This is a genomic window from Cohnella lupini, from assembly GCF_003386205.1.
GTDB lineage: Bacteria > Bacillota > Bacilli > Paenibacillales > Paenibacillaceae > Cohnella > Cohnella lupini.
The window spans coordinates 57672-114288 of the sequence record NZ_QRDY01000005.1; the positions used below are offsets into that span (position 1 = coordinate 57672).

Annotated in this window: 61 protein-coding genes and 1 other annotated feature (2 of these 62 only partly in view); of the genes, 12 read left to right on the forward strand and 49 right to left on the reverse strand. The window is 51.5% G+C overall.

Annotation, left to right across the window (positions count from 1 at the left end; translation table 11 throughout):
* Together DFP95_RS10980 and DFP95_RS10985 are read right to left on the reverse strand one after the other, a co-directional pair.
* Window positions 1-151, reverse strand: partial view of a DHHW family protein gene (locus DFP95_RS10980; protein WP_115992665.1) — the 5' portion only. 1076 nt of this gene lie to the left of the window's left edge; only the first 151 of its 1227 coding nucleotides appear in the window; the start codon lies at window positions 149-151; its stop codon lies beyond the left edge, outside the window.
* Between the two features lie 14 nt (window positions 152-165).
* Window positions 166-1356, reverse strand: a complete 1191-nt coding sequence (locus DFP95_RS10985; RefSeq protein WP_245987554.1) for an MBOAT family O-acyltransferase — start codon at window positions 1354-1356, stop codon at window positions 166-168.
* A 375-nt stretch (window positions 1357-1731) separates the two neighbouring features.
* Between DFP95_RS10985 and DFP95_RS10990 the strand changes: the two genes are divergently transcribed.
* Window positions 1732-2061 (forward strand): DUF2627 family protein, encoded by a 330-nt coding sequence (locus DFP95_RS10990; RefSeq protein ID WP_115992667.1) that lies wholly within the window; start codon window positions 1732-1734, stop codon window positions 2059-2061.
* Between the two features lie 67 nt (window positions 2062-2128).
* On the opposite strand, the gene DFP95_RS10995 is transcribed toward DFP95_RS10990, so the two are convergent.
* From DFP95_RS10995 to DFP95_RS11015, 5 genes are all read right to left on the reverse strand, one after another.
* Window positions 2129-3019 (reverse strand): D-alanyl-D-alanine carboxypeptidase family protein, encoded by an 891-nt coding sequence (locus DFP95_RS10995; protein WP_181907354.1) that lies wholly within the window; start codon window positions 3017-3019, stop codon window positions 2129-2131.
* An 84-nt stretch (window positions 3020-3103) separates the two neighbouring features.
* Window positions 3104-4192, reverse strand: a complete 1089-nt coding sequence (locus tag DFP95_RS11000; protein WP_115992669.1) for a sensor histidine kinase — start codon at window positions 4190-4192, stop codon at window positions 3104-3106.
* Window positions 4182-4880, reverse strand: coding sequence for a response regulator transcription factor (locus DFP95_RS11005; protein WP_115992670.1), 699 nt, complete (start codon window positions 4878-4880; stop codon window positions 4182-4184). The genes DFP95_RS11000 and DFP95_RS11005 overlap by 11 nt, the downstream gene beginning before the upstream one ends.
* Before the next feature lie 248 nt (window positions 4881-5128).
* Window positions 5129-6310: a peptidylprolyl isomerase gene (locus DFP95_RS11010; protein WP_115992671.1), complete on the reverse strand. Its 1182-nt coding sequence runs from the start codon at window positions 6308-6310 to the stop codon at window positions 5129-5131.
* 67 nt (window positions 6311-6377) lie between these two features.
* Window positions 6378-7259, reverse strand: coding sequence for an AraC family transcriptional regulator (locus DFP95_RS11015; RefSeq protein ID WP_181907355.1), 882 nt, complete (start codon window positions 7257-7259; stop codon window positions 6378-6380).
* 128 nt (window positions 7260-7387) lie between these two features.
* On the opposite strand from DFP95_RS11015, the gene yicI reads away from it, so the two are divergent.
* The 5 genes from yicI to DFP95_RS11040 all read left to right on the forward strand — a co-directional run bounded on the left by yicI (window position 7388) and on the right by DFP95_RS11040 (window position 13946).
* Window positions 7388-9718: an alpha-xylosidase gene (yicI, locus tag DFP95_RS11020; protein WP_115992673.1), complete on the forward strand. Its 2331-nt coding sequence runs from the start codon at window positions 7388-7390 to the stop codon at window positions 9716-9718.
* A 150-nt stretch (window positions 9719-9868) separates the two neighbouring features.
* Window positions 9869-10111: a hypothetical protein gene (locus DFP95_RS11025; RefSeq protein WP_115992674.1), complete on the forward strand. Its 243-nt coding sequence runs from the start codon at window positions 9869-9871 to the stop codon at window positions 10109-10111.
* A 20-nt stretch (window positions 10112-10131) separates the two neighbouring features.
* Complete coding sequence (locus DFP95_RS11030; RefSeq protein ID WP_115992675.1) at window positions 10132-11250, forward strand: GerAB/ArcD/ProY family transporter; 1119 nt, start codon at window positions 10132-10134, stop codon at window positions 11248-11250.
* A gap of 4 nt (window positions 11251-11254) precedes the next feature.
* Window positions 11255-12766 carry a spore germination protein gene (locus DFP95_RS11035; protein WP_115992676.1) on the forward strand — a complete coding sequence of 504 codons (1512 nt, stop codon included), beginning with the start codon at window positions 11255-11257 and terminating at the stop codon, window positions 12764-12766.
* Between the two features lie 13 nt (window positions 12767-12779).
* Window positions 12780-13946 carry a Ger(x)C family spore germination protein gene (locus DFP95_RS11040; protein WP_115992677.1) on the forward strand — a complete coding sequence of 389 codons (1167 nt, stop codon included), beginning with the start codon at window positions 12780-12782 and terminating at the stop codon, window positions 13944-13946.
* 66 nt (window positions 13947-14012) lie between these two features.
* On the opposite strand, the gene DFP95_RS11045 is transcribed toward DFP95_RS11040, so the two are convergent.
* The 27 genes from DFP95_RS11045 to DFP95_RS11175 all read right to left on the reverse strand — a co-directional run bounded on the left by DFP95_RS11045 (window position 14013) and on the right by DFP95_RS11175 (window position 36564).
* Complete coding sequence (locus tag DFP95_RS11045; RefSeq protein WP_115992678.1) at window positions 14013-14267, reverse strand: hypothetical protein; 255 nt, start codon at window positions 14265-14267, stop codon at window positions 14013-14015.
* 170 nt (window positions 14268-14437) lie between these two features.
* Window positions 14438-15244 (reverse strand): sporulation transcription factor Spo0A, encoded by an 807-nt coding sequence (gene spo0A, locus DFP95_RS11050; protein ID WP_115992679.1) that lies wholly within the window; start codon window positions 15242-15244, stop codon window positions 14438-14440.
* A gap of 239 nt (window positions 15245-15483) precedes the next feature.
* Window positions 15484-16779: a SpoIVB peptidase gene (gene spoIVB, locus DFP95_RS11055; protein ID WP_115992915.1), complete on the reverse strand. Its 1296-nt coding sequence runs from the start codon at window positions 16777-16779 to the stop codon at window positions 15484-15486.
* A gap of 158 nt (window positions 16780-16937) precedes the next feature.
* Entirely contained in the window at window positions 16938-18623 is a 1686-nt protein-coding gene (gene recN / locus DFP95_RS11060) for a DNA repair protein RecN (protein WP_115992680.1), read from the reverse strand.
* 32 nt (window positions 18624-18655) lie between these two features.
* Window positions 18656-19105 carry a transcriptional regulator AhrC/ArgR gene (ahrC, locus tag DFP95_RS11065; protein ID WP_115992681.1) on the reverse strand — a complete coding sequence of 150 codons (450 nt, stop codon included), beginning with the start codon at window positions 19103-19105 and terminating at the stop codon, window positions 18656-18658.
* Window positions 19105-19572 (reverse strand): hypothetical protein, encoded by a 468-nt coding sequence (locus DFP95_RS11070; protein WP_115992682.1) that lies wholly within the window; start codon window positions 19570-19572, stop codon window positions 19105-19107. The genes ahrC and DFP95_RS11070 overlap by 1 nt, the downstream gene beginning before the upstream one ends.
* A gap of 216 nt (window positions 19573-19788) precedes the next feature.
* A complete protein-coding gene (locus DFP95_RS11075) occupies window positions 19789-20640 on the reverse strand; it encodes a TlyA family RNA methyltransferase (protein WP_115992683.1) in 852 nt (283 codons plus the stop codon).
* Window positions 20640-22535: a 1-deoxy-D-xylulose-5-phosphate synthase gene (dxs, locus tag DFP95_RS11080; RefSeq protein ID WP_115992684.1), complete on the reverse strand. Its 1896-nt coding sequence runs from the start codon at window positions 22533-22535 to the stop codon at window positions 20640-20642. Before dxs ends, DFP95_RS11075 begins: the two co-directional genes overlap by 1 nt.
* 93 nt (window positions 22536-22628) lie before the next feature.
* On the reverse strand, window positions 22629-23540 hold the full coding sequence (locus tag DFP95_RS11085; RefSeq protein ID WP_425453271.1) for a polyprenyl synthetase family protein: 912 nt from the start codon (window positions 23538-23540) through the stop codon (window positions 22629-22631).
* Window positions 23541-23566: 26 nt separating this feature from the next.
* Window positions 23567-23845, reverse strand: a complete 279-nt coding sequence (gene xseB, locus DFP95_RS11090; RefSeq protein ID WP_115992685.1) for an exodeoxyribonuclease VII small subunit — start codon at window positions 23843-23845, stop codon at window positions 23567-23569.
* Window positions 23838-25199 carry an exodeoxyribonuclease VII large subunit gene (gene xseA / locus DFP95_RS11095; protein ID WP_115992686.1) on the reverse strand — a complete coding sequence of 454 codons (1362 nt, stop codon included), beginning with the start codon at window positions 25197-25199 and terminating at the stop codon, window positions 23838-23840. Before xseA ends, xseB begins: the two co-directional genes overlap by 8 nt.
* Window positions 25200-25213: 14 nt before the next feature.
* Window positions 25214-26065 carry a bifunctional methylenetetrahydrofolate dehydrogenase/methenyltetrahydrofolate cyclohydrolase FolD gene (folD, locus tag DFP95_RS11100; protein WP_115992687.1) on the reverse strand — a complete coding sequence of 284 codons (852 nt, stop codon included), beginning with the start codon at window positions 26063-26065 and terminating at the stop codon, window positions 25214-25216.
* Entirely contained in the window at window positions 26062-26523 is a 462-nt protein-coding gene (gene nusB / locus DFP95_RS11105) for a transcription antitermination factor NusB (RefSeq protein WP_115992688.1), read from the reverse strand. Before nusB ends, folD begins: the two co-directional genes overlap by 4 nt.
* A gap of 165 nt (window positions 26524-26688) precedes the next feature.
* The gene (locus tag DFP95_RS11110) at window positions 26689-26919 is read right to left on the reverse strand and encodes a DUF2273 domain-containing protein (protein WP_115992689.1); all 231 of its coding nucleotides are present in this window, start codon (window positions 26917-26919) and stop codon (window positions 26689-26691) included.
* A 14-nt stretch (window positions 26920-26933) separates the two neighbouring features.
* A complete protein-coding gene (gene amaP / locus DFP95_RS11115) occupies window positions 26934-27497 on the reverse strand; it encodes an alkaline shock response membrane anchor protein AmaP (protein WP_115992690.1) in 564 nt (187 codons plus the stop codon).
* Between the two features lie 210 nt (window positions 27498-27707).
* Window positions 27708-28115 carry an Asp23/Gls24 family envelope stress response protein gene (locus DFP95_RS11120; protein ID WP_115992691.1) on the reverse strand — a complete coding sequence of 136 codons (408 nt, stop codon included), beginning with the start codon at window positions 28113-28115 and terminating at the stop codon, window positions 27708-27710.
* Between the two features lie 113 nt (window positions 28116-28228).
* Window positions 28229-29614, reverse strand: coding sequence for an acetyl-CoA carboxylase biotin carboxylase subunit (gene accC / locus DFP95_RS11125; protein WP_115992692.1), 1386 nt, complete (start codon window positions 29612-29614; stop codon window positions 28229-28231).
* Window positions 29615-29633: 19 nt separating this feature from the next.
* Window positions 29634-30116 carry an acetyl-CoA carboxylase biotin carboxyl carrier protein gene (accB, locus tag DFP95_RS11130; RefSeq protein ID WP_115992693.1) on the reverse strand — a complete coding sequence of 161 codons (483 nt, stop codon included), beginning with the start codon at window positions 30114-30116 and terminating at the stop codon, window positions 29634-29636.
* Between the two features lie 226 nt (window positions 30117-30342).
* Window positions 30343-31029, reverse strand: a complete 687-nt coding sequence (locus DFP95_RS11135; RefSeq protein ID WP_115992694.1) for a SpoIIIAH-like family protein — start codon at window positions 31027-31029, stop codon at window positions 30343-30345.
* A gap of 34 nt (window positions 31030-31063) precedes the next feature.
* On the reverse strand, window positions 31064-31720 hold the full coding sequence (spoIIIAG, locus tag DFP95_RS11140) for a stage III sporulation protein AG (protein ID WP_115992695.1): 657 nt from the start codon (window positions 31718-31720) through the stop codon (window positions 31064-31066).
* A gap of 27 nt (window positions 31721-31747) precedes the next feature.
* Window positions 31748-32485 carry a stage III sporulation protein AF gene (gene spoIIIAF / locus DFP95_RS11145; protein ID WP_115992696.1) on the reverse strand — a complete coding sequence of 246 codons (738 nt, stop codon included), beginning with the start codon at window positions 32483-32485 and terminating at the stop codon, window positions 31748-31750.
* A gap of 19 nt (window positions 32486-32504) precedes the next feature.
* Window positions 32505-33752 (reverse strand): stage III sporulation protein AE, encoded by a 1248-nt coding sequence (spoIIIAE, locus tag DFP95_RS11150; protein ID WP_245987556.1) that lies wholly within the window; start codon window positions 33750-33752, stop codon window positions 32505-32507.
* A gap of 24 nt (window positions 33753-33776) precedes the next feature.
* The gene (gene spoIIIAD / locus DFP95_RS11155; RefSeq protein ID WP_115992697.1) at window positions 33777-34166 is read right to left on the reverse strand and encodes a stage III sporulation protein AD; all 390 of its coding nucleotides are present in this window, start codon (window positions 34164-34166) and stop codon (window positions 33777-33779) included.
* A 9-nt stretch (window positions 34167-34175) separates the two neighbouring features.
* Window positions 34176-34379: a stage III sporulation protein AC gene (gene spoIIIAC / locus DFP95_RS11160; protein WP_094050916.1), complete on the reverse strand. Its 204-nt coding sequence runs from the start codon at window positions 34377-34379 to the stop codon at window positions 34176-34178.
* A 135-nt stretch (window positions 34380-34514) separates the two neighbouring features.
* Window positions 34515-35042, reverse strand: a complete 528-nt coding sequence (spoIIIAB, locus tag DFP95_RS11165; protein WP_115992698.1) for a stage III sporulation protein SpoIIIAB — start codon at window positions 35040-35042, stop codon at window positions 34515-34517.
* Entirely contained in the window at window positions 35035-36201 is a 1167-nt protein-coding gene (gene spoIIIAA, locus DFP95_RS11170) for a stage III sporulation protein AA (protein ID WP_115992699.1), read from the reverse strand. The genes spoIIIAB and spoIIIAA overlap by 8 nt, the downstream gene beginning before the upstream one ends.
* A gap of 99 nt (window positions 36202-36300) precedes the next feature.
* Window positions 36301-36564 (reverse strand): YqhV family protein, encoded by a 264-nt coding sequence (locus tag DFP95_RS11175; RefSeq protein ID WP_115992700.1) that lies wholly within the window; start codon window positions 36562-36564, stop codon window positions 36301-36303.
* Between the two features lie 178 nt (window positions 36565-36742).
* On the opposite strand from DFP95_RS11175, the gene comA reads away from it, so the two are divergent.
* Together comA and DFP95_RS11185 are read left to right on the forward strand one after the other, a co-directional pair.
* Window positions 36743-37567, forward strand: a complete 825-nt coding sequence (gene comA, locus DFP95_RS11180) for a phosphosulfolactate synthase (RefSeq protein WP_115992701.1) — start codon at window positions 36743-36745, stop codon at window positions 37565-37567.
* A 136-nt stretch (window positions 37568-37703) separates the two neighbouring features.
* Window positions 37704-38162: a DUF441 domain-containing protein gene (locus DFP95_RS11185; RefSeq protein WP_115992702.1), complete on the forward strand. Its 459-nt coding sequence runs from the start codon at window positions 37704-37706 to the stop codon at window positions 38160-38162.
* Window positions 38163-38250: 88 nt separating this feature from the next.
* Here the strand turns inward: DFP95_RS11185 and DFP95_RS11190 are convergent, their stop codons facing one another.
* The 5 genes from DFP95_RS11190 to DFP95_RS11210 all read right to left on the reverse strand — a co-directional run bounded on the left by DFP95_RS11190 (window position 38251) and on the right by DFP95_RS11210 (window position 42481).
* Window positions 38251-39504 (reverse strand): aspartate kinase, encoded by a 1254-nt coding sequence (locus tag DFP95_RS11190; protein WP_115992703.1) that lies wholly within the window; start codon window positions 39502-39504, stop codon window positions 38251-38253.
* Between the two features lie 125 nt (window positions 39505-39629).
* The gene (efp, locus tag DFP95_RS11195) at window positions 39630-40187 is read right to left on the reverse strand and encodes an elongation factor P (protein WP_115992704.1); all 558 of its coding nucleotides are present in this window, start codon (window positions 40185-40187) and stop codon (window positions 39630-39632) included.
* Between the two features lie 35 nt (window positions 40188-40222).
* Window positions 40223-41296 (reverse strand): M24 family metallopeptidase, encoded by a 1074-nt coding sequence (locus DFP95_RS11200; protein ID WP_115992705.1) that lies wholly within the window; start codon window positions 41294-41296, stop codon window positions 40223-40225.
* 61 nt (window positions 41297-41357) lie between these two features.
* A complete protein-coding gene (aroQ, locus tag DFP95_RS11205) occupies window positions 41358-41816 on the reverse strand; it encodes a type II 3-dehydroquinate dehydratase (RefSeq protein WP_115992706.1) in 459 nt (152 codons plus the stop codon).
* 119 nt (window positions 41817-41935) lie between these two features.
* Window positions 41936-42481 carry a YqhR family membrane protein gene (locus DFP95_RS11210; RefSeq protein WP_115992707.1) on the reverse strand — a complete coding sequence of 182 codons (546 nt, stop codon included), beginning with the start codon at window positions 42479-42481 and terminating at the stop codon, window positions 41936-41938.
* A gap of 188 nt (window positions 42482-42669) precedes the next feature.
* On the opposite strand from DFP95_RS11210, the gene DFP95_RS11215 reads away from it, so the two are divergent.
* On the forward strand, window positions 42670-43605 hold the full coding sequence (locus tag DFP95_RS11215) for a DUF1385 domain-containing protein (RefSeq protein ID WP_115992708.1): 936 nt from the start codon (window positions 42670-42672) through the stop codon (window positions 43603-43605).
* 73 nt (window positions 43606-43678) lie between these two features.
* Window positions 43679-43990 (forward strand): hypothetical protein, encoded by a 312-nt coding sequence (locus tag DFP95_RS11220; protein ID WP_245987558.1) that lies wholly within the window; start codon window positions 43679-43681, stop codon window positions 43988-43990.
* 66 nt (window positions 43991-44056) lie between these two features.
* Here DFP95_RS11220 and DFP95_RS11225 read toward each other — a convergent pair whose 3' ends face one another.
* Window positions 44057-45016 carry a patatin-like phospholipase family protein gene (locus DFP95_RS11225; RefSeq protein ID WP_115992709.1) on the reverse strand — a complete coding sequence of 320 codons (960 nt, stop codon included), beginning with the start codon at window positions 45014-45016 and terminating at the stop codon, window positions 44057-44059.
* A 167-nt stretch (window positions 45017-45183) separates the two neighbouring features.
* On the reverse strand, window positions 45184-45606 hold the full coding sequence (mntR, locus tag DFP95_RS11230) for a transcriptional regulator MntR (protein WP_115992710.1): 423 nt from the start codon (window positions 45604-45606) through the stop codon (window positions 45184-45186).
* Window positions 45607-45752: 146 nt separating this feature from the next.
* On the opposite strand from mntR, the gene splB reads away from it, so the two are divergent.
* A complete protein-coding gene (gene splB / locus DFP95_RS11235) occupies window positions 45753-46823 on the forward strand; it encodes a spore photoproduct lyase (RefSeq protein ID WP_115992711.1) in 1071 nt (356 codons plus the stop codon).
* A 15-nt stretch (window positions 46824-46838) separates the two neighbouring features.
* On the opposite strand, the gene DFP95_RS11240 is transcribed toward splB, so the two are convergent.
* The 5 genes from DFP95_RS11240 to DFP95_RS11260 all read right to left on the reverse strand — a co-directional run bounded on the left by DFP95_RS11240 (window position 46839) and on the right by DFP95_RS11260 (window position 52877).
* Window positions 46839-47546 (reverse strand): cytochrome c biogenesis CcdA family protein, encoded by a 708-nt coding sequence (locus tag DFP95_RS11240; protein WP_115992712.1) that lies wholly within the window; start codon window positions 47544-47546, stop codon window positions 46839-46841.
* A gap of 21 nt (window positions 47547-47567) precedes the next feature.
* Complete coding sequence (locus DFP95_RS11245; protein ID WP_115992713.1) at window positions 47568-48371, reverse strand: metal ABC transporter permease; 804 nt, start codon at window positions 48369-48371, stop codon at window positions 47568-47570.
* Window positions 48372-48377: 6 nt separating this feature from the next.
* Window positions 48378-49148 (reverse strand): metal ABC transporter ATP-binding protein, encoded by a 771-nt coding sequence (locus DFP95_RS11250; RefSeq protein WP_115992714.1) that lies wholly within the window; start codon window positions 49146-49148, stop codon window positions 48378-48380.
* A 53-nt stretch (window positions 49149-49201) separates the two neighbouring features.
* Window positions 49202-50140, reverse strand: coding sequence for a metal ABC transporter solute-binding protein, Zn/Mn family (locus DFP95_RS11255; protein ID WP_115992715.1), 939 nt, complete (start codon window positions 50138-50140; stop codon window positions 49202-49204).
* A gap of 136 nt (window positions 50141-50276) precedes the next feature.
* On the reverse strand, window positions 50277-52877 hold the full coding sequence (locus DFP95_RS11260; RefSeq protein WP_181907357.1) for a CHASE3 domain-containing protein: 2601 nt from the start codon (window positions 52875-52877) through the stop codon (window positions 50277-50279).
* Window positions 52878-53044: 167 nt separating this feature from the next.
* On the opposite strand from DFP95_RS11260, the gene DFP95_RS11265 reads away from it, so the two are divergent.
* Window positions 53045-53485 carry a CBS domain-containing protein gene (locus DFP95_RS11265; protein ID WP_115992717.1) on the forward strand — a complete coding sequence of 147 codons (441 nt, stop codon included), beginning with the start codon at window positions 53045-53047 and terminating at the stop codon, window positions 53483-53485.
* A gap of 134 nt (window positions 53486-53619) precedes the next feature.
* Here the strand turns inward: DFP95_RS11265 and metG are convergent, their stop codons facing one another.
* The 3 genes from metG to DFP95_RS11280 all read right to left on the reverse strand — a co-directional run.
* Window positions 53620-55671, reverse strand: coding sequence for a methionine--tRNA ligase (gene metG / locus DFP95_RS11270; protein ID WP_115992718.1), 2052 nt, complete (start codon window positions 55669-55671; stop codon window positions 53620-53622).
* A gap of 46 nt (window positions 55672-55717) precedes the next feature.
* Window positions 55718-55959: a binding site (T-box leader), on the reverse strand.
* Between the two features lie 70 nt (window positions 55960-56029).
* Window positions 56030-56266: a membrane protein insertion efficiency factor YidD gene (yidD, locus tag DFP95_RS11275; RefSeq protein WP_115992719.1), complete on the reverse strand. Its 237-nt coding sequence runs from the start codon at window positions 56264-56266 to the stop codon at window positions 56030-56032.
* Window positions 56263-56617 carry the 3' portion of a Fur family transcriptional regulator gene (locus DFP95_RS11280; RefSeq protein ID WP_115992720.1) on the reverse strand. It continues 95 nt past the right edge of the window, so 355 of the gene's 450 nt are visible here — the last part of the coding sequence; the start codon falls outside the window, past its right edge; its stop codon occupies window positions 56263-56265. Before DFP95_RS11280 ends, yidD begins: the two co-directional genes overlap by 4 nt.

Genomic DNA, 56617 nt, shown 5'->3' on the forward strand with positions numbered 1-56617 from the left:
ACCGATCGGTCGTAAACTCCGGCTGGGTCGCAATGTCCCGTTGCTCGAGCTTGGACGCTTCTTTCGAGTGCGGCTTCAGCAAGTTCACGGCAGCGAACCCGAAAATAAATACCAAGAACAATATAAGATTTAGCTTCACCTGCAGCTTCATCTTCACCCTCCTCACTAGAACCGATAATAAAGAAACGGATTATATGTGCTACCGATAAGCAAAATGGTAGCGATAATAAGTATCGCGATATTAAGCACCGGAACCCCGATCCCATGTAAACCCGCACCCAGCTTAGGGTTGGATTCAGCCATTCGGGTGAACGTCCATTTCATAAGCGGCGTGGACGCAATGATCGCGACAAGAAACAGCAATAAATTTTCTTTGAAATAAATTTGCAGCTCCAAGTTACTGAAATCTCTATGATTCAAACCGAACATCGTCAATAACGCTTTAATCGCCTCGTGCAAATCCGTGAAGTAGAACCAAACCCAGCCAATGAGCATAATGAAGGTTCCGTAGATATGCGAGACGACCGCCCCGGCCTTCTCTAGCCACTTGCCGATGAATAACCGTTCCAAGTAAATCAGCAAACCGAAATACAAGCCCCAAATAATGAAGTTCCAGCTCGCGCCGTGCCAGAAGCCCGTCAGGAACCATACGACGAACAAATTACGCAAATAGAATCTTCGGTTACCTCCGAGCGGAATATAGACGTAATCCCGGAAAAAACCGCCAAGCGACATGTTCCAACGCCGCCAGAATTCACCCGCGGACTTGGATACATAAGGATAGTTGAAGTTCTCGCGCAAATTGAATCCGAACATTTTCCCCAGACCGATTGCCATGTCCGAATATCCGGAGAAGTCGAAATAGATTTGCAATGCAAACAGACAAACTCCGAACCATATCCCTAGAACGGTAGCCGAGCCCGAGCTTGGATTCAGCAACTGCGCTACGCTCTCTCCGAGCAGGTTCGCGATAATGACCTTCTTGCCGAGACCGATCATAAAGCGGGTGATCCCTTCGCTGAAGCCGGCCATCGTTACTTTAGGATTGTCGATCTGATGTTGAATGTCCGAATAACGAATAATCGGGCCCGCAACCAAATGCGGAAAAAAAGACACGTAAAGCAATAGTTTTTTGGGAGATCTCGGTGCCTTTATCGTGCCTTTATAGACGTCCGTTAGGTAGCAAATGATTTCGAAGGTAAAAAAGGATATCCCGATGGGCAAAGTGACTTCCGGATGCGGAATATCGAAAGGTAAGATCGAATTTACGTTATCGACGAGAAACCCGGCATATTTGAAAAATCCCAAGATCCCGATATTGACCGCAATAGCGGTAATATACATGGTCTTCGCCACCCATGTCCCCCTATATTTCTCTATTCCGAGGGCAAATAAGTAGCCGATTATCGATGCTAGTAATAGTAAAACGATCCATACAGGCTCTCCCCAAGCATAGAAGGCAAAGGAAAAGAAGATCAAAATCCAATTGCGATAAGTCGTATTCTTAAATACGAAATAAGCAATTAGCAGTATGGGTAAGAACAGGTATAAAAAGAACAGACTGGAAAAAACCACTGACCCCTATCTCCTTTCTCTCTCTCGTTTTCTTGTGTCATAATACCATAGGTTAATGTCGGATCATAGGGTATCTGAAAGGTGATTGATGGCATTCATGGACAATACTTCGAGAAATCGTTATGATTAGGTATGGAAGGAGGGCTAAATCAGCCTATGAAACTGATTACACAGCGCCTGATAGCCATTTTACTTCTTGTCATTCCCGGACTTTCGGCTGCTTACGGATTCCTTCGGATGAAGGATGCTTTGTACGATTTTTTCGCGAAAATGGGAGTCGAAACCGTAAATCCCGATTTCGACTGGATCAAGTTTATCGGCGGCGCGGTTCTATTTCTCATCGGAATCGGATTTATCGGCGGATGGATTTTCTTCCGGGATCGCAAGCACAATTATTTGTCTTCGCGTTTCCGCCCAAGGCCTTCGCGTCCCCCACGTCCGTCAAGCTTGGGCAACGGGAATTCAAATGACGGACATGTAGAATAACCATAAGCTTGCGTGATCAAGGCTCCTTCCCTTTAACGGCGAAGGAGCCTTTTGCATGTGCAAGGGATTAAGAGGAGATTCCCGCTCCGTACTCGAGCAGCTTTTTCGTTTCCTCGAATCTCGATTCCGGAGTAACGGCACCCATCACGACCGTGATATAGCGGCGCCCATCCATTACCGTCGTCCCGGTGAAGCAATAACCTGCTTTTTGGGTAAACCCGGTCTTCAAACCATCGTTCCCGCGCGTTCCGAATCGTTGTCCGGGCAACATTTCGTTCGTGGTTTCAAGCTTGCCGCTCGCCGACGTGCTAACGGTGGATTGTTTCGTTATTTTCAATATTTCCGGATGAGTCTCGATTAAATATCGGGCTAATATTGCGACATCCTTCGCCGTCAACATCGTTTCGCCGTTCGAGGCCGCCGCTTCATACGATATGAGGTCGGCGCTCGACAGCCCGGTGGAATTCGCGAAATGCGAGTTAGGCGACATGCCGATTTCCTCTGCCTTCGTATTCATCCGCTTCACGAATAGCGACTCCGATCCGCTCGCGAACTCAGACAACGCGACCGCGGCATCGTTAGCGGAATGCACGGCCATCGCGTTAAACAGCTCTTCCACCGTTATCGCTTGTCCAGAAGTCAGTTCCATCGCGGCACCGCCGACGTTGGCGGCGTAATCGCTGACGACGACCGAATCTTTCCAGCCGAATTCTCCCGACTTAATGCTATCCAACACGAGTACCTCGGTCATCATCTTGGACATACTGGCAGGTGGGAGGGGTTCTTGAGCATTGCTCAAGTATAGCCATCGTCCGGTTTCCGCATCCATCAGAGCTGCTGAGACGACCGCCAAGCTAGGTCCCTTGTTCTCCGTAAGTCCAATCTTCCCCTTAATATCCGTTGCCCAGCCTAAAATCAACAAAAAGCAGATTAATACGATCAACCTTTTCCAGCGCATAACCTTTCCCTCCTGAACGAGCTCTATAGCGTTCATTGTAGAGGGAACTCTTTAAGCAAAATGAAAGCAAATCATAAGTTTACCTTAAGATAAAGGAAGCCGTACCCGAAAATTAGTGCTATCTCCGTCGCTGGTAACCGAGATCGTACCGCCATGTCTTTCTACGATGCCTTTGGCGATGGCAAGCCCCAGTCCTGTTCCTCCGGAATTTTCCGTCCGGGATTTATCTACCCGATAGAATCGGTCGAACAAGTGGGGGAGCGCCGTAGCGGGAATCGCCTCGCCATAATTTACGATATCGATGACGGCCGACTCGTTATGTTGATTCAAATAAATTTCGACCTTGCCCCCCGCATAACCGTAAGAAATCGCATTGGTGAGTAAATTTTCGAAAACGCGCACGAGCTTATCCGGATCTCCCGATAACGTCAATTCGTTCGAATGCGAGATCAAGTTGCCTTTCATGTTGGCGCTCTCCAATAATAGACGATGGTGGACTAGCAGTTGTTTCATCATCTCGACGAGATTAAAGGCTTGCTTGTTAAACGGAATGACGTCATGACGCATTCGCGTATATTCGAACAAGTCATGAATGAGTACGTTAAGCCGCTCGGCTTTAGCATACGCAATCTGTACATAATGACGCAATTCTACCTCGTCGCGGTAACGATCTTGTTCGATTAGCCCCAAATAGCCGATGATGGACGTTAGCGGCGTTCTCAGGTCATGGGATACGTTCGTGATTAGCTCGTTCTTCGTCTGCTCCGCCTTTCTTTCCTCGTCCAACGATCGCTTAAGCTCCAGAACCAAGGAATTAATATTTTCCGCAAGCAGACTGACTTCGTTGTTTTGTTTGACGGGGATGAGATCGTCGAAATTGCCTTCCGCGACATGCTCAACGGAACGGCTAAGCTTGTCGTAATAGCTAAACCGTCTCCAGTTGAATACGATCATGTACGTGATGAAGAGAAGGAAACAAGCGAACAACATCAAGGGCATTTCACCGAACATATAGTATAATTCCCTTATGAATCTGCGTTGAATGTTATTATTCCGAGTCATCCGCTCCAGAACGATAATCAGCAAATAGCATGTGAATACAGCTAAAATAGCGCTCAATATTATCTGCCATACCAATTTCCAAGCCATCCGCAACGCAAGATTAGGCTTCAATTTTATAGCCAACCCCCCACACCGTCGTGATCAGCTTGCGGCCCATCTCTTGCTCCAACTTGTCCCTTAGCTTGCTGATATGAACCATGACCGTATTGTTCGACTCAAAATACTTCTCCTTCCACACTTGCTGGAAAATATCCTCCGCGCTGAATACTCTGCCGGGGTTGCTCGCAAGCAAATGAAGGATGCCGAATTCCGTCGAAGTCAGATGAACCTGACGACCGTTCACTTCAGCGGAATGAGTCGCTTTATTGATCGTCAGCTCGTTGATCTTGAGCAAGCCTTCCTCCTCCGGCGTAGCTGTTGCTTGCTGTCCGTATTGATAAGCGCGCCTTAAGAGCGTCTTAACTCGCACTACCAGCTCCAAAGGGTTGAACGGCTTGACGACGTAATCGTCTGCGCCAGTCATAAGACCGAGGATTTTGTCCATGTCTTCCGCTTTGGCGCTGACCATGAGAATAGGAATCGCGGCCGTTTCGCGAATGCGCCGACACACTTCCAGTCCGTCCATCTTCGGCATCATGACGTCGAGCACGACGAGGTGGTACGCCTGTCCCGCGATCTTGTCCATCGCTTCTTCCCCGTCATGCGCTTGAGAGGTCTCGAAGCCTTCGTTCCGCAAATAAATATCGATCAGATTGGCGATTTCACGGTCATCGTCAACGATGAGAATGGATTTGGACATTCTTATTTATGCTCCTTTGCAAGGAAAAAATCATTGAGCTTTACGGTTTATCTTACCCACTATACCGCAACATTCCCTCTCTTGTCCGTAGAGCTTACAAGGTTTTACACTTCTTAAGAAAGCTTTAAGGTTTACTTTAGAATTACGGAAATTTTCGCCGAAGGCAAAAGAAAAACCGCTTGTCCAACCCGCCGACAAAGACGGACTTGGGACAAGCGGAAGCGATAACTGATAACTCTAACAAACGATTACTGCGCTGCAGGAGACGCTTCCGGAGATGCTGGCGGCGTTGCCGACGCAGCCGGTTCCGGTTCCTTGACCAACAGGTTTTCGTAATTTCTGTCGGTTTTCATTTTTTCGATCCAAGCTTGACCTTCCGTAGCGAACTTCTCGCTGAAGTACGTGCTCGAGACTAAATCTTTCACTTCGTCATAGGCAGGAACGACAGCTGGCTTGATATCCGTAACCTTGATGATATGGAAGCCGCTTTCCGCTTCTACTACGCCGCTCATTTCGCCTTTAGCTAATGCGAACGCTGCCGTTTCGAAGCCTTCGTTCATCATGCCCGGCTTAAAGAAATCGAGATCCCCGCCCTTGTCCTTAGATCCTGGATCCTGGGATTTCTCCTTGGCAAGCGTCGCGAAATCCTTGCCGGCCTTTAATTCGGCCAAGACGGCTTCCGCTTCTTCTTTAGTCGGAAGCAGAATGTGGGATGCTCTGACTTCTTTCGGAGTCGTCGCGAACGTCGTTTCTTTGTTTTTCTCGAAGTAAGCTTTCAAGTCATCCTCCGATGCCGGATGTTGCTTCTCGAACAACTTCTTGTATTTAAGCTGCGGCTTCACTTGCTTTTCCTTGAAGTCCGCCAAAGTCATGCCGGATTGTTGCAGAGCGGCTTCGAGATCAGCGTCCGTAGCCATTCCGTATTGCTTCATGAGGGCCTTGATCTCAAGCTGAACGTCCGCATCCGTGACGACAACTCCCGCCTTCTCGGATTCGGTATCGATCAATTGTTGCTCGGCCGTGCTGTCAACCAAAGCAGTTAATTGCTCGTCGCCCATTTGCTTGACGACCGAATCGTACAAATCGGATTTCTTGATCGTGATTCCGTCCATCTTTCCTACGACTTCGTTCATGTTTCCGCCGGACGGGTTTCTCACCAGTACGAAAACCAAAGCCGCTACGGCAATGACCGTAATCACCCATGGCACGAAATTGGCCGAAGCTTTCTTCTCCGGAGCCGCAGGTGCCGTCGGCGTAACCGAAGTCACGGCTTGTCCAGGCACGTCTTCAACGATAGTTCCCTCGTTTTTCTCTAGTTCGATCCCCTCTTGCTCATGATCGACGACAACTTCCTTTTCCAACTCGTTCTCGATTTCTTGGTTCGTAACCCCATTCTTATCATTCAGTTCATTCTCGTTACGCTCGCTCATTTGCTTAGTTCCCCCTTCATTTATACAACCGACCTTATTCACTATATCAGAATTTTTTTATTATACCTTAAAGAGACCTAAATTTTTTGCGAAATTGCATTGGCGTGCATGCATAACTCTCTTTGAATCTTTTGCTGAAATAGCTGAAATTATCGATACCGACTTCAAGAGCCGCTTCCGCTACCGTTATGCTCGAAGATTGCAGCAAGTTGGCTGCCCGTTGAATTCGATACTGATTAACGTATTCCATAGGCGTTTTTCTCATAAACGTTTTAAACACGCGGCTAAAATGACCGGAGCTCATCCCGGCATGCGAGGCTAATAGGGATACGGTTATGGGCTGTCCGCAATGATCTTCGACGTAAGCGACGACGCTTTTCAACCGATCGATCGTATCGTTATCGACTGCCTTGGCTTGGTCCTTCCTTTTCCATTGTTCATAGGTAATCAAATCCGCGAATATTAAATACAGCTCCGCCTTGATTCTCATTTCCCTGGCCGGATCGTTCGAATCGAAAAGCCGTTGCACTTTCGTAAGATGACCGATAACCGCCTGGCCCCATTCCGTCGTCTCGTCGTAAATAGACGGAAGCATGGCTTCTTCTCTTTGAAGGGGTTGCAAATATCGAGTTGCCGTTTCGTCTTTGCTTTCCGTAAACCAGTCCATATGAAATACGGCTGCCACGTATGTACATGGCGAGTCTTGAAGAGAATAACCGCCATGCACTTCGCCGCTTGGTACGAAAACACCTTGCCCGGCCTGAATTTCGTACGTCGTCAATCCGACCTGAAATACGGCTTGACCGCTTATAACCCATAAGAACTCGGCTTCGTCATGCCAGTGGTTGTCCAATATCGTATCTAGCGCTTTTCGCTCCTGAATGTAAAGCGACATCGGAAACCGCGGAGTCCCGTGCCGCCGGTTCTCACGTAACAGTCTGATGTCCATGTCCCGACTCCATTCGATCATAATAATGATATTTAATAGCATTATAATGCAAGATATATAAAAATAATATCACTATAATGTTATTGAATGAACGAACACACAAGTTATGGAAGAAGGGATGATTTCCTATGAAGTTTACCGACGGATACTGGATGACTCGCCAAGGTTACGATTTGCTTAGTCCATATGAGATCCACGACGTTAAGATCGGCAAGGATTCCATTACCGTATACGCGACGCATCGCCATCTCGAGAATCGTGGCAACACGCTGAACGAACCTCTAATGACGTTGGAATTCTCGTCGCCGATTCCGGATATCATTCGAGTGAAGATGTACCACCATAAAGGCAAAGTTCGCAAAGGTCCTTCCTCGTTCGATTTATTGCCATCGGGCAATGTTCCGGTCAACGTGGAGGACAACGAGGAAACCGTCAGCATGACCAGCGGGCATACGACCGTCACTCTGACCAAGAAACACCCCATGACCATTACTTATACGCATAAAGGCAAGAAGCTGACGAGTAGCGGAACTAGATCGACCGCATACGTCAAGGCGGCCGACGGCAACCATCATTTCCGCGAGCAACTATCGCTTAGCGTCGGAGAAACCGTCTACGGGCTTGGAGAAAGGTTTACTCCGTTCGTTAAGAACGGACAAGTCGTCGATATCTGGAACCAAGACGGCGGAACGGCCTCCGAGCAGGCTTATAAAAACATTCCTTTCTATCTCACCAGTCGCGGGTATGGCGTGTTCGTAAACCATCCCGAGCTCGTGTCGTTCGAGGTCGGCTCCGAAATCGTATCCAAAACCCAATTCAGCGTTCAAGGCGAATCCTTAGAATATTTTCTGATCGGCGGAGATTCCCTTAAGGACGTCTTGCGCAACTACACTTCTCTTACCGGCAAACCCGCATTGCCTCCCGCATGGTCGTATGGACTGTGGTTAACGACATCATTTACGACGAACTACGATGAAGCTACCGTTACCAGCTTCGTAGAGGGAATGGCCGAGCGCGATCTTCCGCTTGCCGTCTTTCATTTCGATTGCTTCTGGATGAAGGAATACGAATGGTGTAATTTCGAATGGGACGAGCGAGTGTTCCCCGATCCCAAGGGCATGCTCCAACGCCTCAAAGCGAAAGGCTTGAAAATATGCGTATGGATCAATCCCTATATCGCTCAACGCTCCGCGTTATTCGATGAAGGCATGGAGAACGGGTACTTGCTTAAGAAAGCAGACGGCAGCGTCTGGCAATGGGATCTGTGGCAATATGGCATGGGAATCGTCGATTTCACTAACCCGGCGGCTTGCCGATGGTTTCAAGACAAGTTATCGGCGCTCTTGGATATGGGAGTCGATAGCTTCAAAACCGATTTCGGCGAAAGAATTCCTACCGACATCGTATACCACGACGGTTCGGATCCGATGCAAATGCATAATTACTACACTCAATTGTATAACAAGGTCGTATTCGAGTTATTGGAACAAAAACGCGGTAAAGGCGAAGCGGCTTTGTTCGCCAGATCCGCGACGGCCGGCGGCCAACAATTCCCCGTTCACTGGGGCGGCGATTGCGAGGCGACCTACGAATCCATGGCCGAAAGCCTTCGCGGAGGGCTGTCGCTAGGTTTGTCCGGCTTCGGCTATTGGAGTCACGATATCGGCGGATTCGAGCAGAGCTCTCCTCCCGATTTATACAAACGTTGGGTGCAATTCGGTTTGCTATCCAGCCATAGCCGCCTGCACGGAAGCACTTCCTATCGCGTTCCTTGGTTATATGACGAAGAAGCCGTCGACGTCCTTCGATTCTTCACGAAGCTTAAGATGCGCCTGATGCCTTATCTCTTCGGCAAATCGGTGGAGTCGTCCGCTATCGGCATTCCGCTCATGCGAGCAATGGTGCTTGAGTTCGGAGACGATCCCACATGCGATTACGTAGATCGGCAATATATGCTGGGGGATTCTTTGCTCGTAGCACCGATCTTTAACCCTGAAGGCGATGCGACTTATTACTTGCCGCAAGGCACTTGGACGCATTTTCTCACCGGGGAGCAGGTACATGGCGGGGCTTGGCGTAAGGGAAAATACGACTATTTCGACCTTCCGTTATTTGCAAAAGAGAACAGCATGATTCCGGTAGGAAACGAAGAAAATCGGCCGGATTACGAGTATGCGGACGGAGTTACTCTTCATCTGTTCGCTCTGAAAGACGGCGCTACCGCTACCGCCTCCATTCCGACGATTCAGGGCAAGCCGCGATTGTCCGTCACGGCAACCAGGGACGGCAACGCGATAAGCATACAGTCGGAAGGTAGCGCCAGCGATTGGAGTCTCCTTCTCCGAGGCATTTCTTCCGTCTCGCAGGTTTCTGGCGGCCAATTCATTTCTATGGAACAAGGCATTCAGCTCACGCCGGATCCTTCCGGCAGCTCCATGATCGTTCATCTCGACGCGTAATCCTTCTTCGTGCCTAATAAGGCCGTTCCTCCAATTATCATGTTGGCGGAACGGCCTTATTCTTTTTTGCATAATTTTCCTTCCCATATGAGAAACTATTCGGGCTTGCCATATATTACACTAGCTCTTCACAGGGATGGATTAATCGTTATGACCGACAGAGTGATAGCGTTCTTCGTGTTTATTGCCGCGGTCCCGTTGATCGATTTTCCAGCATACAAAAGAATGCCCTTCAAGGGAGCCGCTATTTACGTCGTATTGATGATCTCTGCCCTTTACTTGGGCTATATTTTCATAACCGGAGCGGCTTTGCCTAATATAACAGACCTAATCAGTTTTATTTACGGTGGACCCGCGGAAGCGTTAATGCGAATGTTTAAGCCTAACGAATAGCTTGGAGGCTTGTTACACTTATGGAACGAAAGGACAAGGATAAGCTCGATACTCTGCAAATGACTTGCCTAATGATCGCTTATACGACGGGTTCATCTATCGTCTTTATTCCTAATTCGATCTCTGAGGTCGCGCGCTCGACGTCCTGGTTATCTATGTTGATTTCTTTTTCGTACGGCATTATCGTTCTATTCTGCGTCTTGTATTTGCATCGAGCTCATAACGGGGTAAGCCTGATCGAGTATAGCAGAAGCCTCATAGGAAACGTTCTGACTTATTTCCTGTCGTTGCCCCTTATCCTTATGCTCTTTTTTAGTCTTCCCGGAGTGGTTGCGGGCATCGGAGAGTTTCTTTCCAGCGTCATGATGACCGAGACTCCCGGGTTCGTGTTCGATTCCTTGATTTTCATGATTGCGGCTTTTACCGTACGTTCGGGTGTCAAGGTGATGGCAAGGATGTTCGTCCTGCTTGTCGGAATCATGCTTGCGCTCACTCTTCTCGTCCTTTTGATGGCCATACCCAACTACGACCCTCTATATCTGCTTCCTTTTTTCTCCAATGGCATTCGTCCCGTATTACATGGAGCTTTCATCTCGGCCGGATTTCCGTTCGGTGAAATTTTTTTATTCTCCATGGTTTTTCCCTTCGTCCGCGGAAACGGCAAGATGGCTTCCGTAAAATCCATGTACCTAGCTTACGGTTTATCGGGTTCGGTCCTCCTTTTGTCCGTCGTCTGCAATTTAATGGCGTTCGGTCCCGCTACGGGAACGCTCAAGTATTCCTTGTACAGCTTGGCCAGCGTCATTCAGATCGCCGATTTCATTCAACGAATCGAGGCGATCGTCGTCATCGCGCTAATTACGGGATCCTTTATGAAGGCTTGCATCTTCCTATTTATCCTCAATCAAATCATGGTCAAGCTTCTCGGGCTCAAAGATGAAAACACGCTTGTTTACCCCATTTCGCTTGTCAGTCTCATGCTTTCGTTAACGATGTTCAGAACGCCCGCCGAATTCACGAAACAAGTCTATACGCTATGGCCGTTCACCGTGATCTTCATTGGAGGTGCCATCCTCTTTCTGCTCGCCGTAATCAGCTTGTTTAAACAAAAAAACCGCACCTCCTCCGCGAAAGGGTGATTCGATGTCCGATCAACGTACTTCGCGCCCGGACGATTCGCGTTTGACCGTCGACGGCTCTCAAAATCTAACCGCGATGAAGGCTATATTCGATCATTGCGAGGATATCGCTTTCGACGAATGGACCTTCGGCGACCGCTTCGAACATAACGTCTTTACGGTACATTGCGGTACTCTCGTTAAAGATCGGAACAAAAACCACCTTAGTAGCACGCTTCTGGATGCCAGCCGATCGCTTGCCGCGAATGAGCAGCTTACTCCCGAATTCATCGGACATTACTTTCATAACCAGGGAATGACCTCGCAGCCTTTCAAGCTCTCGAATTCGCTCACGGAAACGGCCGATCTCGTTCTGGAAGGGTTTATCGCGCTTTTTTTCGATGGCTGGAATCATTCGATCTGTTATTACACGAGAGGCATAGAGAAGCGGGCCGTCATGGAGTCCATAGGCGAACCCGTTGTGCAAGGACCGCGGGAAGGAACGAATGAAAGCTTATCCACGAACTTAGGGATGATACGTCAACGCGTCAAAACCCCGAAATTAAAAGTCGAAGTCATTACCGCCGGCTCGAGCCTAAAAACAAAAATCGCTTACTTGTATTTGCAGGATGCTACGGATCCGGAGCTGCTGCTTGAATTCCGCAGCCGTATCCAAGGAATCGAGGAATACGAGGTTCTTGGCACGTCTTACGTGGAAGATTGGATCGAGGACTCTTCCTATTCCCCGTTCCCCCAATATCGTTACACGGAAAGAACGGATAACGCGGCTTCCGCCTTGCTGGACGGGAAAATACTCGTTCTAACCGATAATTCCCCGATGATACTGATCTGCCCTTCTCTTTTCGTCGACTTCTTCGGGACGAGCGAGGATTATTATGTAAGGACGGTTTTCGCTAGTTTAATTCGCCTTCTTCGGCTATTCGCTTTCTTCATTGCCCTCGTTCTTCCGAGTTTGTATATCGCTTTATCGACCTACCATCCCGAGCTTATCCCGACCGTGCTTTTGCTCACCATACTGGATTCGCGAGAAGGCATTCCTTTCCCGGCCTTTTTCGAAGCGTTGGCGATGGAGGTATCCTTCGAGCTCCTCAGAGAAGCCGGTATTCGACTTCCTCGGCCAGTAGGATCCGCAGTTAGCATAGTAGGAGCCCTCGTCATCGGTCAAGCGGCGATCACGGCCCAGATCGCTTCTCCCATTATGGTGATTATCGTCGCGCTGACCGGCATCGCTTCATTCGCCATCCCTCATTACGATATGGCGATCGCCTTGCGAATCGTTAGATTTCCGCTTATGATCGCGGCAGGTATTCTAGGAGGATTCGGCTTAATGATCGGCTTTCTACTGATTCTGCTTCATCTGACTCGTTTGCACACGCTCGGACAACCCTATCTCTCGTCTCTGGCTCCGATCAAATTCAGAAACTTCAGGGATATTTTCGTGCGCTTCCCGTTGAGGCACTTGCTCGTTTCCCCAAGAAATCGCAAGCTCATGAAAATCAGGCAAAAAGGTTCCTGAGTGGGAGGCTTCAATGAAAAATCTTTTGCTGTTGCTTGTAGTCGTGTCCGCGTGCTTCGGATTGACGGGATGTTGGAATAAAGTGGAGCTTACGGATTGGGGCTTCGTGCAGGCTGCCTCGCTGGATCAGGAATCGAACGGCTCGATTCGATTAACCGCGCATATCTACAAGCCGGGACGCCCTTCCGCCTCCGGCGAGAACACCTCTTCGGGGAAATCGTTCATCGATATCGGGGCGAATGGACCTTCTCTTCTCGGCAGCTCTTCCCTAATAGCCAGCGAATTGGGAAGACGGCTCCAATGGAGCCATATTCGGGTTCTTCTGATCAGCGAAGAACTTGCCAAGTCGAGGAATATCGCGGAACTGCTTGAATTTTTCATGCGGAACCCGCAAACGAGAAGCAATATTAACGTGATGGTTACGCAAGGTTCCGCTATGGATTATCTAAAAATAAAACCGTTCATAGAGAATACAATGGGGCAGCAGCTACTGGAAATCGGAAGAGTATCCTCCAGTTATTCGGGCAGAGCCGTCGTAACTACATTAAAGAACGTGCTTATTACGTCCATGGAAGAAGTATCAACGCTATCCTTTCCCTATCTCCGATTGAGACCTAAGCCGAATCCTTCCGTTATCATGAACGGACTGGCCGTTATGGGCGCTCCCAGCGGGAGAGTATTCGCGATTATACCGAGAGCCAATACGCCAACCGTTCTAATGCTCAAAAACCAATTCAATCGTGGAACGTTAACGATTCCGTGCAAGGGATCGGCGGAAAATAAAAAAGCAAGCAAAGACTCCTTCGAAATTACGCGGCTACGGACGCACATTACCCCCGTTATTACAAGAAACGACGAGCTATCCTTGCGAATCGGCATTCAAATCGAGGGAACGATCACCGAGTTGGTTTGCAACGACGTGTCAACGGCAACCGAAGTAAACGAATATCTTAAACGTATTCGCGACACCGTCAGTAACGACGTGTCGGATACATTGCGATTGCTGCAGAAGGAACAAGCCGATATTATCGGCGTCGGCAACTCCATTTGCCGGATGCATAATCGGACCTGGAAAAGGTGGGGGCCTGATTGGCCGCGACGATTTGCCGAGACGACATTCAGCGTAGACGTTAAAGTCGTTCTGCTGAATACGGGTACGATAACCGGCAAAAAAACGTAATCACTTCCAGCGAATAAAAAGCTTGCCTATGTGCCGATTATTCGGCAAAGGCAAGCTTTCTTAATATTATTGTGTATACAGCTTATTTTCGCTTAAAGTGACCAATTGCGTTCGAATGGCTTCCAACCCGGCCGCGGCTTCCCGCCACCAAGCTCCGCACGAAGGCGCTCTGTATTTGATCGTTTCCACTCCGCCGTAAGCTAATTCCAGCTTCCTTAAATCCTCCGAGTCGCGAGGAAAGGTGGTCTTAGCTCTACTGAGCATATCACCGACTTCCTTATATAAATGCTCAAGAATGAAGTTCGTATTCATGATTTCCATAAAGCCTTGCCTCCTATTGCCCTTTCCTATATTCAGGGCTCTCTATTTATAGAGATTTAACCCGAATATCTTCTATCGAATCAAGTAACAGAGTGGAAAAAAATACCGCGATCAGGGTAAATACGCCCTAATCACGGTATTTCGCTTAAATATCTTCAGCCCGCCCCGTTTCAGCTCACTTTGTGCTCAATACGCAATTTGTCTGCCACCATGGCGATGAACTCGCTATTGGTCGGTTTCGATTTCGCGATATTGATGGTGTAGCCGAACAAGTGCGAGATGCTGTCGATATTGCCGCGCGTCCATGCGACTTCGATCGCGTGACGGATTGCTCGTTCGACGCGGGAAGGCGTCGTCTTGAATTTTTCGGCGATCGCCGGATATAAGGTCTTGGTTATGGCGCCAAGAATCTCGATGTTGTTGTAGACCATCGTGATGGCTTCGCGCAAATATTGATAACCTTTAATGTGTGCCGGAACGCCGATCTCATGAATAATGCTCGTGATATTGGCATCCAAGTTTTTCGGCTTCCCGATTTGCACGATGTTCGAACGACTGCTCTGCGAAGAGGAAGTCGTAACCGAAGAATTCGCGGAACTTCCCGCCAATTGACGGATCCGGTTAGCAAGAACATCCATGTCGAACGGTTTCAATATGTAGTATGAAGCGCCAAGTTGTACCGCACGCTGAGTGATGTTCTCTTGTCCGAAAGCCGTGAGCATAATGATCTTAGGCATTGGCGATAAATTCAAATCCCGCAATTTTTCCAGGACGCCAAGTCCGTCCAAATGCGGCATAATAATATCGAGGATCATGACATCCGGCACCCTGCGTGTTTCCTCCAGTTGACGGATGACCTCTTCTCCGTTGTACGCCACTCCGATGACCGTCATATCATCCTGCTCTTGGATGTACTCTGATAACAAATTCGTAAATTCTCGGTTGTCGTCTGCTAGGAACACTTCAATCCGTGGCAATGTCTGGTCCTCCCTTTCCCTGTGCGAGATTTAATGACGAAAAACGCTTATCGTTTCTCTGTTTATCCGTTTTCGACATTGGGTTTCTGTATTCCTTCTCGATTAGAAAATTTTTCTTTATTTATTTATGAAAATCGAATATAATATTTGATTTGCGTCAGGAGTTGGCAAATGCTGATTATTTTCGCACAATTTCGACAATCGTTCGTCTTTTCCTAATTAGGCAAAAATCTAAGGCGTTAAACCGCCTTAGAAGTCGCTTGTTCCGGATTCAGCATAATTCCAGCATCCTGCAGCATCCATTCGATGAAACATCCATAGCCGGAAGCGGGATCATTGACGAACACATGAGTGACTGCACCGACTAATTTTCCGTTCTGTATGATCGGGCTTCCGCTCATGCCTTGAACGATACCCCCGGTACGTTCGAGCAACTTCGGATCGGTAATTTTAATAACCATGCCCTTGGTTGCCGGCGAAGTCTGCTTAGTTACGTGTACGATCTCGATATCGAAGCGCTCGACCTTCTGCTTCTCGACGACGGTCAATATTTGCGCCGGCCCTTCCTTCACTTCTTCCGCGAAGGCCACCGGCATTAGTTCCGGATTATAGGAGTGCTCCGGCATTTGTTTCATTTGTCCGAAAATTCCAAAAGGAGTATTCCGCTCGACGTTGCCGAGGATCCGACCGCCTTTGAGGAAATTCGCTCTCTTCTCGCCCGGTTCGCCGCTTTGGCTTTTCGATATTGAGTTGACGTTCGACTGGAGAATTTCTCCGCTTCCCACAACGATAGGCGACTGGGTATCCATATCTGTGATTACATGCCCCAGAGCTCCATATACGCCTTGATCCGGAGCATAGAATGTCAGTGTTCCGACGCCGGCCGCAGAATCGCGGATGTACAAGCCTAAGCGCCAAGCTTTATCTTCCTCGTCGTAAGCCGGTTTCAACGAGGTTTTGAACCTTTCCTTGCCTCTTTGGACCAGCAATTGCAACGCTCCGCCATCGCGGCCGGCCGTTTCTGCGTAAGGAGCGATCTTGGAAATATCATTGCAGGCTTCGCCGTTGATTTCCACGATCAGATCTCCGAGACGCAGCTTGGCTTCTTCGCCGGGAGAAACGCTTGATTCCTTCGTTTGAACCCGATGATGTCCGACCACCATAATGCCGGCGGACTTGACCTTGACGCCGATCGTTTGACCGCCTGGAACGACCCGCAAATCCGGAATGACTTGGAGCTTCACCGTCTTGAACGGAATTTTGCCGAACAGCTTGAGCTTGAGATTCGTTACGCCACTGTGCTTCGGTTGAATGGATAAAGGCTGGCTCAGATCTACGCGAACGGAAGCATCGCTGCTTCCATTGATACCCGCGACTTGAGGATTTAAGCTTCCTTGAGCATGAACGGGCATCGCATAATGAAGGGAAACAGATTGTCCTTGGAATAATCGCAGCTGGTTAGGAAATTTCGCGAAATGTTGGATCGGCGCGGAGCAAACTGCGACGCATAGCATAAGAACGGCAACGAGACCCATGCGGCGTTTCTTGGAGTGTTTCTGGTACAAGTTTTCACGCTCCCCTATAGACTAAATCGGCTCTTTTTTATGTCGCCGATAACGTACCTATAAGGTAACCGTGCCTGCCCTCTTTTATGTTCTCAAAATGATTCCTTTTTGTTTGATTTTTCGCGTCGTCACGCGTTTTTTCGTTGTTCAGCCAAACTAAGCATTTCTTGTGCATGATGGCGTGTTTTTTCCGTCACTTCCACTCCGCCGAGCATTCTTGCCAATTCCTCTACCCTCTGGTCCTCCGTAAGCTCCGTTACGGACGTCTGAGTACGATCCTGCGCTGTAACCTGCTTATAGATTTCGTATTGGTGATCGGCCATACAGGCGACTTGAGGCAGATGCGTGATTGCGAACACTTGGCAATGACGAGACAGCAAAGACAGCTTCTCCGCGATCGCTTGGGCCGCTCGGCCGCTGACTCCCGTATCGACTTCATCGAATACAAGCACGGGAATTTCGTCGATTTGGGCAAAAATAGCTTTAAGCGCCAGCATTACTCTGGACATTTCCCCGCCTGAAGCGATTTTGCCAAGCGGCTTGGGCGGTTCGCCCGGATTCGTGGATAATACGAATTCGGCGGAGTCCGCTCCAGTCGCGGATAATACCGAAACGCCTAGCTTAACCTCAAAAACGGAACGTTCCATTTGGAGATGGGCTAGTTCCTGCTCGATCTGACGAGCCAGTTCCCTAGATGCCGTCCTGCGGATGGATGTAAGCTTGTCCGCGCTCGTTTGAAGCTCGCCAAGCAGGCTTTCTTCTTGCGTAGCCAGCTCCTTGAGTAGCTCGTCGCGATTGTCAAGTTGGTCTGTTTCCGTCTTGATCCTAGTTTGGTAATTCAAAATATCTTCGACCGTCTCGCCGTATTTGCGCTTCAAGCTATGCAGTAGATCCAAACGTTGCTCGATCTGAGCCAGTCGCTGAGGATTGAATTCGATGCCTTCTTTATAATCGCGCAATTGATAAGCGCTGTCCTCGACTCCGTAATAAGCGGATTGCAATTGCTCGACCAGAGGTTGAAGGGTAACGGGATCCACTTTAACGATATCCTGCAAACGGGTCAAAGCTCTGGATAGCGCGGATAAACCCTTCGTCCCGTAAAGAAGGTCGTAAGCTTCGGAAACGGCTTCCGTTAGTTTCTCCGCATGGGATAGCTTGCGCCTTTCGTCAGTCAGGGATTCTTCCTCGCCGGCTTTCAGTTTTCCCGCCGCGATTTCCTCTAGTTGGAACCGATACAAGTCGAGCATTTGCATACCTTGGCGCGAACGATCCTCGAGCTCTCGGCGTTCCTTGCTGACCGCTTGGTACTGCTGGAATAATTTGCGATAAGCCGCTTTCTCTTCGCGGATATCGTCCGCGGCGAACAAATCAAGCCATTCCAGATGTTTATCGGTTCGCAGCAAGGATTGATGCTCGTGCTGTCCGTGGATGTTGACCAGATGCTCTCCGACTTCTCTCAGCATCGTCAGCGTCACGCTTTGGCCGTTAATCCGCGCCGATGATTTCCCTTGCGCGAGCAGCTCTCTGCGGATCAGCAGCGTCTCATCTGCGTCGGCCTCGATGCCTAAGCGGCGAAGCGTCTCCCAAACAGGATGCTGGCGTGACAAATCGAATACGGCCTCGATGTCGGCTCGGTCGCAACCGTGGCGTATCATATCCGCGGAGCCTCGACCTCCCGCGGTCAAGGTGAGCGCGTCGATGACGATGGATTTACCTGCTCCGGTTTCACCGGTAAGAACATGGAAGCCAGAATGAAATGGAACGGATACGCTCTCAATAACTGCCAAATTATGAATGGTTATTTCCCGAAGCATGGTAAGCCTCCCTTAGATCTGTCCGCTTATCTTTAATTCATCATGTTATTAATGCGCTCTAACATTTCTTCGGCGTTGTTTTTGGTTCTGCAGATCAGCAACGTCGTATCGTCTCCGCCGATCGTACCGACAATTTCCGGCCAATCCATTCCGTCGATCAGCGCGGTAATCGTGCCTGCAGTGCCCGGCAAGCATTTCAGCACGATCAGGTTTTCAGCGGCCTCCGCGCTTACGAAATGATCGAGCAAAGCTCGTTTGAGCTTATGCGCGGGATTATATCGTTGATCCTGAGGCATTGAATATTTATATCGGCCGTCCTCGAGGGGAACTTTAATTAATTGCAATTCCTTTATGTCTCTCGAGACGGTCGCTTGAGTAACCTGCATGCCTTCCAAGCCAAGCACGTCCACCAGCTCTTCTTGCGTTTCGATTTCCCTAGAGCCGATCAACTCACGAATTTTACGTTGACGTTGTCCTTTCATCACTCGCCAGCCTCCACTTTGAATCGTACGATTTTTAACTTTCGTTCTTGAGCGGGCACGATCACGATTCCTTCGCAATCCGGGAACAGCAACGCATAGACGAGCAATTTTTCCCGCAGGCCGCTCGCCGTCCATTCCATCTGCTGCCTTAACCGTTCCAGCTTCACCAGATAATACTTATCGTCCTTGAAAGCCAAATAATCGAAATAAAGACGTGTCGGCATGACCGCGCTATCGTCCAAGGTCACCCCTAAAGGGATTTTATGCTTGCCCGATAACACTTCGAATCCGCTATCTTGCAACAATTGAACGTTATCATCGTCCTGCTCAACGCCTCCGGAAGCTGCCAGCTTTCTAAGCCTGGAACCCGGAGGCTCATGAAGCCACCTATCGAAGCGTCTGAGAACCCACCATACCATTATGCCGGCCGCTGCCAGCATAATGATCCAATCCCCTAACCTATCCAAGCGCTGACCCCCTCGGCCATTCCGTTTAACGGAGGAAAAGTTGGCTGTATGGACATGATGTCGAGATGCTCTCTTTTCTTTCGAGATCGGTGACTGATATTCCTCTTTATCAACTGATCGTTCAAAAAACCCGGAGCATACCGGACGGTCCGGTTCGATTCCTCCGGCCGTTCTTCGGCAGCTCCGGGTCCAACCGGAAAATCATTATGAGGGTGCTTACGGGCTGCGGCGAAAAGTCGAACCGGCCTCTTCGACGGTTTGCTTGATTAACGAGGAAAGAAAATCCTCCGCAAGCTCGGGTAACAGAGCTCCGGGTGCGATTAACCGCCAATAGGCCAAAAATTCGATGTTTCCTTCGCCGCCGGTAATCGGCGAATAGGTCAAGCCTTGAAGCTCGAAGCCTAATCCGTTCGCCGAAGTTAATACTTCCCGAAGAACGCTGGCATGCACCGACGGGTCTCGAATGACCCCCGATTTGCCGACCTGCTCTCTTCCTGCCTCGAACTGCGGTTTGATGAGTGCTATCGTTCCTCCGCCTGCTTCCAACAAATCCGCAAGCGTCGGCAAAATGAGTCTGAGCGAGATGAAAGATACGTCGATAGTGGCAAACCCAGGCTTAGGCCCGACCAACTGCTCCGGCGTCATATGCCTGAAATTCGTTCGTTCCAGCACCTTTACCCGTTCGTCTTGTCGTAATGACCAGTCTAATTGGTTGTATCCCACATCGACCGCATAGACGCTCGATGCCCCGTTCTGCAACGCGCAATCCGTAAATCCTCCGGTCGAAGCCCCGATATCGAGCATGACCGTATCGGTTAAATCCAATCCGAAGTGCTTGATCGCTTTCTCCAGCTTCAAGCCGCCTCGACTAACGTAAGGATGAAGAGCCCCTTTAACGGTGATGGCCGCGTCCCGGGGCACCTTCGTCCCCGCTTTGTCCACGCATTCGGTGCCAACGAGAATTAAGCCGGCCATGATTGCAGCTTTCGCCTTCTCGCGGCTCTCGAAGTAGCCGAGTTCCAGAAGAAGGACATCCAATCGTTCTTTCGTAACCGCGGTCTTCTCCATTAAGTCGCCTTCTGTCTCTTACGAACGGCTAGCGACGCCAATTGCTTGGCGACGGCTTCGGCCGTCAGACCGCTTTCCGCCCGTTGTTCCTTGATCGTCGCGTGTTCCACGAAGACGTCCGGAACGCCGGCAATATGAATGGACACGGGCTGGCTTCCATGCAGGGCGTAATACTCAAGAATCGCGCTTCCTAATCCTCCTTGGACGGCCCCTTCTTCCAAGACTAGCAGCGGGATCCGTTCTTTGGCGAGAGCTAGCAGCATTTTCTCGTCCAACGGCTTAACGAAACGGGCGTTGACGACCCGGATGTTGATTCCTTCCCTCTTGAGAAGCTCGGCCGCGTCTTCAGCCACTTGAACCATAGGTCCGATCGCCAATACGGCAGCATAATCGCCTTCCCTTACCGTTTCCCAAGAACCGATCTCGAGCGGGGTCATCGTTTCATCGATAGCGACTCCCGTGCCCGCGATGCGAGGATACCGCACGGCTATCGGTCCGTCGTCGTAATGGATGGCGGTAGCGAGCATGTTCCTGAGTTCGTTCTCGTCTTTGGGCATCATAAGTACCATGTTAGGAATATGCCTTAAGAACGCGATATCGTAAACGCCTTGATGGGTTTCTCCGTCCGCTCCGACGAAGCCGGCCCGGTCGATCGCGAAGATGACGTTCAGGTTCTGCCTGCATATATCGTGCACGACTTGATCGTAAGCTCTCTGCAGGAAGGTCGAATAAACGGCGAATACGGGCTTCATGCCTTCCATCGCCAGCGCCGCGGACATCGTGGCCGCATGCTGTTCGGCTATCCCGACGTCGAACATTCTGTTCGGGAATTGCTTCGCGAACTTAAGAAGGCCTGATCCTCCGGGCATCGCCGGAGTGATGGCCACGATCCGCTTATCCCGTTCCGCAAGCTCGATCAACGTGTTCCCGAACACTTCCGTATACATGGGAGGACCAACGGGTTTAACTACTTGACCGGATTCGATCTTATACGATCCCGTTATCCCATGCCATGTGTGCGAATCGGCCTCTGCCGGGGAATAGCCTTTCCCCTTCACCGTCAACACGTGAACGAGTACGGGGCCGTCGACGTTATCCGCCTGCTTGAAGGTCTCCAACAATTTATTGACATCGTGCCCGTCTACCGGGCCGAAATATTTCAATCCGAATTCCTCGAACAGCATCCCGTCGGGAGCTACGAGGTACTTCAAGCTGTCTTTAACTCGGTCCGCCGTGCGCGCTAGCTTGCCGCCGATCGCGGGCACTTTGCGCAACAGCCAATCGAGCTCGTCTTTGGCTTTACGGTATATTTTCTCCGATCTTACTTTCCCTAAATAATTATGAATAGCTCCGACGTTGGGAGCGATGGACATTTCGTTATCGTTAAGCACGACCATCAACTTGCGCTTCTCGTGGCCGATGTGGTTTAAAGCTTCCAGGGCCATTCCGCCCGTCAGGGCGCCGTCGCCGATAATGGCAATGACCTTGTTCGATTCGCCTTTCAAATCGCGCGCAAGAGCCATGCCCATCGCTGCGGATAAAGAGGTGCTACTATGGCCGGCTTCCCATACGTCATGCTCGCTTTCGTTGCGTTTCACGAATCCGCACAAACCGTCTTTCTGCCTTAGGGTGTCGAACCGCCCTTGCCTTCCCGTCAGCATCTTGTGAACGTAAGCTTGATGTCCTACGTCGAAGATGAATTTGTCCTCGGGACTGTCATACAAATAATGCAACGCCAAAGTGAGCTCAACCACGCCTAAGTTCGGCGCAAGATGACCTCCGGTAGCGGACAATTTTTGAATTAAGAACTGCCGAATCTCTTCAGCCAGCTGAGGAAGCTCGGGTAACGCCAATTTCTTCAAGTCGGTCGGACTGTCGATAAGCTCGAGCAGCAATTCATGTTCCCCGCTTTCCCCAAATGGATATTGCCTTGATTATACCATATCCTCAAACAATGCCCAAACCACAACATCGTTTTCGAGGGAATTTTAATGATCCCTGTCGAGCAAATGTTCGGCGATCTCGACCAATCTACCCGGCATAACGAGTCCTGCTTGAAGCAGCGCTTCGTTCGCTTCTTTGGTCAATGAGGCCACCCGCTTGCGGCTCGCGTCCAAACCGAGCAAATACGGATACGTCACCTTTTCCTGGCGTTCGTCGCTTCTGACCGGCTTGCCGAGCTTCTCCTCGGTTCCCGTCAGATCGAGAATGTCGTCTTGGATTTGGAAAGCCAAACCTACGTTTCTGCCGAACAAGCCGAACGCTTCCAATTGCTTATCGTCCGCTTCGGCGGCATGGCCGCCCGCCCTAAGGGAGAATGCGATCAGATCGCTTGTTTTGTGCAGATGTATTTTCTCGAGCTGCTCGAGAGCCGTTATGCCTTGTTCTCCGAGCATGTCGTCGACTTGACCTCCTACCATCCCGGAAAGACCCGCGTAGGTTGCAAGCTCCTCCACGACGGCTAACACGCGCGCGGCAGGGACGCCGCTCTTCGTTGCCTGACTTATGACGTAGAAGGCATGCGTAAGCAAGCCGTCGCCAGCCAAGATGGCCATCGCGTCTCCGAATACCTTATGATTAGTCAGCCGTCCCCGTCGATAATCGTCGTTATCCATCGCCGGGAGGTCGTCGTGGATAAGCGAATAAGTATGGATCATTTCTACGGCGCAGGCGAACGATTCGGCTCTCAAGGATGTCTCTTCTTTACCTGTTACGGCTTCCGCAGCGGCTAAAGCGAGAATCGGACGCAGACGTTTGCCTCCGGCCAACAAGGAATAATCCATCGCTTCCCGGAGCTTGGAGGGAATCGGCCAACCTTGCGGGAAAACATGATGCAGAGCAGTCTCCACCCTGTCCCTCTGTTCTTGCAAATAATTATGTAGTCCTACGGAAGTCGTCACGTGAATACCCCTTTGTCTACTGAAGCTTACGCTTCTTCTTTCGACGCGGCGAAAGGCTTGCGCTGCAACCCGGCGTCGCCTTCCACAAGCATTTCGATGCGGCGCTCGACCTGTTCCAGCTTCTGACCGCACAATTTGGACAAGGACATGCCTTCTTGAAAAAGCTCGATTGCCGTTTCCAAAGGAACGTCCCCGCTCTCCAGCTTGGCAACGATCGTTTCGAGCGTTTCCATTGCCTGCTCGAAAGTAATCGCCGGCGCAGCCGTTTCCTTGGCGGAGTTATCCGCAGAACCGCTCTTAGCCATTTGCTTGTTCCTCCCCTTCAATCCCCCATACTTGGCAATCCAGTTTACCGTCGGCTAATCTTACGTGGATTAAATCTCCCGGCTGCACTTCATTGATCGTGCGGATAAGCGACTTTTCCCGCTCGTCATACACGAGGCTATATCCCCGCGCCATTACCTTCAGCGGACTTAAAGCGTCCAAGTGTCTTACGAGCGACCCGAATTGGCTTTGCCGCTGGCGGATGATTCCGTTCATCGCCAGCTCCAAGCCGCGCTTCGCGGACGAAATCCTCTTGCGGGCGAATGCCGCCTGCTGATTAGGATTAACGGCCGACAACCTGCCGTTCAGGCGCGATAATCGTTCTTTCGCTTTGGCATGCTCGGCTTGGACCCGGTGGCGCAACCTGTCCCGAAGCCTGTCCAACCTCTCGGCTTGAACGAGGAGACTTCTCCTAGGTTGGGTGAAATAAGGAGAACGCGCTGCATTCTGCCATCGTTCCCTTGCCTTGCCGAGCAGACCGCTCAACGATTTCGCCATTCTCTGTTCCAGATGAACGAGCCCTTGCCTCACCTCTCCCGAGTGCCGAACGGCTAACTCCGCGGCCGCTGTCGGAGTCGCCGCGCGCAAATCCGCGGCAAAATCGGAAATCGTAAAATCGGTCTCGTGACCGACCGCCGAGATGACTGGAATCGCGGATGCCCTAATCGCCCTGGCTACGGCTTCCTCGTTGAAAGCCCAGAGTTCTTCCAGAGAACCGCCGCCTCGGCCGACGATAAGCACGTCGGCTTCCGCAAGTTCGTTCATCGCCCGGATAGCCTTGACGATCGAAGGAGCCGCTCCCGTTCCTTGAACGGATACGGGATATAACAGCACGTCGACTCCCGGGTTTCGACGCTCGATCGTAATCAAGATATCGCGAACTGCGGCACCCGTTGGCGAAGTTATTACGCCTACCGTACGCGGGTAACGGGGAAGCTCCCTTTTCGCGCTGTCAAGGAACAGTCCTTCTAACTCCAGCTTCTTCTTTAACTGCTCGAATGCCAAGTAAAGGCTTCCGATGCCGTCGGGTTGCATCGCCGTGGCGTAAAATTGATATTGACCGTCTCTTTCGTACACAGAGATGCCTCCGCGAGCCAACACCTTCATCCCGTCTTTCGGAGCGAAAGGAAGCCGTTGGTTGTAGGAGGCAAACATGATGCATTTAAGCCTTGAGCCTTCGTCCTTCAAAGTGAAGTACATATGGCCGCTGGAATGAAACGTGAAATTAGAAATTTCGCCTCTGAGCCAGATGTCCTGGAGTCCGGAGTCGCCTTCCAGCTTCATCTTGATCAGACGATTAACGTCTCGAATGCTTAGCGCGCGGGCCGGTTCCATCGATTGGCTCCTTCCTACGCTTGCGCGCGTTGAGCGGATTTCAATGTATTGGCCATCAGCATCGTGATCGTCATCGGTCCTACGCCGCCCGGTACAGGAGTAATCCAACCGGCGACATCGATCACGTCGTCGAAATCCACGTCGCCGCACAGCTTGCCATCAGGCAAACGATTGACGCCGACGTCGATCACGACGGCACCCGGCTTAACCCATTCTTTCTTCACGAGCTTCGGAACGCCGACGCCAACGACGAGAATATCGGCTTGACGGGCAAGCTCGGAGATATTCGGCGTGCGGGAGTGACAGATCGTAACGGTCGCGTTCTCGCGCAATAGCAGCATCGCGACGGGTTTGCCTACGATGTTGCTTCTGCCGATAACAACGGCATGTTTGCCGGCCGGATGATTTCCGGTCCGCTTTAGCAATTCGATTACGCCTGATGGCGTGCAAGGCAACAACGCATCGTCGCCGATCATCAGATTGCCGACGCTCTCCGGATGGAAGCCGTCTACGTCCTTCTCGACGGATATGGCATCGATGATCGCTTTCTCTTCGATATGCTTGGGCAGCGGAAGCTGGACCAGAATTCCGTGAACGTTATTCTGTTCGTTGTATCGATGAATAAGACCGAGGAGCTCGTCCTGCGTTGTATCCGCGGGTACCCGAATGACCTCCGAGTAATAGCCCAACTGCTCGCAGGCTTTCGCTTTATTCCTCACGTAAACTTCCGAAGCAGGGTCTTCTCCTACGAGAATGACGACAAGGCCCGGAGTGATTCCCCGTGCTTTCAGCTGATCGACTTCCGTCCGTAACTCCTCGCGGATCGAATCCGATATTTGTTTGCCGTATATGATTTGCGCGCTCACGGTTTGTCCCCCTCCGGCGTTTGGCTTTCTTCTCTTTCCCTCAGCATTCGTCCAAGAACGCCGTTGACGAATTTACCGTTCTCTTCCAAGCCGAAATGCTTGGCCAACTCGATCGCTTCGTTGATGACTACCTTCGGCGGAACTTCTTGACGATACGTGAGTTCATAAGCGGCTAAGCGCAAAATCTGACGATCGACCCTCGATAACCGTTCCACTTGCCAGCCGGTCAAATAGACGACGAGGCTTTGATCGATCGACTCTCGCTTATCCTGCACCCCTTGCACCAATTCGCGCGTGAATGCATCAATGTTGGCTAGCTCGGCAACATCCGTGCCGATCTCGTTCTCTTGCCGCGCTTCTTCCATTACGATATCGACGGCTTCATCGCCCGTCACGCCGTTCATCTCTATCTGGTACAAGCTTTGTACCACGATTTCCCTAGCAAGTCTGCGTTTCATGTGTCCTCCCGAATGCTCCTAGTCGTTCAAGCTATTACCCTTTATTATAACTCTATATGCGGTAGTTCAATAAAAAACAAAAAACCCATGAATCATCTATTCCATCGTCAAAACCGCGGAGCCAACGCTCCACCGTCTCTGCATGGGCAAGAACATTCACAGGGATTATCTCGACCAGGGCCAACGGTCGGACACCCAATCCGATAATCTATCCCACGGAAAAAGCGGTCCACGACGTTCGTCCTTTTGTTTTCCGATCCAATAACCTATGCCGATTAGCAAAGCGCAGAAAAGCATATCCCAAAATCCGCTGATCAAATAAATAATACCGAATAAGAGACCCGCCGCTACCCCCGCGATTCTTCCTCCGAAGGATTCCCACCAGACTCTCCACATAGGCGGTTCTCCCCCTATTCTACGCGGCTCTTAAAGGAAGTAGGCGCTTGCGTGACGTTTGCGATGAATACGGAAACTTCCGCAACCGGAATGCCCGTCGCCTCTTCGATTTGCTGCGAGACCGTGCGTTGCATTTCTTCAGACATTGTCGGAATCGATCCTTCGCCGTCCACGAAAGCTCGAATCAGAATTCCTAGCCCCGCTTCCGACACTCTTACGCGCGCGCGCAAATCTTTCACTCCGCGAGTACGGGATGCCGCCTTAAGAGCAAGATTCTCGACGGTTTCGACGGAAATGCGAATATCGCCATGCTCCGTTCTTTGATTGATAGAAGGAGCGGAATTGCCGTCGCGACGAACGGAGACTATGAAGAATCTGACGCTAATTAAAAGCAAGATAACGGCAACGCCTATGACTGAGCTTTGAACGACGCGCACGTCGCCGGTAAAATCAGCTACGACCTCATTCAGCCAATCCACCGAAAATCCGCCGCTTGCGGCAACTATCGCTATGATAGATGCTGCGCCAATCGCTACGCTGTACAAAAACAGAAGCAACCTGTCCAACACTTTAATCAACGGTTGAGCCCTCCCAATCGTCCTGCTTGTTGTCGTTAGAAGTGATCTTCGGATCCTGCCGATTTCTTAAGCCGTTCTAATAGGAAAATGTCCCCCGATTCGCGAAAAGGCCTCTGCGAGAGTTCCCTGAAGGAAGTTCTCGTCAGAGGGCCGTCATTCGCAGACCGGAGGTTCCGTCGTTCCCGCGTCAATCAAGACGCCGTCACGTCATTATCGGACACGTACATGCGTTTCGTCTTCATCGGGCTTATCGCCAGCTTTGAAGTGAACGTCGTGTATATGTACGTTGACTTCCACCACGTTTAGTCCGGTCATCGTCTCGATCGAGCGTTTGACGTTACGTTGAATTTCCGTTGAAATTTCCGGGATGCGGCGTCCGTATTGAACAATAATCGATACGTCTATGGCTGCTTCGCGCTGTCCGACTTCCACCTTCACGCCTTTGGACAAATTCTTGCGTCCTAACAATTCGGCTATTCCGGAAGAAAGTCCGCCGCTCATGCCGGCGACGCCTTCGACCTCCACCGTCGCTAATCCGGCAATCACTTCAATGACTTCCGGGGCGATCTCGATGGTGCCCATGTCCGTCCGTTCGTATTCCGGGGCTATCGTTTCCATGCGTAGTTCCACCTCCACTTACCCGGACCAAATCTGAGTAAGTCCGAGCTTTCGCCTTCACTAATTATAAATATAGCATTCTCGGATTATTATGACAAACGCTTGGCCTTAAATTATAACGAGAATCCGTTATCCGCGACCGGTTCGCTGTCCCCGTTAATATCGTGATCTTCCAAAAACTTAATATCGAACGTGCCTTTTGCAAAAATCGGGTGGTTCATGAGCTTCAAGTGGAACGGAATCGTCGTCTTGACTCCCTCGATCATAAATTCGCTCAATGCCCTGCGCGTTCTCGCGATCGCTTCCTCCCGCGTCGGAGCCCATACGATCAGCTTGGCGATCATGGAGTCGTAATGCGGAGAGATCACGTACTGCGGATATGCAGCGCTATCCACGCGGACGCCCGGTCCGCCCGGAGGCAAGTAGAATCCGATTTTCCCTGCCGACGGCATGAAATTACGTTCGGAATCTTCCGCGTTGATTCTGCATTCGATAGCCCAACCGTCGAACTTGATATCCTCTTGCTTGAAGGAAAGCGGCGCTCCTTCGGCAATGGCGATCATTTCCTTGATCAAGTCGATCCCGGTAATCATCTCCGTCACGGGATGCTCTACTTGGATTCGGGTATTCATTTCCATGAAATAGAATTGGCCGTCCGGTCCGAGTAAATACTCGATCGTTCCGGCTCCGGAATAATTCACGGCGCGAGCGGCCCTTACGGATGCCATGCCCATTCGGTTTCTAAGTTCCGGCGTCATGATAGAACAAGGCGCTTCTTCCACGAGCTTCTGGCGACGGCGCTGAACCGAGCAATCTCGTTCGCCCAGATGCGCCACGTTACCGTGTTTGTCGGCGATAATCTGAATTTCCACGTGCTTCATGCCCGTTAAATACTTCTCCAAGTAAACGCCGGAATTCCCGAAAGCCTTTTCAGCTTCCTGTTGGGCCGTCGTGATCTCGCGGATCAGCATTTCCTCGTTCTCCGCGATTCTTATCCCGCGCCCGCCGCCGCCCGCCGTTGCTTTAATGATAACGGGGTAGCCGATATCGCGCGCGACGCGAATGGCATCGTCGAGATCCTCGAGCAGTCCGTCGGAGCCCGGAATAACCGGTACGTCCGCGTCCTTCATCGTTTGCTTGGCAACCGATTTGTCGCCCATGCGGCTGATCGCCACGGAGGAGGGACCGATAAAAGAAATATTGCAAGTTTCGCAGATGTCCGCGAAATCGGCGTTTTCGGAAAGGAATCCGTAGCCCGGATGGATGGCATCGCAATCCGTTAGAGTTGCAACGCTCATTATGTTCGTTAAATTTAAGTAGCTGTCTTTAGACGCCGTCGGACCGATGCAATACGCTTCGTCGGCCAAACGGACGTGCAACGATTCCCTGTCGGCCTCCGAATACACCGCGACCGCGGTAATTCCGAGCTCCCGGCATGCGCGAATGATTCTTACCGCGATTTCGCCGCGATTGGCAATCAAAATTTTATTGAATTTCAAGGTTAAATCCTCCTCGGGATTATTCCGGCTTCACTAGGAATAGAGGTTGGCCGAATTCGACGAGCTGTCCGTTCTCCACGAGAATTTCTACGATCTCGCCTTTCACTTCCGCTTCCAAAGGATTCATCAGCTTCATCGCTTCAAGGATGCATACGACCGTTTTGTCGGAAACCTTGTCTCCGATATTCACGAAAGAAGAAGCATCCGGGGACGGAGAACGGTAAAACGTTCCCACCATCGGCGAAACGATGCGGTGCAAATGGGAATTGTCCGCCACGGCGGGTTTAACTTCCTGCGCGGATGCCGTCGCGACCGCTAGTGCTGCCGGTTGTGCTTGCGGTAAATATGTATGAGAAAGGTGGGGGGTTTGCACGTTGACGACTTCGGTGCGGCCCGGTTTGCGAATGGATAGTCGCATACCTTCGTTCTCAATTTCCAATTCATGTACCGTTGTTTGGTCTACCAGTTTGATCAATTCTTTAATTTCGCTCAACTTAAACATCTCGGTCACTCCTTGATTCGGGATTCCCCGTCTAAAGAAAGCATGTTCGATCCCACAACGGAACTATTATACCATAATCGACCGAAATGGAAAGAGTTATGCTCTCTTCCACGACAAATCCTAGACCTGTCGGCAACGATAAAAGAGGGCCCGCCGGAAGCAGAATAAGAATCTGCTTCCGGCAAGTCCTCTCGCAAGCATGCGTTTGACTTGTTATGCTCCTTGCTTAATGTACGTATTGCACGGTTACGCGATCCGGCGTAACGTTGAGTTCCTTCGTGGCCATGTCCATGATGCCGACCGCTTGTTTCTTCTCTAGCTTATCGCTTAGGACGATAACCTTGAAATTCGCGTCTTCTTCGGAAACGACCGCGTTATCGAATTCCTGGAGCAGTTTTTCCTGCAAGCTCGTAATCCGGGAGTCCGTATCTTCCAAACGCCCCAATTCCTCGGCCGCGTAAATCGCATCGTCCTGGCTTAACTTAGGATCGGCTATCTTCGCTCTTAGCTCCTCCGCCTTCTTGCTGATGTTTTCCTGCTGCTCCATCAGTTTCGTTTCGAGCAAATCGTTGCCCTTCAAGTTGGCGATTCTATTGATGACCTCTTCGTCTTCGGGGGAAACCGCGTTCGGATCCCCTTCCGTGCCGGCGGCTTCCTCGGTTACCTCTCCGTCCGCGGTTCCGTCCGGCTCGATGCCGGTTACTTCGTTCGTCGTGCTATCCACTTGAGACACGCTAATGCCGTCCGAGTTCAAAGCGGAATCCTTGCTCGCATCCGGATATTGCTCCGTCTGTTCGATTCCGCTTGCATTGTCCGTTACCGGAGCATCTTCCGTAAATAGATAATAGGCCGAAAGGATCACCATCAAGCTAAGCATGGATACCAACCATATGGTTTGGCGTTTGTTATTCATTTTTCCATTCCTCCTACAGGGTTTTTAATTGAGTTTAGGTACAAGACTTGCCGGGCACGACAGAGATTCGATGCATCGGAACGTCGAGGCCGCGGGACACCGTTTCGGCGATCAGCCTTTGCACCGTCGCGTTCTCCACTCCGCAGGCGACGACCGAAACCCCTCGTACTCGCGGTTTCAGCTTCTTCACGACAATGGGCGATTGAAGGCCCGACTCCACTTCGTACAAGACGACCTGGCCGTCCTTCGAGATATCCGTGATATGTCTCTTGGCTCCGTTGCGATCCGTTTCCTCGGTCAACGTCTGCATCTGCTTCTCGTTAAGCTGCACGATCGTCTCTTCGGTCGAATCGACCATCACCATGACGTTCACCGTTCCGACTCCGACGATTCTCTCCAATTGCTCCTTCAGCCTGTTTTCGAATTCGGCTTCGACATCGGCGAAAGGAGTTGTCTTGCGTTCTTCGTTGCCCATAAAAGTCGTCTGCTGGGGAGTGTCTTCATCGCGAGGCGGCGACAAATTGGGATCTTGGTTAGGATCTACCGGCTTGACGTTCAACATGGAAGCCGCCAGGAGCAATGCCGCTCCGGCCAACCCGATCAATACGAGCCATCGGAACGCCTTGACTCTGCGCGGACCTCCCGTTCCCCCGCCGATAAACGATTCCAACCGCTGTAACCACTTAGCCATTGCTGCCCCCTCCCCCCGGAGTCAAGTTTATTTCTCGGAAATCATAGCCGGCACTTTGACTTCCACGATATCGGCCTGCAGTCCGAACCGGCTTGCCACTAACGCGGATACTCGCAGCCGGGTATCGCGATCTGCATCTTCTTCCTGCGCCATCGCCGGCTGACCGGAATCTTGCGCGAGATCCTGTTCGGGAGAAGGGGTCGCGGCCGATTCGGACGGCCAACCATCTAACTCTATCCGGATATCGATGTCCGCGACCGACTCCACTTCGCTTACCGGAGTCGAGTTCGAGCCGCTCCGTTCATCCCGCTCGGACTCCAGCGTTACGACGACTTTCGTCACCGTCACGCTGCCGTCTTCCCCTTGACCCAACGCGACATCTACGTCGCGCACGCCGCGTTGCTCGCTTTGTTGCACTTCGCTTCGTATAGCAGTCTCCAGCTTAACGGCTACGAGTTCAGCGGCTTCTGCTCCGTGCTTCTCGCGAAGCTTGGCACCCTGCTCTTCGATCATCGCCAACTGGGCATCGGCATCGCCCGGCGAACGCTCCACGGCATCGAGGCCTTCGGCGAGCTTGGCCGTGAAGTCGCCCTTCATCCAATTCATGACCGGCGTGGCCAATGTCATCAGGATGAATAGTCCCGCCACGAGCCGCACGTACCTTTGCATCGTTCTATTCGGCAGAAGTAAATCGATGAGCACCGCCAGCAACACCACGGCGATAATCTGGCGAAGCCAATGGGACAGCCCCTCCATCAATCCCATCGCGCGCTCACCTCCCTTATTAGCGGATCATGAGCGCGGCGTTGCCCGCGGTCAGAATGATCGTCACCGCCAGGAAAAACATTAATCCGACGGAGGCCAACGCCGCGAATACGTATATGAGCGTCTTTCCGATCGTTTGCAAGCATTGGACGATCGGCGTGTCCCCCAAAGGTTGCATGATCGCTCCGGCCAAGTTATAGATCAAAGCAAGCGTCAATATCTTGATCGCGGGGAAAGCGCAGAGAAACAGCAATACGACGACTCCGGCGATCCCTACCGCGTTCTTCACGAGCAAACTGGCCGACATGACCGTATCCGTCGCGTCCGAGAACATTTTCCCGACGACGGGAACGAAATTTCCGGTGACGAACTTAGCCGTCCTCAGCGCGACTCCGTCCGTTACCGCGCCTGTCGCTCCTTGAACCGAAAGCACCCCTAGAAACACGGTCAGCAGGATGCCCAGGACTCCGACGCCTATATTCCGCAGCAGGTTGGCCAATTGCGTCACTTTGTAACGATCGGATATCGAGCTGACCAGATGGAGAACCGCCGAGAAAAACAACAACGGAAAGACGACGACGTGGATGAAAGTTCCTACCGTATGGATCATGAACACGATCAGTGGATGCAATACCGCTACGGAAGTAACTCCTCCCGATCCCGCCAAGAGGGCCAGCAGCAACGGCACCATCGCCAGCATGAACTGCACCATGTTCTCTATAGCGTCCCCGGCATAAGACGTCGCCGTTCGGAAGCTGTTCACCGCCAAGATAATGAGTACCATATAGGCGATTCCGTAAGCGACTTTGCTGACCGCATTGCGTTCGAAGGCGCTTTGCATCGTCTCCAGCAGCATGGTGAATACCGTCAGCAGCACGATCGTCACCAGCAGCTTGCCGCTGTACAGCACCTCGTGCAAGAAAAACCGGGCAAGTCCGGCAAACGCCTGCCCCGCGCTCCATTGCTTACCGTCGGGAAACATCAGCTGTCGCAATTCCGGAAGTTTTCCTTCGGGAAAATAACCTCCGTACTCGCCTTTCAGGTCGTTCCAGTATTTCTGAATTTGCCCGAGCTCAACTTCCTCGCTCTGCCGTTTAGCCAAGTCGCCGGGAAGCTGTTCTTGCGACTCGGCGCCTTGGTCCGCGGGAACGGAGCCCGAACCTCCCGTTTGCTCTGCAAAGGCGAGAGAATCTCCCAACAGTAACATGAACAGTAGCATGAACAGCAGGATCGCAACCCGTCTTACCATTCCCGACCGTCGCGGCATGTTCTCCCTCCCGTCCGCGCCCCGTCAAGCCGGCAGCAAATTCAGCACCGTTTCGACGATGACGCTGATGATGGGCACGGCCATAACGAGAATGAGCATCTTACCGGCGAATTCGATTTTCGATGCAATGCTTTCCAGCCCAGCGTCCCTTACGATCTGCGCCCCGAATTCGGCGATATAAGCAATGCCGATAATTTTCAGCATCGTTTTCAGATACACCGCCGGAATACCCGAACGATCCGCGAGTTCTTCCAATACGGAAATCACGTCATCGATCTTCCCGACGAAGGCCAGAAAAATCGCAACGCCGACGAAGGCGGCCAACAAATAGGCGAACATCGGTTTTTGTTCCCGGATGACAAGAATGAGCACGGTCGCCAGAAACCCGATCCCGACAATCTGGAGAATATCCACCCGCTTCACCTACTGGAACAGGAAAATCGTTTTGATTTCCTGGAATAAATCGTTGAGCATGCGAACCACCATGAAGAGCACGACCACGAATCCGATCAAAGTCACCCAATGCGCCATATCTTCCTTGCCCATCTGCTTCAACACCGTATGAATCATCGCCACGATGATGCCGATACCGGCGATTTGGAATATGGTGCTGATGTCGATGTTCATCGTAATGGCCCCCCAAGTAAAACGGCTACGCCGTCCTCGGGACGGTGTTACACGTTTGTATCGAGCTGTCAGGTGAGTATAAAAATGCTGGTATTTATACTTCCTGACTGTTTAACTAATCCCCCGGAATCCGCGCTATACCATCAAAATGACGACTAACGCGGCTCCGAGCATTCCCAGACTTCTGCTCAGCTTCTCGTAACGGTGTTGGTCGTCCCTCGCCGATGCTTCCTCCGCCTGCAATTGAATGGAGGTAAGTCGAATATGCTTCAGCTGGTCTTCTCTTCCGCTTCCCCCGAGGGTCGATCCCAACCTAAGAACGGCTTCCCTTTCCGGCTTCTTCATCGCCGTCCCCGGCCAGTGGGAGATAACCGCCGCCTCCCAGCACTCTCGGACGGTTTCTCCGTAACCGGCCGAATCCCTCGAGAGCGAGCTGGCGATGCTGGCGAACAGATTGGATAAGGGCTGCGTCACCATTCCGGATATTCGGCTTAAAGCTTCGGGCAGATGCGTCTGCCCGTAGCTGATCTCCGTCTCCAGCCGTTGAAGCGCATGAAGCATCTCGCGGATTTGCCTCGGGCGGGCCGCGAACCTTGCCGCCTGCAGGAAGCCGATCATCGTGCCCGCGAATAATATAAGCAATATTCCCGCGAATTTAAGCATCTTCGTCCCCCCTGGGCATGATCGCGTTCGGGGATCGGATGACCGGCATCGGCCTGGCTTTCACGTTCACTTGAGCGGGCGAAGGCGCTGCCGGCGCGAGGGAACCCTGGACAATAGCATCCCTTGGCGTATCCCATGAAGCATCCCTCGGCGCGTCTCTCGGGGTCGATCCGATCGTTCGGCTGTAACGGCGCGAAGTTTCCCGTATCGCTTCCTCTGCCGTAACGACGCGATGCTCGACCTTCCTGCCGTCCCTGGACAGCAGGACGAAGGACGCGAAAACGCCGTCCGCGGCAAGCTTAGCCAATACGGGTCTTGCGAATACGTCCTTCAGGTCCGTCGCGTGCGCGGTTGCCAGAACCCGAACGCCGGCGTGTATGGCTTCGTTGATCGCGAGCGCGTCTTCAGGCCGGCCGATTTCGTCCACTACGATGACTTCCGGGGACAGGGATCTCACCATCATCATGATTCCTTCCGCTTTCGGGCAGGCGTCGAGCACGTCGCAGCGGGGACCCAAGTCGAACGTCGGAACCCCTCTTTCGCAAGCCGCGATTTCCGAGCGCTCGTCCACGATGCCGACTTTCCGGCTTCCCCATTCCCTTGCGTTCGGATGATGCCACTCGCCGGAGCTGATGCAACGGGCCAATTCCCTTATGAGAGTTGTCTTACCTTGTTGCGGAGCGGAGACGATCAACGTGTGCCCTATCGTTCTTGAGTTGAAATCTAGCAATTCCGGGAGAACCTCGGATGCCACTCCGATGCGGGCGCGGGCGATTCGTACGTTAAATCCCGCTATGTCCCTTAAATGAGACACTTGGCCTTTATCCAGCAAAGTTCTCCCGGCCAAACCGATGCGATGTCCACCGGACACCGTGACGTATCCTCTCCTTAACTCTTCCTCCACGGCGTAAATCGAGTGGTTAGTCACTCTTTCAAGCAATGCCCGGCACAGTTCTTTGCTAGGGACGAAAGCTTCGCGATATCGGTCCGTCAAAGCTCCGTCCTCGCGGACGAACGAATAACGGCTTCCGTAACCGATCTCGAGCGGTCGATTTTCGCGTATGCGAATCTCTTCCAACGATTCCCTAGCAACAGCCGGAATTTGCTCCAGTACTAGACGCAAGGATGTCGGAAACAGCTCCAATAGAGTTTGCGGCATCTAGGCTCCCCCCTTTCCGCCAGAAGTTGTCCTTTGCTGTTTCATATGTATGCTTGGACCTACGGAATATGCATGCCGGAAGTTGCTCCGGGAAGATCGTTACTTTCTGAGAATGCCTATTAATAGACAGCCGACTCCTGCGAGAATCCATATGAATTTTACGGGCGAAAGCTTGTCCGCCAAGCCGACGAGCCCGATCGTCGTCGTGGAAATGAGCACGAGCGGCCCTACCAGCGCCAGCATCGAATTCACCGCCAAAGCTTTCTGAACGTCGTTTAACCGAAGCATGACGATTGCCGCGGTAAGCTCTATGCTTCCCGACAGAATTCGCAGCATGGCCATGCTGAACGCAGCTTTATCCATCCTCGTTCCTCCTAGTCGCGTTGAAGGGTATTTCTATATCTATGCGGACTCGGACTATAACTTGTCTCATAAAGCAGATCCTTTTCGAGCCAAGCTCGGAAGAAATCACCAAATAATAGGCAAATGCATATAGTGGCATGTAAAAATCCACCTTGTAAACAAACGAGGAGAGTTGATCATGCAAATCGCGCACTTAAAATCCATGTGGCCCGAGGGATTATCCGATCCTAGCGGAAGAAGGCAAGCCAAACCCCGCACCAGGGGCCTTACGATGGTTATAGACAAAGGACTCGGCCTACATGCCTTCGACGATTTGCTGTCATCGTCCGGGGAGTATATCGATATCGTCAAGCTGGGATTCGGTACTTCTCCGTTGTATCCCCTTCCGATCATTCGCGACAAAATCAAGCTTGCCCTTAAGCACGGAATCAAGATCATGCCGGGAGGAACTTTGCTGGAAGCCGCGGTCCGGCTCGATCTCGTGCCCGGTTTCTTCAATCAAGTCGCGTCCTTGGGCTTCACCAGCATCGAGGTGTCCGACGGAACGATTAACCTAAGCCGCGCGCGGCGCAGCGAGTTAATCAAAGACGCAAGGAGCTTGGGGCTATCGGTTTCCACGGAATACGGCAAAAAATTGTTCGGCTCGCGCATCGACGTGGAGGATTTCGCGTCGACCGCAGAGCAAGATTGGGCATGCGGAGCGGAGTTGGTTACGGTCGAGGCGAGGGAATCCGGCAAAGGCGTAGGTTTATTCGACGAGCGCGGGGAATGCAGGGACGAAGACTTATCCCATATCTTGAGCGTCGTCCCGAACTTGGACCGAATATTATGGGAAGCTCCCCTGAAGGATCAACAAGTCGCGTTGATCAAAGCATTGGGTGCCGACGTCCATCTCGGCAACATCCCGGCGCAGGACGTCATCACGCTCGAATCGATGCGCCGAGGTTTGCGATCCGATACTTTCGAGCTTCAGCAAGCGCCTTACTTGGAGTATATGATTTAGCTCCGAAAGGCAAGCGAGCTCTCGAGCCGACGGCTAAGAACATGCTCTTACCTCCCCATATGGAACAAGCCCCGCGTTCTAAACGCGGGGCTTGTTCCATATGGTGTACAAACCTTCGAACGGGAGTGTCGCCGTTATGTACGGAGAAGTAGTTCTTGTTACGTTAATCATCATCGGGCTTATCGGCAGATCTTCCATTATCACGACGGCCGCTTGCGTCCTTCTCATTATCAAGCTGACGCACTTGGATCGCTATTTGCCTACCATAGAGCGAAGAGGAATCGAACTCGGGTTGCTCTTTTTGACGTTAGCCGTATTGGTACCCTTCGCATCCGGCCGTATCCAACCTAAAGATATTCTAGCCGCGTTCACGGGGTGGACGGGCTGGGTCGCCTTGGCGGGCGGCGCGATCGGCGCTTATCTGAACAGCAGGGGATTGGATACGCTGAAAGTAGATCCCCAGCTTATCGTCGGCATCGTGGTCGGCTCCATCGTCGGGGTCATTTTCCTGCGCGGCATTCCCGTCGGACCGCTAATGGCGGCCGGATTAACCGCGGTTCTTATCAAGCTGGTACAGCTCTTTGTCGGCAAATAACGAAAAAAAACGCCCCAGGAAGTCGGATGACCTCTTGGAGCAGTCGGTTATAAGGCTTGTCGCCTCGCCTCGTCCTTGCCGTTCTCGCTTAACGACGATCCTGCGGACCGCCGACGTAAGCGGTATCCGCCGTATCCAATCCGTACGCAGTATGAAGCGCGCGAACGACTTCTTGCACCGGTTCGGCGGAAATAACGCAGGATACTTTGATCTCCGAAGTGCTGACCATCTTGATACTGACGCCAACGCCCGAGATCGCTTCGAACATTTTGGCTGCGACTCCAGGATTCGACACCATTCCGGCTCCGACGATCGACACCTTTACCAAGCCTTCCTCATAGGTCGCTTCGCGGTACGGGACTTCCGCCTTAATGCCGGCCAGAACGTCCAATGCGCGCTGACGGTCAGCTAGAGAGACCGTAAACGAGAAGTCGGCCTTGCCGCCTTGGACGCCGCTTTGAACGATAATATCGACATCGATCCCGTTATCCGCTTGTGCACCGAAGATTTTGGCCAATACGCCAGGTTGATCCTCCACGCCGAGCACGCTTATGCGGGCTACGTTTTTATCCGAAGCTATACCCCTTACGACTACGCCTTGTTCCATTTCAGCGGCCTCCCTCACCAACGTGCCTTCATTATTCGTGAAGCTTGAACGAACGACCAAGTTCACGTTGTAATGCTTCGCATACTCGACAGCTCGCGGATGAAGAACCGCGGCGCCTAAATGCGCCAGTTCCAGCATTTCATCATACGAAATCTCGTTAAGCTTCCTGGCGCACTTCACGACGCGCGGATCCGTGGAGTAAATTCCGTCGACGTCGGTGTAAATCTCGCACACGTCAGCTTTGATCGCGGCAGCCATCGCAACGGCCGTCGTATCCGAACCGCCGCGACCGAGCGTCGTTATCTCTCCGCCCTCGGTCATCCCTTGGAACCCGGCAACAATGACGATGTTGCCTTGATCGAGAGACGCGAAGATCCGGTCCGGAGAAATATCGCTGATCCGGGCTTTAGCGTGAACTTCCTCCGTCACGATGCCGGCCTGCCATCCCGTATAAGATCTTGCTTCATGTCCTAGCTTATGAATGGCCATGGACAATAGAGCGACGGAAATTTGCTCGCCCGTCGTCAGCAGCATATCCATTTCGCGGGATGGCGGATTATCGTTTATCTCGTTTGCTTTTTCGATTAGATCATCCGTGGTATCTCCCATCGCCGACACGACGACGACGACGCGATCGCCTTGCAGCTTCTTATCGATGATTCGCTGCGCGACGCGGTTCATTCGCTCCGCAGTGCCGACGGAACTTCCGCCGAATTTCATTACTATCAAAGACACCGGTAGTCACTCCCCAAGAGAACATCTGCATACAGCATCATATTATAGCATAACTCCTTTGGCCCAAAAATAAAAAATCCCCTGTTTTCGTAAATTTTTACGAAGACAGGAGATTTCATATGGAGTTAAGCGCGCGAGATGTATTTGCCTTCGCGAGTATCGATGGATAATACGTCGCCTTCGTTGATGAACAAAGGAACTTGAACGGAGAAGCCGGTCTCCAGCTTAGCCGATTTGGTAGCGCCGGTAGCGGTACTGCCTTTGATTCCCGGCTCTGCTTCGACGACTTTAAGGTCCACGCTGTTCGGAATCGTAATTCCGATCATCGTGCCTTGGTAGCTGGCGATATTGACGGTCATATTTTCCGTAAGGAAATTAATTTCCCATTCCAATTGGCTCTTCGTCAATTCGAATTGGTCGAACGTTTCGTTATCCATGAACGTGTACTCGGAACCCGAGTTGTACAGGTATTGAACGGCGCGGTTCTCGACGTGCGCGCGGACTACGTTCTCGCCGGCGCGGAAGGTTTTCTCGACAACGTTGCCGTTGCGCAGATTTTTCAGCTTGGAGCGGACGAACGCCGCGCCTTTGCCCGGTTTAACATGTTGGAAATCGAGCACGGTATAGAGCCCGCCTTCTACTTCGATCGTCAAGCCTGTCTTAAATTCGTTTACGGAAATCACTTAAATACTCCTCCTGTAGAGACATTGCTCCATGATTAGTCCAATACGATTAATTGTTTCGGCGAGCTAGTTAAAATTCGAATTCCCGCGTCGGTGATGACGATGTCGTCTTCGATCCTCACTCCGCCGAAGCCGGGGAGGTAGATGCCGGGTTCGACCGTCACCGTCATTCCGGGAACCAGAACGATGTCACCCGTTAAAGACAGCCGAGGCGCCTCATGAATTTCCATCCCGAGTCCGTGTCCCGTCCCATGGCCGAAATATTCACCATAACCATACCTTGTGATGATATCCCTCGTCAAGGCGTCGCCTTCTTTTCCCGTCATACCGGGAACCAGATGATCTAACGCATACTGCTGGGCTTCCTTAACGATATCGTAAATTTCGCGGTGCTTGTCGCTTGGTTTGCCTACGACGACTGTACGCGTAATATCCGAGCAATAGCCGTTATAGTATGCGCCGTAATCAAGCTTTACGAATTCGTCCCTGCCGATAATTCGGTCGCTGGCCACGCCGTGAGGAAGCGCGGAGCGTTCGCCGGACGCGACGATCGTGTCGAAAGACGAGCTCGTCGCGCCTTGGGAGCGCATGAACACTTCAAGCTCCAAAGCGATGGCTTTCTCGCTTACGCCCGGTTTAATATAACCGAGAATATGATCGAACGCCCGATCGGCCAAATTCGCCGCATCCTGCATAATCGCGAGCTCGCTTTCGTCCTTGATCATTCTAAGCTTCTCGACGATGCCGTCTGATGGAAGAAGCTTCGCCGGACTCAAAGCCTTTTCCATGGCTATGTACGTCGCATAGGTAACATCCGATTCTTCGATCAACAAAGCTTCGATTCCCCATTGCCGCAACAACTCGGCTACCGTGGCATGTACGCTCTGGCCGTGCTCCACGATCTGAAATCCTTGGGCTTGCTGGGGAGCCTGCTCCCGGTAGCGAAAATCCGTGATTAGCGCCGCATGATCCGCCGTAATAAGGACGACGCCCGAAGATCCGGTAAAGCCCGTCAAATATCGACGGTTAACGGGATGGGTAACGAGAAGCGCCGTTCCTTCCGACTTGGCTATGGATTCCCTTAAGAGGGTAACGCGATTATTAGGCATGGTATAATTCCTCTCTTTCTCGACAACCTGTATGATTCATCATTTTTGAAGTTCGAAATAGCTAACTCGCATTGATATCTTGTCCGGCTTGGATATGGCGACATAGCGCTTGCAACCCCAATTCGTAGCTGTCGGGGCCGAATCCCGCGATCTGACCGAGCGTTACGGCTGCCGTGACCGAAGTGTGCCGGAACGATTCCCGCTTGTGGATGTTGGATAGATGAACCTCGACTGCCGGAATCCCGACGGCCGATAATCCGTCCCGCAGAGCGTAGCTCGTATGAGTCAAAGCGCCGGGATTGATCAATATGCCGTCGCGTTTCCCGAATGCGGCGTGAATTTCATCTAATAGCGCGCCTTCGTGGTTGGATTGATAAAAATGCAACTCAGCTCCGAGCCGCGCCCCTAGCGCCTTAAGTCTGGTTTCAATCTCAGCTAAAGTGACAGCCCCGTAAATCCCGGGTTCGCGTATTCCGAGCATATTCAAATTAGGCCCGTTGATCACCAATATGCTTAGCATTTCCGTCCCTCTCCCCCCGCCGCTGGCCGCAATCGCATCGCGACCGGTTGACGTTTTCCCGAGTAAACTTCACCAGACATTGTAACATATTCCGGCTTCTCAGGAAAACGCTCCTTTCGTTAGGAGGCAGGCTGAGGATTTCCTTTTTTCGCTCCCGTCTTTGGCTCCCGCTCCGCTTCGTTATGAAGCTCGAACGCAATGCTGAACCCGATGAACAGTCCCCATAGCAGGAATAGACAAAGGTCGGTCGTGATGCTGTTCCAGCCGATCGTTCTAAGCTGAGGTACCGCTCCGACAAGCGGGCCGATAAACGCATATACCAGCCCCCACCATCCCGCACCGAACAGCAGCCCTGGCCATGGACCGCTCAACCGTCCCAAAATCGCTAAATAAACAAGAGCCGCAAGCATCGACATGAAGATGAATGCCGCCAATCCCGCGGCTTGCCAGTAGAATCCTCCAAGGTTCGTCCTAATCGCGAACGGATCGAGCAAGAAGGCTTGAATGACGCTCGTAAAGTTCAAACCGGTCAGCAGCCATCGGACGAGACCCCATATCAGCCCCGCGAAAAAACCGATTTTCAAGCTGAACAGCACTGGGTTCGTAGGCTTGGGACTGTTGCCGTTTTTATCGGGATTGTCCGCCTCGGCATTCGCTCTTGTCATTATTCCACCCAACCTCGTAGAGATGATTTGGAAAATCTTCGGTTTAGTATTGCTCGAAGGCCGACAATCTAATCGCTGGCGCAAGAGTCTTCCATTCCCTGTGGCTTTATAACCTTTAATCTAGTAAAATAGACGTACTTGGGCGGAATTCATCCATCCAGAGTTTCAAGCAAAGCAGGTGGCCAAACGTGTCCGAGAAATCTACCGCCGTCTATGGCGGACAAGCAGTAATAGAAGGCGTCATGTTTGCCGGCAAGCACGTTCACGTGACCGCCGTGCGTCGAAAGAATAAGGAAATCACGTTTCTTGAGGTTCCCAAGAAACCGACGCCGGTCCTTACAGCGATCAAAAAAATACCGTTCGTGCGGGGAATCGTGGGAATTATCGAATCCGCAGCCAAGGGATCCCAGCATTTGACTTATTCTGCCGAAGCTTACGCCGAAGACGAAACGACGCCCGAAGATGCGGCCAAACCTAAGCAAAAGGAACGTTGGAATCTCACCATGATTCTAGGCGTGGCTCTTGTGGGTATACTATCCTTTGTCGTCGGAAAACTTATTTTTACATTAGTGCCGGCATTCGTGGAAAGTTTGATCTTTGGACAATACTTCGAGAATAAGATACTACACAACCTGCTGGAAGGCGCTATCAAGATCGTTTTCCTGCTTTGCTATCTTTGGTTCATTTCGCAAACCCCGTTGATCAAGAGACTATTTCAATACCATGGCGCCGAGCACAAAGTTATCAGCGCTTACGAAGCCGGTTCGGAGTTAACCGTCGACGCGGTGCAGAAGTACAGTCGGCTTCATTACCGGTGCGGTAGCAGTTTCATTATTTTCACCGTTATCGTCGGCGTTATCATCTATTCCTTCTTCACTTGGGATACTATGGGCGAAAGAATCCTTCAACGCATTATTCTGTTGCCAGTAGTCCTAGGCGTTTCCTACGAAGTGCTTAGATGGACGAATGCTTTGAGGGACGTTCCGGTATTGAAATGGCTCGGAGCTCCGGGCTTATGGTTGCAGCTTCTTACGACCAAAGAACCACTTGATGACCAGGTCGCCGTTTCCATCGCATCCTTCAACAGAATGAGGGAATTGGACCGGCAGGTCAGCCCAAACTGATTAATGTTTCGTGCGTCGATTAATTAATCGCAATTTCGCATCGCTCGATCCGTTTCATAGGAGGAGGAGTAAAATGAGAAACCGAATCCAACCTTGGTTTGCCGTCGTGTTGGTGTTTATGGCTATCGGCGTGGCTACCAGCTTTTTTCAAGGATCTACGCAGTCGTGGCTCATTCCCCTTTCGCTTGTGGCTATCGTTTTCTTGCTGTATAAATTCCCTCCGTCCAGATGGAAGTCCCCGCCTAACCGCGGACGTTCCCAGGGCAAAGGGCCTCGCCCGGATTTTCGCCGCACGGGAGCCAAGCCGGACAAACGCCGTCCTTCCCCGTTCACGGTCATTGAAGGACGCAAGAACAAGGATGACGAACCGCCGCGTTATCATTAACAAACCAAGTAAACCCGCCTTGCCGACTGGATCTCGATCCAGTGGCAAGGCGGGTTTTTTATTTTCCTATCGGGTGGAAAACGATACCTTGAGCTTCCCTTGCTTGCGGTCCCAGCTTTGGAAAAACTTTTCCCCGGCCGAAAGTCCCGATTCATATAAGTCATTGCTTAATTGCGGCGACAAATTAAACTGCGTGCTGCTAACCCCAAGCGAAGGAATTTTAATGGTGCGGATCAGATTGTGCTTCTCGATATACCGCTCATCGTGCGCGCTAAGCATCGTATCGAACATGGCTTGGAACATCGTGATGGGCCCAACGATGGAATGAGGCTGCGCTTCCGTTCGGCCAACCATCTGAAAACCGATTACGGGTATCGGCGTTCCCGCTTGGACGTCGTCTTCGAACAACCATAGAGGAAAATTGCTCAGCAGTCCCCCGTCCACGATATAGGAGCTTATGGTTTTTACATCGTTTTTCTTCCTATTCTTAAGCGGTTGTTTAAGGATAACCGGATCGAAGAAATACGGAATGCTCGTGCTCATTCGGATGGCTCGCGAAACGGGGAGTTCGCCCGGATCGATTCCATATTGGGTGATGTCGTTCGGCAGTACGAGCAGCCTGCCGTTCGTAATGTCGGAAGCTACGATCCGTAGCTTCCCGACGGGTAAATCTGCGAAGTTCCTGATTCCCTTCGCTCCGAGCAGTCCATCGATCCATTGTTCCACGGCATCCCCGGAATATAATCCTTTTCGCAACAGCAAACGCGCAGCCGGTCCGATAAATTTCGTATCGAATACGGGATTACGCTTTAAGAGCTTCCGAAAGGGAGTCTTCTCAATTAATTCCCTCATTTCCATCGCCGAGTAACCGGCAGCCAGAAGCGCTGCGACAATACTTCCGGATGAAGTTCCCGCGATACGGTTGAACACGATTCCGCACCGCTCCGCCGCGCGTACCGCCCCCGTGAGCGATATGCCTTTCACGCCTCCGCCTTCGAAGACGGCGTTCACAGGAGTCGTTTGCATTGGATTTCCCTCCGCCCGGCGGTTCGGTTCGCCAATATCCGCCTCGCTAACATCCATATGCGTCTATTTACATGCCTAATACAATTAATAAAGCTGCCTATCCGAGGTTTTCCCCCAGGAAAGGCAGCTTTGTCCGTTCTTTTGACTTTGTATGGTTGTTCAATCCTTCAATCATTATCCAGTTCGGAGCGTATCCGGCTTAGTTCCTCTCCGCGCGAAGAATCCCGGTTGAAGTACTCGACTAAGGTTTCGATGCACGTAATCGAATCCCAGCTCAGATGGTGCTCAATTCCTTCTACGTCCCCGTAAATCTTATCTTCCTGAACACCGATAATGTGCAGAAAGGTTTCAAGAAGATGATGCCGGTCGACCAACCTTTTACCCATTTTCTTCCCTTTGTTCGTCAGGACAAGGCCTCGATACTTCTCGTATATGAGGTAGTTATCCTTATCCAGCTTCTGGATCATCTTCGTAACCGATGAAGGATGCACTTCCAGCCCCTCGGCAATATCGGAGACGCGGGCATACCCCTTGTCCTCGATCAACCGATAGATCCGTTCCAAATAATCTTCCATGCTTGGGGTCGGCAAAGCAAATCCCCCTTTCCATCAATATCATACACTGCCCTGCGGTCGCGGAGCAAGTCCCGAAGTGTCGAAAAGAATCGGAGTCCCCCGCATAACGCATAATAACAGTTCAAAACCATTAACCTATTCCGGAAGGAGGGTGCATCTCGATGAACACGACCGTAACGGATGCCCCGTCGCGTCAAGCGAAGGAAACGGCTCTATTCGTTCCCGAGCTCGTTTATTTCGAACCTGCGGCGCTGGAGTATCCGAAAGGCCGACGAATCCTTGAATGGGTCAAGGAACGCGGCTTGCCTTATCAAATGACTACTTCGCACAATCGAATTACGAATCTGCCGGGCGAGACGGAATCCGAGCAATACAAAATTGCCAAGCGAACGTTAGTGGTCGGTATTCGCAAGACATTAAAGTTCGATACGTCCAAACCGTCCGCCGAATACGCGATGCCTCTTGCCACGGGATGCATGGGTCACTGCCATTATTGTTATTTGCAAACGACGCTCGGAGCAAAGCCTTACATCCGCGTATACGTCAATATTGACGAAATCTTGCAAGCCGCGCAGCGATATATCGACGAGCGAGCGCCTGAGATCACCAGGTTCGAAGCTGCCTGCACCTCCGACCCGATCGGATTGGAGCACTTGTCGGGCTCGCTGGCCGATGCGATTACTTTCATGGCGGACCAGCCTCTAGGAAGGCTCCGTTTCGTCACGAAATTCCATCACGTCGATTCCTTGCTGCCCCTTTGGCATAACGGGAATACGCGCATTCGATTTAGCGTGAACGCGGATTACGTAATCAAAAATTTCGAGCCCGCCACCTCCCGTTTCCACGAAAGAATCGAAGCCGCCGGCAAAATCGGACGAGCGGGATATCCCCTCGGCTTTATTATCGCGCCTATTATTTGGTACGACGGCTGGGAGGCTGGCTACGGCGAACTGTTGGCGAAGCTGGCGGAGGCATTACCTCCGGAAGCGACTCGCGACCTGACCTTCGAGCTTATTCAACACCGGTTCACGAAGACGGCCAAAACGATCATCGAAAAAAGATATCCCAAATCCAAACTCGAGATGGACGAAGAGAAACGCAAGAAAAAATGGGGACGCTGGGGACAGCACAAATACGTTTATCCGGATGAACAAGCCGAAGCGCTCCGCGAGTTCATCACGGAGCGCATCTTCGAACATTTTCCCGAAGCTAAGCTGGAATATTTCACTTAGAGAACGAAGCGTAAGTTAGCCCAGCCAAGTTGGAGTTATCCCCTGCAACCAAATGGTTATCGAAGTCATTTTGTCCGTGAACAGGAGCATGCCCATCAGGATCATGATCGCGCCGCCTATCTTCATGAGCGCGTTGGAATATTTCAATATCCAGCGCGCCGTGCCGAGGAAGAAGGCAAGCACGAAGAACGGAACCGCGAATCCGAGCGAATAAGCCGTCGTTAATCCTACCCAAGTTCCCGGATGGCTCGCGGCTAATAACAGGATGGATCCCAAAATAGGACCTACGCAAGGCGACCATCCGGCCGAGAAGCCGATCCCGAATACGAATGAGCCCAAATACCCGGCCGGTTTCCACTTCATGTTCAGCTTTCGCTCCTTCAACAGAAGCTGAGGCTGAAATATCCCCATCAGGAACAGCCCCATAAGAACGATGAAAATCGACGAAATTCTGCGAATCGTATCCTGATAATCGCGAAAAGCATCCGCGAACACGTTGGCTCCATAAGCAAGCCCGAAAAAAATAACGGAAAAGCCCAAAATGAAAAAGAACGTATGGCTCATCGTTTTGAATCTCATGCTTCGACTCGTATCCGTTTTGATTTGATTCACGGAAACTCCCGTTATGTAAGATAGATACGCGGGATATAAGGGCAAGCAGCAGGGCGAGATGAATGAAGCGAATCCTGCAGCGAATGCGATGCCGACGTTAACGTCCGCCATGGTGCGATTTCCTCCTTCGGGCTACGCCCGCATAATGCGCGTCGTCGTGATCGACACGATGAGAATGCCGATCAGTAACAGCACGATCGTTCCTCCCGGAGCCAAATTCCATACCCCCGCGATCCACAAGCCCGCTAACACCGCAGCTTCGCCGACCAGGACGACCAATATAACCGCCTGCTTGAAGCTGCGGGATAAGGTTAGTCCGATCGCGGCGGGAATCGTCAGCAACGCGGATACTAGCAATGCACCTACGATTTTTATAGAAGCGCTAATGACTAAGGCGGTCAGGATACTGAGCATGATATTGAAGTATTTTACGGGCAAGCCGCTGACGGCAGCCGCTTCTTCGTCGAAGGTCAGAAGGAAAAGCTCTTTTTTATGTATGAGCACCGTCGTCAGGACGATGATCGTCACGCCCGCGATGACCCAAATATCCGTTTGATTAAGCGTATAGATACTTCCGAATAAATAAGAGGTCACATTCATTTTGAAGCTCTTGCCCATCGTGAACAACAAGGAAGCGAGGGCGATTCCACCCGACATAATGATAGCTATGGATAATTCCGCATAAGTACGATATGCCCTGCGCAGCACCTCTATCGCGAACGATGCCAATATCGCGAACACTAGCCCGACCGCGACGGGGTAGATATGGATGAGGAAGCCTAAAGCGACTCCGGCTATGCTCACGTGCGCCAATGTGTCTCCGATCATCGCCAGGCGCCTAAGCACTAGGAATAGACCCATAAGCGGAGCCGTCACCGCGATAAGAGCTCCGCCGATCAATGCCCTTTGAAAAAATTCCGCCGTCAAAATATCCAACCTAGATTAACCTTCTTTCCTTAAGGAATGCAGCAGATCCGTTCCATCGCAATCCTCAAGATCATGGGAGTGCCGTACGTAGAACGAGAGCTTGCCGCTTTGTTCTTTCGGCTCCTGCCCTAAGTAGGATCTCACCATGTCCATATCGTGCGACACCATCAAAAAAGTAATATTATGCCGCTGATGCATATGCTTGATCATATGGAAAAAGCTCTGTTGCGTCTCTACGTCTATGCCCGATAACGGCTCGTCCAGAATGAGGAGCTTCGGATTGTTGATGAGCGCGCGCGCCAGAAATACGCGCTGCTGTTGGCCGCCGGATAAAGCTCCGATTCTCTTGTCTCCAAGGTCTTGGATTTTCAAAGCGCCGAGCGCGTCTTCGCTCCTGCTGACGTCTTCTTTGGACAGTCGGCGAAACATCTTATTCCGGCCGTATAAACCCGACAACACTACTTCCCTGACCGTTGCCGGAAAGAGCGGATTAAAATGATTCCTCTGAGGGACGTAGCCGATTTGATTCCAATCTTTGAATTGCGCGGCTGGTTTGCCGAACAAGGAAATCGAGCCCTTTTGCGGCCGGTTAAGACCGACGATCATCCTAAGCAGCGTCGTTTTACCCGCCCCGTTGGATCCGATAAGACCTACGAAATCACGCTCCATGATTTTGAAGGAGACGTCGGACATAATGACCTGCGAGTCGAACGAAAAAGAAACTCCGTCCAATTTAACGATCTCCTGGTGGCATCCCGCCTGCTGTATCGTATCTCTATTAATCATGCAGGGTACTCCTCTTCGTTGCCGGCTTAAAGCCGTATATCCTCTATGTTAGTTTACCGCAATGCCTTGTGCAAGTTTTCAAGGTTCCGTTCGCTTAGCGAGAAGTAATCTTCTCCCGCTTGCTCTTGCTCGGGAGTTAAGCCTTCAAGCGGATTCAGTACCAATGTATCCACGTTCGCTTCGTCCGCGAGCGTTCTCGCCAATTGTTCGGATACGAGTTCCTCGAAAAAAATGTAAGGGATTTCGTGCTCTTTCACGAATCGCGAAATCTCAAGCAGATCCTGGGCGCGCGGCTCCGCTTCGGGCGACAAGCCCATGATCGCAATCTGATTCAAACCGTAATCGCGGCACAAATAACCGAATGCCTGATGGGATACTACGATATCCCGTTTTTCGTACACGGCGAGTTCCTGCGCATACTTGGCGTCCAATTGAATCAACCGTTCGTTAAGCTCCGCATACCGAGCTTCGTAATTTGCCTTGTTAACCGGATCTGCGCTAACGAAAGCCTCCACAACGTTGGCGGCCATTACGATCGCGGATCGCGGACTCACCCAGGTATGAGGATCTACGCCAGAATCGGAGTGTTGTACCCCTTCCCCGTCTTCTTCGTTTCCGTGTATCAATTCGATCCCTTGGCTTGCCTCGATCGTCATGACTTGGCTGTCCGAGCCTAAACCGTGCAGAAAATCGTCGACCCATCCTTCAAGTCCGGCACCGTTATAAAGGAATACCCGCGCTTTGGATACGGCTGTCAGATCGCTGCTCTTCGGCGTCCATTCGTGGGGTTCAACCCCCGCCGCGATCAGATTAACGACGAACGCGTTATCCCCTCCGATTTCCTTCGCCAGGAAATAAAGCGGGTAGAAGCTGGTGACGACGTTCAGTTTGCCTTCCGCTTGCCGGTTCTTCTCGTTTTTGCCGCATCCCGCGCTAAAAACGAGAGCTATCGAGCTTAACGTTATAAGTAAAAGTTTGGAAATTTTAATCATCAGTTCTTCCCCTTAATCGTAAACATTTTTATTAACAAACCCGATTATATCCCCCTCCCCATTCGGTGTCAACAGAAAGACCCGTCTCGAAGGCATGGCTAGCCTCGACGGGTCTTGCGAATTCCCAGCATACTTCTTAGGATTTAAGATGACTTATCATAACGGAGATCAGGCTTGGCACGTGAATCGGTTTGCTAATATAATTGGAAGCTCCCGCTTCCAGGCATTTATTCTCGTCTTCCTTCATGGCTTTCGCCGTCACGGCGATTATCGGCACCTTAAGTCCTCGTTGTTCGCGAATCACTTGGATCGTTTCGTACCCGTCCATATCCGGCATCATGATGTCCATGAGGATATAGTCGAAAGAGTGCTCGGAAAGCTTCCGCAGAGCTTCGTGCCCGTCCCGCGCTACTTCAACTTGCATTTTGAATTCGGCTAAAGCGTTCGAGAGAGCGAGCAAATTGCGTTCGTCGTCATCGGCAATGAGAACCTTCATCCCGTTTAATCTGTGCTCCAGCATTAAGTCCGCGAGGGATAGGATGGACGAGCCATTCTGGCGTTCATAATCCGCGTAACCCGCGGAGACCAGTTTATCGCCATGGGTTTTGTCGTCCGTTATTCCGCTACCGGTCTCCAAGAGCGGCAAGAACAGCTTGAATTCGCTGCCTTGTCCGACCGTGCTCTCGACGACGATTCTGCCCCCCAGCAATCTGGCAAGCTGGTTGGAGATCGTCAAGCCTAGCCCCGTGCCTCCGAATTTGCGCGCGGTTCCTCCTTCCGCCTGAGTGAAAGCCTCGAATATCATTTCGTGCTGCGAGGCCGGAATGCCCCGGCCCGTGTCCTTGATCGCGAATACGAGCTCCGCTTTCTCCCATTCTTCCCGCGATACTTGCGCGATCGTCAAGGTCACGCCTCCGCGATCCGTGAACTTGAATGCATTGGACAACAGATTCTTGAGAATTTGATGAACTCGGAAGACGTCGGATACGAACCATAGAGGCGCGTTAGGATCGATGACGATTTGGAAAGCAAGCGCCTTCTGTTCCGCCAAGCTAGTGAAGTAGCTTTCCATGGTGAGCTTGATCTCTTCCACGACAACCGGAGTCATCTCGATCTCCAGCTTGCCTGCCTCGACCTTGGACAAGTCCAGAATGTCGTTGATTAAATTCAACAAATCTTGACCCGCCGAGTGAATAGTCGTGACGTAGTGGATTTCCTCTTCATTAAGGCGATTGCCCGAATTACCCGCGAGAAGCTGCGATAAGATCAGCATGCTATTAAGCGGCGTTCGCAATTCATGCGACATGTTCGCAAGAAATTCGCTTTTGAAGTTCGAGCTTCTTTGCAAATCTTCGTTCAGGGCAAGCAGCTCGGTCGCTTGCGCGTTCAATTCCTCCGATTGGACCTGCAGTTCTTCGTTCACCGTTTGGGACTCAGCGTACAGGTGCTCGATTTCCTTGCGCCTAGTGGCCGACTGAATCGTAACTCCAAGCATATTCACCATTTGCTCCAGCAGCTCGATGTTCTCCGTCGTGAATTCATGGAAGTGAGCCAACTCCAACACGGCAACGACTTCCCTTTCGAACTGCACGGGAGCAAGCACTAGCATCTTCGGAGCCGAATGGCCGATTCCGGACTGAACCTGGGCGTAGCCTTCCGGAATGTCCCTAACGGTAATCCATTTGCCGTCTTTGGCGCATTGTCCGACAAGACCTTCGCCTACGCGGAATTCTTCCCGTCCGAGCATATCGGATCCCCCTGCGAAGGAAGCCGCTTTGATCAATTTGTTGCTATGCTGCTTGAGATAGAGAATCGCATAGGGAACCTCGAAGATGCTCGAGACGCGGCTGACGAACAGGTTGATCAATTCGTCGACCTCGTTCTGCTCCTGCAGCTCCTTCGACAATCGAGCGAGATGATCCTTGGATTGGTTCTGCCGCTGAACGGCGTCGAGCAATTCGTTCGTCGCCTTGCCCAATTCCCTGACTTCGTCTCGAGTTTCGATTTCGATTCTTTTGTCCAAGCCTTCGCCCGAGGAAGAAATCTGGACAATCGTTTCGGTTACCTGCTTCACCGAACGAACGATTCTCCCGGAAATGAACCAGCTGATCAGGAACGAGATCACGAATACGGCTAACCATGAAACATACAAAATGAAAATAACGAATTGATTGTTTTCTTTTAAGGCGGCGACGCGATCCTCGGTTAACGTTTGCTCGGTCGCCCGGAACGAATCGATCTGATTACGGATCGCGTCCACTTGCGTTTTTCCTACATTATTGAGGAAGAACCGCTCGATTGCCGCCGTATCCCCGTTTTTTTGCGCATCGACTGCGTATTGTCCCGCCGTCTCTATCCACTTTAGGATGTTGGTACGGATGGCATCCAAGTTAGCTTGCTGATTGGGATTATCCGTTAACAAGGATCGCAAGGAGCCGTAATTCAGCTCCCAGGATGAAATCGCCGCATTGTAGGGCTCGAGATAATTCTCGTCTCCCGTAATGACGAATCCTCTCATACCCGTTTCCATGTCCAGCATTTGCTTTTCTATTAAGGAAATCAGTTGATGCACCTTGAAATCATGATCGCTAACGAAGGTGATCTCGTCCTGAAGGTCGCTATTTCTTGAAGATAAGACGGTTATCGCAATAAGCAGAAAAATCATGACGAGCATGTTGCCTAAGATGATCTTCGTGCGTATCGATATTTTTCTTTGCGTATACAATTTGCTCCCCAACTTTCTCCCATATCTATATGTCTCTATCATAACTCACCTTTTTTGATATGAAAATGCTACAAACCTCTTTCCACACCTTCCCTAAAAACATCCATGTTCATGAAACGCATAAGAATTTCCATGCTGGGTAATGTTAGTTCGGTATCCAATCGAAAGGAGCGAAGAACATGCGGAAAATCTCTGATATTATGTCTACCGATTGCATTACGGTTTCGCCGCAAAGCAATATAAACGAAGCGGCGAAAATGATGAGAGACCATGATATCGGCTTCTTGCCGGTCATTGACGGCGGTAAGCTGATCGGAGTAGTGACGGATCGCGATTTGGTCGTTCGGGGGTATGCGAACGATCAATCCGGCTCTTCTTCGGTAAAAGAAGTGTTATCCGGCAACGTTCGGTCTATTTCGCGGAATATGTCCATCGACGAAGCAGCTTCGTTGATGTCCGCCGAGCAGATTCGAAGATTGCCCGTCGTGGAGAACGGAGAATTGATCGGCATACTCTCCATAGGAGACTTGGCTACCCGGGATATTTTCGTTAGCGAAGCCGGTGAAGCGTTAAGTCAAATATCGGAGCAGGACGGTTCGCAGTCCAACTTTGCCCATTAGGTAAAGTAGATCCATTTTGTAACGCATAGCGTCGGGTAAACGCATAAAGAAACCGTTCATTCGTAAGTGGAGTTAACCAACCCCCTTACGAATGGAACGGTTTCTTTGTCGATTTGGCCTTGAGCTCGGGTTACTTACTTCACGATCGCCCCGTTAGGCATGCCTTCCGGGACGGTGGCCAGCGTCAATTGATCTCCTTGCGAGGCGGCAAGAACCATCCCCTGCGACATCTCTCCGCGTAGCTTAACCGGCTTCAGGTTCGTGACGCATATCACCTTGCGGCCGACCAGCTCTTCCGGCTTGTAAAACTTGGCGATACCGGATACGACCTGCCGCACCTCGAAACCGAGATCCAACTGAAGCTTAAGCAGCTTATCCGCTTTCGGAATAGGCTCGCAAGCGATGACTTGCGCGACGCGAAGCTCAACCTTCATAAACTCGTCGATAGAGATTTCCGGCGCTTGATCCGGCGAAAGATCCGAAGAAGAATTCGAGACGTCGTTCGCGTTTCCGGATGTTGCAGCCGCGTCGGCCGCAGGAGCCGATTGCTCGGGAGCAGCAAGCGTTCCCCCCGACATCGCGCCGGCGATCCAAGCCACCTCCTCCGCTAATTCTAGACGCGGGAATATCGGATCTCCCTTGCTCACCTTGGAGCCGGCGAGCATATTCCCGAATTCGTTCAAGCTATCCCATCCGGTTAACTCGCCTTCCGCCACTCCAAGCTGCGACCATATGCGCCCCGGAGTATGCGTAAGGAAGGGTTGTATCAAGACGGAAACGATTCGCAAGCTTTCCGCTAAATGGCCCATAACGGAGGCTAGCGCCTCCCTATTCGACTCTTCCTTGGCAAGAGCCCAAGGCTTCGTTTCGTCGATATATTTGTTCGTACGGCCTACGAGGGCCCAAATTGCGCTTAAAGCCACCGAAAACTCCATGTTCTCGATCGCCGTCTCTACCTTGTCGACAGTCGATAGCGCCATCTGTTCCAAATCCGCGTCGAATTCCGTCAAGCCCATCTGGAACGGTGGTAGTACGCCGTCGAAATATTTATCGATCATCGCCACCGTGCGGTTCAGCAAGTTTCCAAGATCATTTGCAAGATCGTAGTTGATTCGCTCTACGAAGCCTTCGGGAGTGAACGCCCCATCGGCTCCGAAAGGAACTTCGCGAAGCAAATAATAACGAACGGCATCGAGCCCGAAGTGCTCGATAAGCTTAAGCGGATCCACGACGTTGCCCTTGGACTTCGACATTTTGCCGTCCTTCATCAGCAGCCAGCCATGCGCGAACACTTTTTCCGGCAACGGGAGTCCGAGCGCCATCATCATAATCGGCCAATAGATCGTATGGAATCGGACGATCTCCTTGCTCATCAGATGGACGCTTGCAGGCCAATACTGGCGGAATAGTTCGTCGGAATCCGTGCCGTATCCGAGCGCCGTAATATAATTGGACAAAGCGTCGATCCAGACGTAGATGACGTGCTTAGGATCTCCGGGAACGGGAACTCCCCAGTTGAACGTCGTACGGGAAACAGCCAGGTCTTCCAGACCCGGTTTGATGAAATTGTTGATCATTTCGGTTTTGCGCGATTCCGGCTGGATGAAGTCGGGGTGCTCGTCGTAATAGGCCAACAATCTGTCCGCGTACTTGCTCATTCGGAAGAAGTACGATTCCTCCTTGACCAGCTCTACGGGATGCCCGCTATCCGGGCTCTTGCCCCCGATGACTTCGCCCTTCTCGTTGCGCACGATATCCGTCAATTGGGTTTCGGTATAGTAGGTTTCGTCCGAGATGCTGTACCAGCCTTCGTATTCACCCTTATAGATATCGCCTTGTTCCAACAGCTTCGAGAAGATTGCCTGAACGACTTTCGTATGGCGCGGCTCGGTCGTGCGGATGAAATCGTCGTTCGTGATTTCGAGCTTCTTCCACAGCTCCTTGATCCCGACCACGATATCATCCACGAATTGCTGCGGCGTCTTGCCGGCTTCCTGGGCTTTGCGCTCGATTTTCTGTCCGTGCTCGTCCGTCCCGGTCAAGTAGCGTACGTTATACCCGCGAAGTCTCTTGTATCTGGCCATCGCGTCCCCGGCCACCGTCGTATAAGCGTGCCCGATATGCAGCTTGTCGCTCGGATAGTAAATCGGGGTAGTGATATAAAACGATTTGTTCGCTTCCGTCATCGTTTCCAACTCCTTATTGGGTTTTAAAGACAAAAAACTCCCGTCCGTATGGGACGAGAGTTGTAACTCACGCGGTACCACCCAATTTTCCGACGCGTCATCTCTACGCGCAGGCTCATTAAGAATCATCCGCTAACGCCGGATCCGCGTCATTCCCTTACATGCAATCCATGCTCGGAGACGATTCCTCCGGGACCATTTTCCAAAGCTGCCCTATACCGGTTCACAGCATCCCCGGCTCTCTGCGATAGGCGCACGTCTTCGTACTTATCCCTTCATCGGAAGGTTTGATATTGTGCTGTTCGCCAAAATATAACCGAACAGCTTCGAATCTGTCAAGTCCGCGAATCCGATCCCTTCAATTCGGCGATTTCGGAAGCGGAACCGGGTCGTAGCCCCCTCGGTGGAAGGGATGGCATTTGGAAATTCTGCGAACCGCCAAATAGGAGCCCTTCAATGCGCCGTGAACCTCTATCGCTTCCAGCGCATACTCCGAACAGGTCGGCAAGAAACGGCAAGAAGGCGGCGTTAACGGCGAAATGACCTTTCGGTAAAACCGAATCGGGGCTTGCAGCGTAATTCGTACGATTCTCATCGGCGTTCACTGGCGACAGCGATGTCGTTCGAAGCCACTTTGCAGGAGCCGCAATAGCCGAATACTTCGAATTTATGCATAACGACCTCGAAATCTCCCGGAACGTCGGTTTCCGACATCGGACAGAAGCGGATCGGCGTCGTTCGTTGGCATTGCAGGCAGATCATATGATGATGATGATGCAGCTCCTCGCAGCTCATCTTGAATTTAATTCCGTCTTCGAACATGATTTGCTCTACGATATTCATATCGGCCAATAAACGCAGATTACGGTACACCGTATCGAAGCTAAGCCCGGGGTATACGCGTTGCATATGCTCATAAACTTCCATGGGTGACAAGTAACCGGCG

Bases quoted from the DNA above. Each gene is read 5' to 3' on its own strand.
- DFP95_RS10990 (WP_115992667.1), top strand. From the start codon at position 1,732: ATGAAACTGATTACACAGCGCCTGATAGCCATTTTACTTCTTGTCATT.
- DFP95_RS10995 (WP_181907354.1), bottom strand. From the start codon at position 3,019: ATGCGCTGGAAAAGGTTGATCGTATTAATCTGCTTTTTGTTGATTTTA.
- DFP95_RS11005 (WP_115992670.1), bottom strand. From the start codon at position 4,880: ATGTCCAAATCCATTCTCATCGTTGACGATGACCGTGAAATCGCCAAT.
- DFP95_RS11010 (WP_115992671.1), bottom strand. From the start codon at position 6,310: ATGAGCGAGCGTAACGAGAATGAACTGAATGATAAGAATGGGGTTACG.
- DFP95_RS11015 (WP_181907355.1), bottom strand. From the start codon at position 7,259: ATGGACATCAGACTGTTACGTGAGAACCGGCGGCACGGGACTCCGCGG.
- yicI (WP_115992673.1), top strand. From the start codon at position 7,388: ATGAAGTTTACCGACGGATACTGGATGACTCGCCAAGGTTACGATTTG.
- DFP95_RS11025 (WP_115992674.1), top strand. From the start codon at position 9,869: ATGACCGACAGAGTGATAGCGTTCTTCGTGTTTATTGCCGCGGTCCCG.
- DFP95_RS11030 (WP_115992675.1), top strand. From the start codon at position 10,132: ATGGAACGAAAGGACAAGGATAAGCTCGATACTCTGCAAATGACTTGC.
- DFP95_RS11035 (WP_115992676.1), top strand. From the start codon at position 11,255: ATGTCCGATCAACGTACTTCGCGCCCGGACGATTCGCGTTTGACCGTC.
- DFP95_RS11040 (WP_115992677.1), top strand. From the start codon at position 12,780: ATGAAAAATCTTTTGCTGTTGCTTGTAGTCGTGTCCGCGTGCTTCGGA.
- DFP95_RS11045 (WP_115992678.1), bottom strand. From the start codon at position 14,267: ATGGAAATCATGAATACGAACTTCATTCTTGAGCATTTATATAAGGAA.
- spoIVB (WP_115992915.1), bottom strand. From the start codon at position 16,779: ATGGGTCTCGTTGCCGTTCTTATGCTATGCGTCGCAGTTTGCTCCGCG.
- recN (WP_115992680.1), bottom strand. From the start codon at position 18,623: ATGCTTCGGGAAATAACCATTCATAATTTGGCAGTTATTGAGAGCGTA.
- ahrC (WP_115992681.1), bottom strand. From the start codon at position 19,105: ATGAAAGGACAACGTCAACGTAAAATTCGTGAGTTGATCGGCTCTAGG.
- DFP95_RS11075 (WP_115992683.1), bottom strand. From the start codon at position 20,640: ATGGAGAAGACCGCGGTTACGAAAGAACGATTGGATGTCCTTCTTCTG.
- xseB (WP_115992685.1), bottom strand. From the start codon at position 23,845: ATGGCTAAGAGCGGTTCTGCGGATAACTCCGCCAAGGAAACGGCTGCG.
- xseA (WP_115992686.1), bottom strand. From the start codon at position 25,199: ATGGAACCGGCCCGCGCGCTAAGCATTCGAGACGTTAATCGTCTGATC.
- nusB (WP_115992688.1), bottom strand. From the start codon at position 26,523: ATGAAACGCAGACTTGCTAGGGAAATCGTGGTACAAAGCTTGTACCAG.
- DFP95_RS11110 (WP_115992689.1), bottom strand. From the start codon at position 26,919: ATGTGGAGAGTCTGGTGGGAATCCTTCGGAGGAAGAATCGCGGGGGTA.
- DFP95_RS11120 (WP_115992691.1), bottom strand. From the start codon at position 28,115: ATGGAAACGATAGCCCCGGAATACGAACGGACGGACATGGGCACCATC.
- accB (WP_115992693.1), bottom strand. From the start codon at position 30,116: ATGTTTAAGTTGAGCGAAATTAAAGAATTGATCAAACTGGTAGACCAA.
- DFP95_RS11135 (WP_115992694.1), bottom strand. From the start codon at position 31,029: ATGAATAACAAACGCCAAACCATATGGTTGGTATCCATGCTTAGCTTG.
- spoIIIAG (WP_115992695.1), bottom strand. From the start codon at position 31,720: ATGGCTAAGTGGTTACAGCGGTTGGAATCGTTTATCGGCGGGGGAACG.
- spoIIIAF (WP_115992696.1), bottom strand. From the start codon at position 32,485: ATGGGATTGATGGAGGGGCTGTCCCATTGGCTTCGCCAGATTATCGCC.
- spoIIIAE (WP_245987556.1), bottom strand. From the start codon at position 33,752: ATGCCGCGACGGTCGGGAATGGTAAGACGGGTTGCGATCCTGCTGTTC.
- spoIIIAC (WP_094050916.1), bottom strand. From the start codon at position 34,379: ATGAACATCGACATCAGCACCATATTCCAAATCGCCGGTATCGGCATC.
- spoIIIAB (WP_115992698.1), bottom strand. From the start codon at position 35,042: ATGCTTAAATTCGCGGGAATATTGCTTATATTATTCGCGGGCACGATG.
- spoIIIAA (WP_115992699.1), bottom strand. From the start codon at position 36,201: ATGCCGCAAACTCTATTGGAGCTGTTTCCGACATCCTTGCGTCTAGTA.
- DFP95_RS11175 (WP_115992700.1), bottom strand. From the start codon at position 36,564: ATGGATAAAGCTGCGTTCAGCATGGCCATGCTGCGAATTCTGTCGGGA.
- comA (WP_115992701.1), top strand. From the start codon at position 36,743: ATGCAAATCGCGCACTTAAAATCCATGTGGCCCGAGGGATTATCCGAT.
- DFP95_RS11185 (WP_115992702.1), top strand. From the start codon at position 37,704: ATGTACGGAGAAGTAGTTCTTGTTACGTTAATCATCATCGGGCTTATC.
- DFP95_RS11200 (WP_115992705.1), bottom strand. From the start codon at position 41,296: ATGCCTAATAATCGCGTTACCCTCTTAAGGGAATCCATAGCCAAGTCG.
- aroQ (WP_115992706.1), bottom strand. From the start codon at position 41,816: ATGCTAAGCATATTGGTGATCAACGGGCCTAATTTGAATATGCTCGGA.
- DFP95_RS11210 (WP_115992707.1), bottom strand. From the start codon at position 42,481: ATGACAAGAGCGAATGCCGAGGCGGACAATCCCGATAAAAACGGCAAC.
- DFP95_RS11220 (WP_245987558.1), top strand. From the start codon at position 43,679: ATGAGAAACCGAATCCAACCTTGGTTTGCCGTCGTGTTGGTGTTTATG.
- DFP95_RS11225 (WP_115992709.1), bottom strand. From the start codon at position 45,016: ATGCAAACGACTCCTGTGAACGCCGTCTTCGAAGGCGGAGGCGTGAAA.
- splB (WP_115992711.1), top strand. From the start codon at position 45,753: ATGAACACGACCGTAACGGATGCCCCGTCGCGTCAAGCGAAGGAAACG.
- DFP95_RS11240 (WP_115992712.1), bottom strand. From the start codon at position 47,546: ATGGCGGACGTTAACGTCGGCATCGCATTCGCTGCAGGATTCGCTTCA.
- DFP95_RS11250 (WP_115992714.1), bottom strand. From the start codon at position 49,148: ATGATTAATAGAGATACGATACAGCAGGCGGGATGCCACCAGGAGATC.
- DFP95_RS11255 (WP_115992715.1), bottom strand. From the start codon at position 50,140: ATGATTAAAATTTCCAAACTTTTACTTATAACGTTAAGCTCGATAGCT.
- DFP95_RS11265 (WP_115992717.1), top strand. From the start codon at position 53,045: ATGCGGAAAATCTCTGATATTATGTCTACCGATTGCATTACGGTTTCG.
- metG (WP_115992718.1), bottom strand. From the start codon at position 55,671: ATGACGGAAGCGAACAAATCGTTTTATATCACTACCCCGATTTACTAT.
- yidD (WP_115992719.1), bottom strand. From the start codon at position 56,266: ATGAGAATCGTACGAATTACGCTGCAAGCCCCGATTCGGTTTTACCGA.